A 57,671-nucleotide genomic window follows, 5' to 3' on the forward strand; every position below is an offset into this window, starting at 1 on the left:
ACGGAAACTCCTCCTGGATGTGTGGATGGATTGACTTGTCCGACTGGGGATTCAGGTCTGGTCTTGATCACTCGGTGTCGATTCACGTCGGTTGGCTTACGCTGGTACGCCCGTTTTCGATGTGTCCGACGAGCACGCGATTGAATTCAAGATCTTCGTCGACCGTCACGGTGGCCTGATACCAGCCGTCCACCGACGCCACCGCCCACCGGCCGCGTGCGCCGGCAGCGAGCTTCCGTCGGTCCCCGTCGACGTCGACGGAGAGTGCACGACTTCCGGAATTGTTCGCGGTCAGTACAAGCGCGCGCGACCCTGCGTCGATGGTTGTCGAGACGTCGAGCGAGGCTGCCGCACTGTCTGTCGCTCCACTGAATTCGCGCCTGAAACCATTGGGACCCAACAGGGTCAGGCTGTAGACGCGATCACTGAGCGCAACGATGTCATCGACCTCGCCCAGGAGGTCGTAATGCCGTGGCTCGTCGAACTCACCTGCGTACGGGTACAAGGCCAGGTGAGTTGATGCGGCACCGGCATTGACCAGATGGACCGTCAACGAGCCGGTTTCCGGGTTCACCGTCGTGTATGCGTCGGGCTGATAGGGAAGGGCCCGTGCTGGTCGAGTGCCGCTTTCCTGCAGGGGCATTCTCTGTTCGGCGGGTGGGGTCGGTGTCCACCGCGGTTCCAGAGGCGGAGTGGGCTGCGGGCGCGCCAAAGTCGGTCGGCTACGCGGGTTGGCGAAGTCGAACGCCGACGTCAGGTCGCCACTCACCGTGCGTCGCCACGGGTCGATTTCCGGCTGCGTGATTCCGAACCGCTTCTCCAGGAATTGCGTGACGGACGTGTGGTCGAACACTTGTGAACAAACGAAACCGCCAACAGTCCACGGCGAGATGATCGTCATCGGCACCCTCGGGCCGAGGCCGAGCGGCTGATTGCCGACCCATTCGGTTTCGACCGAGCGCGGTGGTCGAGGTGGCGGTACATGGTCGAAGTACCCGTCGTTCTCGTCGAAGTTGACGATCACGGCCGTCTTCGCCCACAGATCGGGATCGGAGGCGACGGCGTCGAGCACTTGATATAGCAGTGTTGCGCTCGCCGCAGGTGACGATCCCGATGGGTGCTCCGAATCCACTTCGGACGGAACGAGATAACTGACTTGCGGCAGTCGGCCCGACTCGACGTCCTTCCTGAACTCGGCGGCCAGTGTGCCGGGCCGGGATCGGTACAGTGCGCGATCGTAGAGTTGGCGATCAGCAGGCGACAGTTGGTCTGCAGCATTCTCGAGGGCCAGTACCGCTGCGTCCTGGACCGGCGCCGGCATCGACGGCAGGGCGAGATAGAACCCGGCCAAGGTCTGCAGTTCGTAGGGGAGCAGGCTTGGCCGACCAAGCAGCCCTGCCGCCACTTTCTTGAAGGCAGTGAAGTATTCGAGGTTGTTGTCTCCGAAGTTATCCCACTCTTGGTAGGTCTTCCAGGAAATGCCGGCGGACTGCAACCGCTCGGGAACCGTCGTCCATCCGTAGCCGGCGTGCCAGGGGTTGTAGGCCGCATTGGTTACAGCTCTTCCCTCGGGGCCGGGCGGATCCGAAGGCAGGACCGACTCGGTCGGATTAGGCGAAAGTGGCTCGTATCCGGTGTATCCAGAGACCCAATAGTTCCGGTTGGGGCTCGTCGACGTCGGAACGGAGCAGTGGTAGGCGTCGCAGATTGTGAACGAGTCCGCCAGTTCGTAATGAAAGGGAATGTCTTGCCGGTCGTAGTACGCCATCGTCGTACCGGTTTTTGCCGCAATCCAACCGTCGTGCCAGCCGTCGGCGAGTGCGGCATGTCCGCCCGCCCAGCTGTGATCCAGCCCGGTGACGTTCTGGGTGTCCATGCGTTGTGCTGCAGCGGAATCGCGGATGGGGAAGGGGAGCACAGGACCGGTAGGTCCGGGTTGTTCGAAGACGCTTTGGCCGCTGCGTAGACGCAACGCATTCGGATCCCCGAAGCCGCGAACACCCCTCAGAGCGCCGTAGTAGTGGTCGAAAGATCTGTTCTCCTGCATGACGAGGACTACATGCTCGATCGAATCGAGCCCGCCGGAGTTTGCGGGTGTCGCCAGTGCACGTTGAAGCGACGGCGGCAGAAGGGAAGCGGCGGCGACTGCAGTCGCGCCGACCCCGGCAGCGAGAAACGACCGTCGAGAAAAGGAATTCCTGGACACTTGTGCTCCATCGATCAATCAATCAGTGCTATGACTACGGCCGCGACATGCTGTTGCCGCTGCTCCGAATCGGTGCAGCGGCAACAGTGTCGAGAGAAATGCGATCAGGAACCGAAGAGACCGCCCAGCGAACCGAGGCTGCCCGAGCCGCCGTTTCCGCCATCATCAGGCGCAGCAGAAACCTTTACGACGGATTCGTCCGACGCAGACTGCGTGAATCCGCTTCGCCCGGCGTATGCCGCCTTGATCGGATGATCGCCCGTCGATGCGAAAGTGTGCGTCAGTCGCGCCACACCATCGACTCCGACGACAACGGGTTGTCCGATGGGTTGGTCACCGTCGAAGAACTGAACCGAACCCCCGCCCGGATTAGGACTGACCGTTGCGGAAAGTTCTGCCGCGACATTCTGCTTGGCCGTCGTAGGAGCTGCCAGTGAGGTCGAGGTGGTGACATCGGACGGCGCGGGATCAGACACGGTGACCGTTTGGGCTGATGCCATCGACGGCATGAATCCTGTTGCGCCGGAGTAGTAGGCCGAGACTGCATGAGATCCGGCCGAGGTGAATGCGTGTTCCAGAGTGGCTTTTCCGTCAGCGCCCACCGGGATCGGGGCACCGATATTTGCAGCGCCATCCTTGAACTGGAGAGTGCCACCAGTGGGGGTCGGCGTGACCTGCGCCCTCAGCGACACCGATACGCCCGTCTTTGCATCGGTAGGAACGTTCACGGCAGTGTCGGTTTGTTTGACGACAGGTGCGGCAGTCACCGTGACCATCGTCTCTGTCGAGTTGGAACTCTGGAATCCGTTGACTCCCTGGAACGTTGCGGAGACCCGCGCGGTTCCGGCGGTGAAGAAGGTATGCGGTAGCCGGGCAGTGCCGTCGGCACCGGGCGTGACAGGTGTACCGACGTCAGCGCCGTCCACCCTGAACTGCACGTTTCCGTTGACCGGAGCCGGATCCACCTTTGCGACAAGCTCTGTCGGTGTGCTGGCTTGGATCGAGTCGGGCATCTGGATTGTGGTGGTTGTCGGTTGGCTGACGTAGATCGTGGTCAGGGCCTGCCCACCGGCGTTGAGGCCGGAGTTCCTGTTGTCCCGCGGGGAGCAGTTGTAGCGCTCCCAGTAGTTGACTGTGAAGACATCCTTCTCGCGCTGGACGAATGTGAGCGCATTTCGGTCGTCGTCGTAGTTGGCGGAGCCGGGATCGGAAACTCGCAGCGAAGGCTTGATCTCGCTACCAGCCGCACCGGCTTTGACTGTGACGTCGACTGCGGGGAGTCGGAACTTGGTGTTGGCACCGACGATGATGCCGTCACTCGATCGAACCGCGGAGGACGGACCGTTTCCGATGGTCCGATTCGATCCGGAGATACGCAGGTGCGTACCGGATGCCGATGGATTACCGCCGTCGTCGATCTGTGTGACTGTTGGAGTGGCACTGTCGGATCCGAGGCCGTACGCACTGTCCGCCACAAGCTGGGAACTCACGAATTCGACGCCCGACGGGATGTCGAAGTCGTACTTGATCCGGGCCCAATGCACGACTCCACGGCTGGCGTGGCCGCCGCTGTTTGCCTTCATCTCGTTCGGCTGCACGCGGTAGGTGACGGTCTCACCTGGTGCCGCGGTGGTCGGTGCGGTGATGGTGACCCCCGAGCCGAGCGTCTCGTTGAATGTGATCGGACTTGCCGCACCGTCCATCTCGCGCACATGGCATGCAGTTGTGAAGGCCACGCTCTTGGTCTCGGGGGCAGCAGAGGCGGTCCCGCCGCCGACGATGGAGAACAACCCGCCGGCCAGTACCGAGACGGTTGCAATCGCAGAGCCGCGTAACAGTCTCGAGTTCATCGACGAATCCTGGTTTCTGTTCACAGTTTTCACGACCCGAATCCGGGGGTACCAAGGCTGCCGAGGCTACCGGTGCCAGGCTCGGGCTCGGACGGTTCGACCACGTTGATCGTCACGGCGCCCGACATCGATTCCATGAAACCGGCAGATCCCGTGTAGTACGCCGTGATGTTGTGGTCGCCCGCTGTTGTCATCGTGCGGTTGGCCTTCGCGACGCCGTTGACGACGGCCACCGGAGCGCCGAGGTCGACCCCTCCGTCACGGAACTGCACTGTTCCTCCCGACGGCCAAGGAGTGACCGTTGCCGTCAGCTCCACGGAGTCACCGACGACAGCTTTACCGGGTGCGTCGATTCGCGTCTGTGTCTGAGCGAGGCTGGAGTCGACATTGATCACGGCGAGCGGCTGGCCGCCTGCGTTCAATCCGGCCGAACGATTGTCGCGTGGTGAGCAATTGGTGGTCAGCCAGTATTTGACGCCGCCGAGCAGTGTCTCCTGTTGCAGGAAGGTCAGGTAGTTGGCGGCACTGTCGTAGGAACCGGAGTTGGTGTCGGAAACGCGGAGCATGGGCTTGATCTGGGTTCCCACAGCCCCTGACGTGACGGTGACGTCGACTGCCGGGAGCTGGAACGTCTTTCCTCCACCGACCTCGATTCCGCCGCCGCCGTTGTCGTCGGTGTTGGGTCCGTTGCCCGCCGTGATGTTGTTGCCGGAGATACGAAGATGCGTCCCATTCGGATCGGGTGAACCGGCATCGTTCACCCGCGTGATCGTCGGGGCGACCCCACCCAGATTCGAGCTGGTGCCGGCCACGATCTGCGCCCCCACGTAGGAGGTGCCTGCAGGGATGTCGAAATCGAACTTGAGACGCGTCCAGTTCACGACGGACCTGAGGTCGTAGCCGTCATTGGGGACCGTCATCGGCTTGGGGGCGAGTCGGTAGGTGAAGGTCGAGTTCGGCGGAACCACGGTCGGGGCACTGATCGTGACGCCGGAATCACGCGTCTCGTTGTGTGTGATCGGACCGGGGAACTGCCACCCGTGACACGATGCCGTGAACGGAAGGTTCACATCAGCGGCGGATGAAACTCCCGCTCCGCCGACGACCAGGGCAACGCATCCGGTCAAGGATGCGGCCACCCCTACTCCTCGGCGCATCAACGTCGACACCATTCACATTCTCCTTGAGTAGCGCTCGAAAAGATCGAGCTCTCGGCTTGAAGCCGGGTCCGGGAACCGGCCTCGAGCTGACAGAGAAGCGAATACGTCTTCGTCGTTTGCTCACCACCAGCTCAAACCCTGGAGAGGAGTAGAACACAGAGCGAGCCGCGAAATATGCGATTCGGACAAATTGTTGGACAAACGTCCAACCGGCGAAATTTCTCCACTTCTCTGACCGCTCTGCACTGCTTTAACGTGGCGTGAAGTGGGCCCGGTAAACGGTCAGGCGATCGCGCGGCGCATCAGTTCTGCCGTCTCCTTGTTGAATGCGACCAGTGTGACCGTCTCGACCTCGGTCTTCGCCGCGCGAATCGCTGAAACGGCCTGTCGGACCGCATCTTCCTTCGGCCAGCCGTAGACCCCTGCCGAGATCAACGGAAAGGCGACGGTTCGTGCGCCGATCGAGTCGGCAACGGCGAGACTGCGGGTGTACGCCGACCGAAGCAATCCGGATCGGTCCTCGGAGCGCGAATACCTCGGGCCGACGGTGTGAATCACGGCCTTGGCGTGGAGCTTTCCCGCGGTGGTGGCCACGGCCGCACCCACCGGGAGGCCGTCGGGAAGGCTGGTGTTGCGCAATACCTCGCAGGCCTTCAGGATCTCCGGTCCTCCGGCTCGGTGGATCGCGCCGTCGACACCGCCACCGCCGAGGAGCCTGGAGTTGGCCGCGTTGACGATGGCGTCGACGGTCAGCGTCGTGATGTCACCTTCGACGACGGTAATAGCGGGCATGGATCCTCCTGGGTACCCGACGGCTGTGTTTCCGACGGCCGTGTTTCCGACTGCCGTGTTCCAGAGTTCACGCTTCGGGCGAGCCCACGGCATAGCCGAGCGTACGTCGTAGGGGTCACGTCCGATCAACATCGAGTATCGCGCCGCAACCGACGGTGTGCGACTGTGCGCCTGAACGCAATGAAGGAGTACGCGCTTTCCCTCGGCCCGCAACGCCTGGACGGTGCGCGCTGCGTCGTCGAGAACGAACTCGAGGTTGGCGTTGGAATCGTGACCGTCATCGACCAACCAGAACTCGACGTGATCGGAGCTGACCTGCCGTGTTCCCATGCGACACAGGCTGACCACGGCGTCGTAGTCCGCAGTGGACACCGCATCGACGCCGCCGAGCGTGACGCCGTCGTCATGCGGATGTGTGGTCAGGTGGTGGGTTCCGCGGAATTTCGAGTAATCGAGTTCTGCGGTCGACGGCCATCCGTTCTTGTCGTCGGTACCGCCGCGAGCAGTCTTGATCGACAGGCGAACCAGATCGGAGGAACGGTATCCCGGCCAGCCGTGCATGATTCGGCGCCAGCGGGCGGGAACAGCCGACGCTCCCCAACGGGCGCCGAGAAGGCCACCCGCGATAGCCGCAGTCGTGTCGGTGTCCCCGCCGGCTCGTACGGCTGCTTCCAATGCGTACTGGAGGTGGCGAGCATCGGCATTGTCCGTGGAAGTGATGGCCCACCAAGCAGTCTGAAGTGCATGCACCACCCAACCGTTCTTGGAGAAGTCCTGCGGGTTCCCGGTTTCGGCCTGATCGAGCAGCGGGCCCCAGTATTCGGCTACCTCCTGATCGGAAACGGAGAGGAAGCCTCGAACGCCGTCGAAGTTGCCGGCGACAACGGCATGGCGGATGGCATGGGTCCACAACTCGCACGCCTGTCCGGCACGCGGGTCGTCGTGCGTGAGTGAACTGATCCGGTGCGCGGCCGCCATGGCACCTTCTGCATCGTCCAAGTAGGAGAGGGCGACGGGAGCGGTGCGCATGAGCGAGCCGTTGCCGGCCTTGCGGCCGCTGATCGCCCGCGCACGATCCGCCATCGCCGCTGCGCTTTCGGAGCGGACGGACAACACTGCTCGCGTCTGGTTGCCGATGTCCGCGGGCTTCGAGTCGTACCACCGGATGAACTGTGCTGCAATGGCATCGAGACCGTCAGAGCTTCCGATGTCGATTCCGGTGGCGGCCACCTCGGCGATCGCAACTGCCATCGAGGTGTCGTCGGTCCATTCTCCCGGCGCCCAGTCGAACGGGCCGCCACCGATCATGTCGATCGTGACCTCGGCCTTCGGGTAGGTGAATTCGTAGCCGGCGCCGAGTGCGTCTCCTGCTGCGGTGCCGAGCAGAACGCCGGCCGCTCGATCGGACTGCTGTGCGGTGAGTTTCATAGCCACCTCTTCGGTTCGCGACGATCGTTTGATCAACTTTGCGCTAACCATAGATCATGTTTGAGATAACATGCAAGGGTGAATAAATGGACAGACACGAGTGGCAAGGGATTGACGGACTATCCGCGTCCGTCCGTGGCAGTGGACGTCGCGGTGCTGACGTACAGCGGTGGATCTCTGAAAGTTCTGGTGGTTCGGCACCCTCTCGGTGCGCTGGCGCTACCGGGAACTTTTCTGCACGAACGCGAATTGCTCACGGCCGCAGCCGATCGTGCCCTGTCGGTCAAGGCCGAGTTGGCCCAGACGAGCTTTCACCAGTTGGCGATCTTCGACCGACCGGACCGCGACGACCGTGGATGGGTTTTGTCGGTCGCACACACGGCTTGCCTACCGGAATCGGCGCTGCCCGATTCGGCGCTTCTCGTCGATGTGTACGACGACGAGGCAGTGAGCGGACTCGCGTTCGATCACGCCGACATGGTGCGACTCGCGGTCACGGACCTACGCGCGAGGTATGCGTCGTACGTGGATCCGGACGGATTGTCGGGCGGGACGTTCACCGTCGCCGAACTTCGGGGACTGTACGAGGTGATCTTCGATCGTCCGTTCCAGAAGGACAGCTTCCGTCGGCAGGTATTCGACGCGCTCGAAAGTACCGGCGAGATGAGCAGACCAGGTAACGGCCGACCCGCTGAGACGTACCGGAGGCGGGGTGACGGCGCACTGACTGCGCAGGCAATGGCATTTTTGACCGGATGAAGTGAAACGAATTCTTGCAGTTCTGCTGACCTGACGCGCTGAGCTGGGTAATGTCCGATTGATGGGTGCAGTTTCGAATGAAGCCGAGTCCAAGATTCCGACTGTCGTGTGGGGTACCGGCAACGTCGGGCGTGCATCGATTCGCGCTGTGACAGCCAATCCGGCCCTCGAACTTGTCGGCGTCATCGTTGCCAACCCCGCAAAGGTCGGGCGAGACGCCGGTGACCTCGCCGATCTGGGAGTGCACCTGGGCGTCGCGGCTACCGACGACGCCGATGCCGTGCTCGCAGCGTCTCCCGGCGCGGTGGTCTACGCGGCGTCCGGCGACATTCGGCCCGATGACGCGGTTGCCGACATCACGCGGGCGCTGGCCGCTGGAGCTGTAGTGGTCACGCCTTCGGTATATGCGCTGTACGACCCGAAATCTGCGCCTCCCGAACTTCGTGATCCCGTTGAAGCTGCTGCCAAGGCGGGCGGCGGCGCTCTGTTCGTCTCCGGTATCGACCCAGGTTGGGGCAACGACATCCTGCCGATTCTCGTCAGCGGGCTCGCGGGGACAATCGACCAGATCCGGTGTCAGGAAATCTTCGACTACACGACCTACGAACAGCCGGATTCTGTCCGCTACCTGATCGGGATGGGTCAGCCGATGGACTACGAACCTCCGATGGTCGCGCCCAGTGTTCCCGCCATGGTCTGGGGCGGGCAGATTCGACTCATCGCCCGAGCGCTCGGGGTGGAACTCGACGAGATCCGCGAGACCTTGCTGCGCCGCCCGCTCGAGGAAACCGTGTCGACCGAACATATGGGGGAGTTCGCGGCCGGCACCCAAGGCGCACTGCGATTCGAGGTTCAGGGAATCGTCGGCGGGGAACCCTTGATCGTGATCGAACACGTCACGCGTATTCATCCGTCCTGTGCCCGCGACTGGCCGCTCCCGCCCGACGGAGGCGACGGCGCGCACAAGGTGATCGTCGAAGGGCGACCACGAATCGAGATCAACGTCGAAGCCACCGATGAAGGTGGAAACCGCGCGGCCGGTGGAAATGCCACGGCCGTAGGACGTCTCGTCAACGCAATTCCGTGGCTACGTCAGGCCGAACCCGGCCTCTACGACGCGCTGGACGTTCCGCTCACACCCGGCGTCGGCAAGCTCGGTGCCCGAAACTCGGAGGTACTCACATGAATATCGACATACCCGAAGGTAAGAACCCGATCGGCTACGTGTGGGGAGAGATGGTCCCCGGCATCGGGCCCGCGGCCGCCGGGTTCTCCCAAAAGGTTTACACGGACGGCACTCTCGGACTCCGCGAGTTCGAGGCGGCCAGGCTTCGGATCGCTCAGATCAACGGGTGCATCTTCTGTCAGGACTGGCGCACCGAGCGTGACGGCGAGACTGTGGAGTCGACATTCGATCAGTCTGTCACCGACTGGCGCACCACAGATGCCTTCGACGACAGGACACGCCTCGCTGCCGAATACGCCGAGAGATACGCCCTCGACCACCACGGGCTCGACGACGAGTTCTGGGAACGCATGACAGCTCACTACTCACAGCGAGAAATCGTCGAATTGAGCATGTGCCTCGGATCGTGGTTGGCCTTCGGCCGGCTCAACCACGTCCTCGGCCTCGATGCTCAATGTGTGTTGCCCGGCAACTGAACCTAGTTGCCCAGCGTCGTCAGATCCGGGTAGTTCGAGACCTCCCAGCCGCCGTCGACGACCAGACTGGTTCCGGTGATGTACGAGGCGTCGTCGCTGGCGAGATAGAGGCAGGGGCCCGCGATCTCGTCGGGAGTTGCCGCTCGGGACATGGGAATTCGGCTGAGAAACATGTCGCGGGCGGGTTCGTAGTTCATGACCGGCGCGACCAGTGGCGTGTCGACCAGGCCGGGTAGAACGGCATTGACCCGGATCCCCGACGCAGCGAGTTCGATCGCGGCATTCTTGCTGAACATCTCGACCCCGGCTTTGCCTGTCGCGTACGCGCTCCCGTAGGGGCTCGGCACGTGCGCGTTCAATGAGGACACGTTGACTATCGCACCACCGCGACCGTGCTCTCGGATATGCCGCGCTTCATGTTTGGTGCAGAGGAAGACGCCCTTCTGCACCAGGTCGATGGTGAAGTCCCAGTCGGCCTCGTCGAGGTCGACGATCTGCCCCACCCTCGACGCCCCGGCAACGTTGAAAGCCAGATCGATACCGCCGAATTCCGCAGCCGCAGCGGCAATAGCCTCGGCAACATCGGATTCCTTGGTGACGTCGGCGGGAACAGCGAGGAAAGACGCGCCGTGCTGGGAGGCTAACTCCATCAAACCCTCTGCATCGATGTCTATTCCGGCTACCTGTGCGCCTTCGCCGATAAGTCGTAGTGCGATGGCTGCACCGATACCTGATGCTGCGCCGGTGACAACCGCGGTTTTGCCGGCAAATCTGGACGTGTTAATGGGCACCTGCTTTCAAGAACTTTCCGGTTCGGCGGTTGCCGAGAACGGGTGCTGCTTCTCCGTCGCCGAAGACGTACTCGCCGCCGACGAACACTGCGGTGACGGTCTGATCGTTGCGATTGACCATGCGGGAGAGGTTGTCGTACTCCGCGACCGGACTTTCGGCGTACGCCTCGAGTGAATCGTCGAGATGGGCGGGATCGATCACAACCAGGTCGGCGCGGTCACCTAATCGAAGGTGCCCGGCATCGACGTCGTACCACTCGGCCAGTTCGCCGGTGAGGCGATGCACCGCTGCCTCGACGGTCATGAAGGGACGGCCGACCTTTTGGGCATCGTAGACACGTCGTAGTAGTCGTAAGCCGAAGTTGTAGAACGCCATGTTGCGCAAATGCGCTCCGGCGTCGGAGAACCCGAGTTGGACGCCGTTGTCCTGGGCGAACTTGTCCAGAATCTCCGGCCGGTGGTTCGAGATGGTTGTGCGCCAACGCACTTTCGTGCCGTGTTCGAGGACCAGATCCAGGAATGCATCGACAGGGTGGAGGCCGCCTCGTTCGACGCCGACCTGCCCGAAGCTCTTGCCGACAAGGGATTCATCGGGGCAGGAAACGATTTCGGCGTCGAAGAAGTCGCGGTGCCAGACTTTGACGCCGAATTTTTGATCGTAGTCCTTGCGGAACTGTCGACGGTACTTCTCACTCTGCATCAGGACGTTGCGTTCCATCTCGTCGGTCAGATGCAGTGCTGCAGCGCCGGATCCGAACTCCTCGAAGACAACCAGGTCGATGCCGTCGGCATATACCTCGAAGGGGACTGGCAGGTGCTGCCAGCGCAGGTCGCCGCCGAGTCGATTGACCAAGTGTGCCAGTGGGCCGAGGATCACCACGGCCAACTTGTTGGACTTGATGTCGGCCGCCGAAAGCATGCTCGTCTTGAGTCGCTTACGCCAGATACCCGCGCTGGAGAACGCCATAGCTCCGGTACTCATCGGGTTGGAGAGGTCAGGTCCGGCCTGAAATACCCGTCCTCGGCGGCGCAGGATCGCATTGAGTCGGCGTCGTTCTTTCGTGGTTGCATACGTCGACGGCAGCGTGCGTGAGCGGCAGGTCTCGCCGTCGAGTTTGTCGAACAACAATTGCTGACTGGACATCCCGACGAATCCTGCGTCGAGAGCTTCGGTCAACTGTGCTTCCATCGACGCGAGTTCGGTGTCGGTGGGATGCACGTCCGTCCTGGTAGCACGATCCAGTCCCATCTCGGCGGCTCGCATGTCGGAGTGTCCGATGAAGGCTGCAATGTTGGGACCTAGCGGAAGCGCCTCGAGTGCAGCAACATACTCTCTCGCGGAGTTCCAGGTCTTGGCCCGCGTGAGTGCTTCGACGACGTGCTTGCGTGGGATAGCTTCGACGCGGCCGAAAAGGTCGCCGGCGTCCGACGGGCTGGCGTGAATGGTGGACAGGGAACACGATCCGACAAAGATCGACGTGACCCCGTGTCTGAGAGATTCGCTCAGCGCCGGGCCTTCGAGGATCTCGACGTCGTAGTGAGTGTGGATGTCCACGATGCCCGGGATCACCCACTTGCGCCGCGCGTCGATGACACGGGGACAGTCGGTTTCGTCGAGTGGATCGAGGGAGATGGCAGTGACCAGCCCGCCTCGGATACCCAGATTGCGGACAGCTGGTTTCGCCCCGGTGCCGTCGAACCACAGACCGTTGTTGATCACGGCGTCGTAGGTCATGAGATAGCCACCTTTGCGCGTATCGTCTTCCCGGTTGCATTGCGAGGCAGAGGGGTTGTGCTCAGTTTCCACTTCACCGGCACCTTGAAGTAGGCCAGTCGTTCGGCGACATAGTCGCGTAGTTCTTCTTCGGTCGCCGCTCCCTCGCTGCGAAGAACGACAACGGCCGCCACTTCTTGGCCGAGGTCTGCCGAATCAATGCCGATCACAGCGCATTCGAGTACCGCGGGATGCTCGTCGATGCACTGCTCGATTTCGAGAGGGTAGACGTTCTCGCCGCCGCGCAGGATCAGATCGGACCGGCGGCCGGTCAGGCGGAGTCGGCCGTCTTCGAGAACTCCGAAGTCGCCGGTTCGGAGCCATCGGTCGGGACCGATGGCGGCAGCAGTTGCAGTCTCGTCGTTCCAGTATCCCGACATCACATACGGACTGCGAGCGCAGATTTCGCCCTCCACGCCGTCGGGAACCGCAACACCGAAAGGATCACGGACCTCCACACTCACACCGATGATGGGCCGTCCGAGAGTTCCGGGGAACGCGGCGAGTTCTGGTGGCGTGGCAACCGAAATGCCGGTGGAGGATTCGGTGAGCCCGTAGCTGTCGACCAAGGTGTGCTGCGCAAAAGGCAGTCGCGCGCGCAGGCGGTCTTGCAAAGCCGGAGATGACGGCGCAGACGCGAGTGCAAAGGCGCTCAGTGAGGTCAGGTCGTACTTCTCGAGACTGCCATGTTCGAGGAGACGGGTTGCCATGGTGGGGACCACCGCCCAGTTGGTGACCTTCTCGCGTTCGACAAGGGAAAGGACTTCGTCGACGTCGAAGGCGCCCTGATGGATGACCACGGCTCCGCCCGTCGCGAGTCGTGGGATCGCCAGGTTATGCAGGCTTGCAATGTGAAACAGCGGCGCGGTCAGCAGATACCGCAAGTCACTGGGTCGGCCGTCGCTGGGTCGGCCGGTGAACGCCGCAGCGAGGCGATCGCTGTAGCGGTGGTAGTCGATGACGGCCAACACGTTTCGATGAGTGTGAACAGCCCCCTTGGGGCGACCGCTGGTTCCGCTCGTGTAAAGAATGACGGCCGGATCGTCCTCGTCGACGGACGTGCGGGGCAGTGCAGAACCCGAATACTTCTCCATCAATGCCGGTAGATCTTCTTCCATCGTGAGCACGGGAACATCGGTGTTCACTTCGGAAAGAACTTGTGCGCGTTTGGCGTCGGCGATCACCACGGTGGGAGTGGTGTGATCGATGCCGTACTGCACTTCACGGGCCACCCACCACGAGTTGAACCCGACGGCGATGGCGCCAAGCGACTGAGCCGCCCAGAAGGTCATCACCCATTCCGGCGTATTGGCGGCGAGGATGCCCACCCGATCGCCCTTGCGAACGCCGTAACGCTCGCGCAGCGCAGTGGCCAATGCTGCTACGGCCTCGCCGTGCTCGAGGTAGCTGAAGCGTCGGTCCTTGGTCACCAGGTAGTCGCGTGATCCGTAATCGAAGGATGCAGCGAGCACGTCGCCGAGTGCCTTGTCACGGTTCTTCATGACGGGCATCGAGCTGCCGAGTACATCCTCGACTTGCATCTCGAAAGGACCACCAGGGCCGGTCAGCCCAGCCATGACGGACGCGATGAATGCTTGTGTATCAGCGGAAGTAGTCACGTGAAGTGCCTTTCGAAGATTAGGGTACGAGCACTGCGCGTCCGGTGACCTTGCCGTGTTCGAGACGGTCGAGTGCGTCGCGGGCATCAGCGAGGTCGAAGCGGGCTACTTCTACCGTTACCAGACCGGCCTGTGCCAGGGCGATGGAATCGACGAGGTCGTTTCTGGTGCCGCCATAGGACTTCCGGATCGATGCGCCCCACGGCCAGCCAGGTCCGCCGGCAGCTTCGGCTGTGATTCCCGGGTTTCCGCCTCCGAGACCCACCATGCGATACGCGCCGTTCGGCGCAACCGCTTGAACGGACATCTGTGCAGTTGCGTCGATACCGACGAAGTCGAAGATGACTTCTGCGCCTCTGGCCGACGTGAGGTCGAGGATGTGCTGCGCGGTGTCCGGTCCCGATTCGAGCGTGATGTCGGCGCCGCAACGTTTGGCGAGATCGCGTTGATCCTGTCCGACATCGACGGCGATGATGCGCACGGCACTGATTGCGCGAAGTATCTGTACTGCAACGTGACCGAGTCCGCCGACGCCGATCACGACGGCGGTGGCACCGGGCTGGAGATGTTCGCGTGCGCCGCGAATGGCGTGGTAGCTCGTCAGTGCTGCATCGGCGAGCGGTGCGGCCTGCAGGAAGTCGAGGTCTCCGATGGGTACGAATGAGCGAGCCGGGATCTTGACGTACTCGGCCATTCCGCCTTCGGGACCGAGCCCGGGGCAGGGCGGCATCGCGGTGCGTCCAGCGGCGAGGCACATGTTCTCGTTGCCGCTCATGCATTCTCGGCACTGTCCACAGGACCAGCACAGGTAGACGACGCCACGCTCTCCGACGGAACGGCCGTCGACGCCACTCCCGACGGCTTCGATCGTTCCGGCAATTTCGTGGCCGATGGTCAGCGGTTCTTCGCGCATCTTGTACGGAAAGTGCAGGAGATGCAGATCGGAGTGGCAGATTCCCGCTGCGCCCACCCGAATCAGCAGTTCCGATGGACTGATCTCGGGGATCGGCACGTCGTTGATCTCGAGGAGACCAGGCCCCATGAGCTGAGCTGCCTTCATGAACTGACCTCGCTGATCTCGGAGTTGTACGCAGCGCTCAGATAGGCGTTGCTGCGGTCGGACCCGATCAGACCGGGTGCCATCTTGTTCATGACGTAGGCGAAAGTCATCCGACGGTCCAGATCGTTGACCAGCATCGAGCCGCCGATACCGGCCCACCAGCAGGCGCGTCCGTCGGGAACCAGGGGTGCGGTATCCGGGTGCGGCAGTCCGTATCCGATGCCGAACTTGAGCGGAGTCATGATCCCGAGGTCGATACCGTCGGCTTGGATCTCGAAGATCAGGTCGATGGTGCTCTGCGAGAGCAGCTTCTGGCCGTCGAGCACACCACCGTTCGAGATCACGGATTGGATCCGAGCGATAGAACGTGCGTTGCCGTGGCCGTTGACTGCGCCGATCTCGGCCTCCCGCCAGGGCGCGGTGTTGACCTCGGGATAGTCGAGCAGTGGGCAGGTCAGGGTCTTGATGAAGATGCTGTCCTGGTCGAGCGTGGACAGGTCGAACTCCAACGCGGGCGGCGGAACCATGGTGGCTATTCGACCGAAATGCTCTCCGGACGTGCCGATGTGGAAGTCGGCTCCCAGTGGACCGGCAAGCTCTTCGGCAAAGAACCTGCCGAGGGTCCGACCGTCGATGCGACGAATGACCTCACCGACGAGATGGCCGTAGTTGATCGCGTGATAGCCAGACGCCGTACCTGGGGTCCACCAAGGCTTCTGGGTAGCGAGGCGAGCGGTGGACGTCTCGAGGTCGTAGATGTCCTTCAGCTCGATCGGGCGCTCCCAACCGGAGACGCCAGACGTATGCGACAGAAGGTGGCGAACTTCGATGTCATCCTTGCCGTTTACCGCAAAGTCGGGCCAGTAGTGAGCAACCTTCTGGTACACGTCCAATTGGCCGCGTTCGACCAGCAGGAGCGCACACAGAGCCGTCATGGTCTTGGTGATGGAGAAGGTGTTGACGATGGTGTCCGGGCCCCAAGGAGTGGTACGGGATTCGTCGGCGTATCCGCCCCAGATGTCTACTACGGCTTCTCCGTCGACGGTGATGGCGATGGAGCCACCCAACTCCTCACCGGATTCGAGTTGCGCCTCGAAGGCGGTGCGGACGGCTTCGAACTCGTTGTTGCAGTGACCGTTCACCGTGCTCATGCGCGATCCGCCTTCTCGAGTTCGTGTGCTGCTGCACGCGCCGCAACAGGTAGTTTGTTCCCCGAGGCCGCGGCACGCTTGGTGCCCTTGGCAATTTCCTTGTTCATGTTGCGGACGTACGGGTCGAACTCGAGCTGAATGGTGTGGCGCGGTGACTTGTAATAGGGGGCGAGGAAGTATGCCTCGTCGGCCTTGGTGATCTCCTGCATCTCGTTCGCGGACGGCAGTTGGTATTTACCGGTGAGGTAGGCCGCGACGAGCTTGCTCTGCTGCTCGGCGAAGTTTACGAGCGTCGGCATGGGCTGAGCGAGTCCCATGAAGAAGAGGTTGTCGATTCCGGGCTTCATCATGCGTTTGAAGAGTGGGAATCGGTTGTCTTTGTCCGGCAGCAGGTTCGGGTCGTCGAAGAAGGGGAAGCTGATGTTGTAGCCGGTGGCGCAGACGACCACGTCGACGTCCTCGGCGGTGCCGTCAGCGAAATGAACCTGCTTTCCGTCGAGTTTGGTGATCGCCGGCTTGAAGGTGATGTCGCCGGACCCGGCGCGTCCCAAGAACTCGCCACTGGCTGACGGATGTGCCTCGAAGGGGCGGTGGTCTGGCTTGGGTAGTCCGTAGCCCTCCATGGTTCCCAGGTTCTTGCCGAGGAATCGACGACTCAGGAACAGGCGCAGCCCCCGAGGCATCCAGGGCGGGGTGATCAGTTTGTCTCCCGGCACGCCGCCCAGGTATTTCGGCAACACCCACACGCCGCGGCGCGCCGAGACGATGAGCTTGTCGGCGAGGTATCTCTGCCCCAGTTCGGAAGCAATGTCCAAGCCTGAGTTCCCCATTCCGACCACGACAACTTTCTTGCCGCGCATGTCGATCGGATCGAACGGGTCGTTGTAGCTGTGGCTGTGCATGAGGACGCCGTCGAACTCGCCTGGGTAATCCGGGATGTTGGGATCCCAGTGGTGACCATTGCAGACCATCAGGACGTCGTAGGTACGGACTTCGCCGTCCGAGCGCGTGATAGTCCACAGTCCGTTTGCATCACGCTCTGCAGCAACAACACTGGTGTTGAAGATGATCGACTCACGTAGGCCGAAATGCTCGACGTAGTCCTTGAAGTACTGGAAGAGTTCGGAATGGTGGGGGAAATCGGGAAGGTCGGCAGAGACCGGGAAGTCCTCGAATGCCAAGCGCCACTTCGACGTGTCGATATGCAGGCTCTGGTAGCAGGCCGACATTCCGTTGGGGTTCTTGTAGTACCAGTTTCCGCCGACCTCGTCGGACGCTTCGTAGCAGTCGAAGGGTATTCCGAATTCCTTCATTCGCTTGGCCGTGGTGATTCCGGTAGGCCCGGCGCCGATGATGCAGACGCTCGGCAAGGGGGAGGGGCTCATTCGCCATCGCTTTCTGTTCTGTCTCGGGCGTGCGCGAAGAAGAATCGAAGCCCGAGAAGTGACTTGAGTCATAGTGCGCCATTCGCTGACGATGTGTCAATGAATGACGCAATGTTTTTCGATGACGGTGAGTCGGTGATTTGCCAGGAAGTCGAAATGCGAGCAAGGTGGGCGACGTGAGCACGACTACCGATGGCCCGAAGAACAGGCGGGGAACCCTTCGCGACGAGCAGAAACGCGCGACGCGGGCCAAACTCGTGGACGCCGCACGCACTCTGTTCGAGGAACGGGGATACGCGGCTGTCACGGTCGACGACATCTCCTCGGTCGTCGGATGCAGTAGAGCCACGTTCTACGTGCATTTCGCCAGCAAGGTGGAGATGCTCAAGACGATCGGCGCGGCCGGGATGGCGGCGAGTGCGTTCGCTTTCTACATCGATCTCGATCGGGTCCTCGACACGAACTCTCGCGTGGAGTTCACTGCGTGGCTGGAGCGTGCCTTCGACTGGTTCGACGAGAACAAGCGCCTGCTGCCGGCGTGGGACGAGGCCGTGGCACTCGAACCGGAGTTCCGCGAGACAGCGCGAGACGGTATGACCGAACTACCGAATGCCATGCCCAAGTATCTGGGTCGGTGGCCGGTGGAACAGCATGACGAGGCGAGGTTGCGCGTCGAATTGCTCGTGAGCCAGCTGGAGCGATTCTTCACACGCTGGGCCGTGCAGGGGACGATCGACGTGACTCGGGTGCAGGCGGCCGAGGTTCTGACCGACATCTGGTTCCCGGCCCTGTCGCCGGAATCCAAGGGCGGCGACGAGCGGTAGATGTGAATCCGACGGAGGTTCACGGGTCGATGAGTCCTTCGGGAGCGCCCCGCCACCCGCGGCGCTGGTAATCCCGCGGCGACATGCCGTGAGCCGCGATGAAGACCTTGGTGAATCCGGACGCGTGCGCGTAGCCGAGTCGACGGGCAGTCTCTCCGGCCGCGAGGCCCTCCTCGAGATAAGCGCGGGCGAGGGTCATCCGCAACTGACCGCGCCAGCGCGGGAAGCTCTGGCCGGTGGCCGCTACGAAGTCTTTGAGGAGCATGTCCTCGTTGACGCCGAGCCGAGCGCTCCAATCCGGCAGCGTGCGCGAATCGGCGGGGTTCTTCCGGAGTGCGGCAAGGATCGTTTCGACTGGATCGGCCTGATCGCCGCTGGGTAGGGGCACTGCCGCGGCACTTCGAATCAGCCTCGCGATCCGGGCGGGGTCGTGGATCTCGGGGCGCAGGTGGGTGTAATTCGCGACCACCGTGTGCAGCAGATACGCCTGCGCTTCGCGCGTGAAGTGCAGCACACGTGGGGGCGGTGCGGTGACGGGAGAGGCGCCCGGCTGGGATCCGAGGGGAAGTAACAAAGAGCCTTCCGCGATCTCGACGCTGTTGCGCACTCCAGCGGGAAGCCACATCGCGTCACCCCGTCGCAGATTCCAGGTTCGGTCGCCGAAAGTGACCCGGGCGGAGCCTCGGTAGATCCAGACAACGACGTGAAAGTCGTTGACCCGTGCCCACGTTCCACTTGCGGGGATCGTCGGGGGTGCTGGTGCCGATCCTGACCGGGCGCCTTCTTCGGACAACAATGCAACGCCCTGTGCCAGGGTCTCGTCTTCACGGGGCGGCGTCGGGCGCCGGTTGGCGCGTGCGTAGTCGGTGGGTGTCATGCCGGTGTGTTCTCGGAAGGCGCGGGTGAAGCCCGCGGGTGTCGCGAATCCGACCTGGCTACCCGTCCAGCCGATTTCGCGGCCGGCGGCCAGATATGAGGTCGCTGCCGCGATCCGGGCCGAAGTACGCCAGCGCACGAATGACAATCCCGTTTCCTCGGTGAATCGGCGCTGCAGGGTGCGGACACCGATCTTGAGTTGCTGGGCGAACCGGGAAAGTTCGGTGTCGTCGGATGGCGTCCGCAGCAGCGTGCGTGCGATCTCGAGGGTTTCGGCCGAGCGTGGCAAGCGCGGTGGCGAGTATGACGGGGAGTTGTCGTCCGCGTCGGAGTGAACACCCGCGACAAGCTCGATCAGTCCGGCTCCCGCTGCCGTCTCACCCCGAAGAAATCCCAAGTTGTGCGCGAATTGGTGGACGAGCCAGTCCTGCCAGTCTGCTGGGATCTCGAAGTCGATGACCCGGTTCAACGCGGGCGGCAGGTCGGCCGCGGGCAGTGGGATGGGAAATGCGACCGCGCCCGGATCGACCCGGATGCTGTACGCGATTCCCGCCGGTACCCAGATTGCCGCCCCCGCAGTCACACTGCGGGTACGGCCGCTGATCTGCAATTCTGCGCGCCCGGTATGTACCCAGAACAGCAGTGGCTCGCGTTCATTCGCGGTCGAGGCGAGCCGAGCAGCGGGGATCTCGGGGACTTCGCCTGCGGGGAACACCAACCGTGGTCCCACGATGCCCTCCCGACGTCGATGCATTCTCTTCCAGCCGACCGATGAGTGTAAGAAGTCGGCACGCACGGATAACCCTAACTGATTAGGGCAGGCTAGCTTTATTTATTGGCCCTCCCGTCGTGATCGAACGTGGGCCGGACCCCCGTCTGTGCGCTTCCGAGGAGACTTTCCGTGCCCCGAAACACCCGTCCGACAACGGCGTACCCCGTTACCTTGCGTGAACTCGAGGTACATCGGGTGACAGAGGTGACGCCGGGCATGTGGAGAGTGACGCTCACCGGAGCCCAACTCGACACCTTCACCAACGCCGACGGAATTGCCGAACCCGCCTTCGCGAGTACGGGCTTCGACGACGACATCCGGTTGCTGTTCACCTACCCCGGCGAATCCGACCCGGTCCTGCCGGTAATGGTCGACGGCAGTGTGACTTTCGCTGCGGGGCGCCGTCCGCTTGCCCGCGCATACACCGTGCGCCGCTACGATCCGCAAACAAGGGAACTCGACGTCGATTTCGTCGTTCACGGCGACGGAGTGGCTACCACCTGGGCGCGGGACGCCGGCCCGGGCGACCGAATGCACATCGCGGGCCCCTCTGTATCGCAGGGACTCCCGGAAGATTACGAGTATCTGCTGGCCGTCGGTGACGAGACCGCGTTGCCGGCGATCGCACGTCTGCTCGAGGAATTGCCCGCCGATGCCAGGGGGCATGTGTTCGTCGAAATTGCGGACTCGGCTCACATCCAATCGGTGCGCGAGTTGTCCGGGGTGAGTGTCACGTGGTTGACGCGCGAGGGGGTCGAGCCCGGCGCTACTACTTTGTTGCTCGACGCGGTCAGTGCTGCCGAATGGCCTGACGGACGCGTATTCGCTTGGCTTGCAGGCGAACAGGCGACGGTTCGCTCGCTTCGGCGTCATTTGATTCGTGATCGAGGAATTGCGAAGACCCACATCGATTTCACCGGCTACTGGAAACGCGGCGGGGCCGTTCGGGCAGATTCCTGACCTGGCTCCATCGCTCACCCAACACCCTTCACCTCAGCAACACCGAAAGTGCTCGATAACACCGAAAGGCAGAAATGACAGTCCTGCGCACCAGACGATCACGGATCACCGGACTGATCGGGGCCGCGCTCGCCGCAGCGCTCCTCGTAACCGGGTGCTCGGCCTCGGCCGAAGACTCGAAAACGGCATCCTCTCCCGGTTCGGAGGGGAACGCCCTGCCCGCTGCGGAAGGAACGACTACCTACCCGCTGACCCTCGAATCGCCATACGGTACAAGTATTCTCGAGAAGCGACCGGAGCGGATCGCCGCCATCGTGCCCAATGCCGTCGACACGGAAATGCTCCTCGCGCTCGGCGTCAAACCCGTCCTCTCCTCGTCGATGGTGAAGGAATCGGCTTCCCAGTCGTACTTGTTGCCTTACGACGCAGAGGATCTCGACACCTTCGAGTTCGCGATGGGCGGAACACTTCCCGTCGAAGCGATCGCCGCGAGCGAACCGGACCTCATCGTCGCCGTCGGCTGGGCTGACGGCCTGGGTGGTTTGTCCATGGGTGATTACTACGAGCGTTTGTCCTCCATCGCACCGGTGGTGACGAGCCCCGACACGAAGTCGCGGATGCTCGTGCCGTGGAAGGAGTCGATCCGTGTTCTGGGCGAGACCCTCGATCTCTCGAATACGGCTGAAAAGATTGTGGCAGAGCATGATCAGTACTTCGCCAAAGTGCGTGAGGAGAACCCGCAACTCGCGGGTCTGACTGCGACTTGGGCGATCTTCTACGGCACCGGCAATGGGCTGCAGTATCTTTCAGCGCCAGGTTCGGCGCCGGCAACATTCCTGGGTGAGCTTGGTTTCGCCGAGAATCCGCGTGCGAAGGAGTTCGTCACTCAGAGCACGGTCGGAGAGGAACTTCTCGAGAACATCGATGCGGATTTCCTGCTGATCGGCCGCAGCGCCGCTGGCAGCGAAGAGGATTTCGACAAGCTGACCGGCGGGAAGCTCTTCCAAGCACTCGGCGCTGTGTCCTCCGGTCATTGGGTTGGTCTGCCACCGCGTACCGCAGATGGCGGCGACGTTCTGTGGGCAATCACGAGTGGTGGTCCGATCGGAACGATGTGGGCGGCTGAACATATCGTGCCGCTCATCAGCGCGAAGCTGTAGACGGACAACTGGAGAACGGAAAGCACTCACCCGTCGCCACATGATTGTGTGGCGACGGGTTGTTCGAACAGAAGGTATCCCGGGTTGGGGTCACCGATGGACAAAAAAAGTCGCGCAACCTGGGGTGATCGGTCCGGCGGTAAAGGTGTGCGATCTCGTTCGCCGTCCGGGCTGCATTGGAGCCGCCCTGTTATAGCGCTCGATGGGGTGCGGTGTGCCCAGTCGGAGTGCGGTGGCGCGGTGTGCGACGATCCGCGGGTGGGAGAACAGGCGGATCGGCTTGCTCGTGGCGAGTGGTATCTCGATGATGACGAGCTGCGGGAACGGCGGCTCGAGTGTTGGCGTCGGCTCGACTCGTTCAATGGGGCTGCGGCGGACGACGATGCTGTCCGCTCACGGGCTCTCGCTAGCCTTTTTGGTGAGGTAGGTGACGGAGCTTTGGTGGTGCCGCGGTTCCAATGCAGCTACGGACACAACATTCGGCTTGGAGCCAACGCATTCGTCAACGCGAACGGGTTCTTCATGGATGATGCGCTGATCACGATCGGTGCGGACGTGAGGATCGGGCCTGGAGCCCAGCTGATGACAGCGTTGCACCCTGTCGATGATCATCGACGGCGCCGCGAGGGATGGGAGCGAGCCGCTCCGATCGTCATCGGCGAGAACACGTGGCTCGGTGCCTCCGTCACCGTCGGTGCAGGAGTTTCGATCGGTCATAACGCCGTGATCGGTGCCGGAAGTGTGGTTTTGCATGACATTCCCGATCACGTCGTTGCTGCTGGATCGCCTGCAAGGGTTGTCCGTCGTACACCTGCCGAAGTAGAAGGACTGCAACGCGAGCACTAGGGCTTGCGATGTCAGAGCGTGATCGTGCGGGTGGGCTCCCAGATGGCGGGGTCGCGGTGGGTGACGACGAAGACGGTAGCCGCCAATTCCCGCACGGCGCCGGCGATGCGGCGCTCGGTGCCCTCGTCGAGAGCCGAAGTAGCCTCGTCGAGCACCAGGACGGGAGCGTCTTTGAGGAAGGCGCGAGCGATCGCCACCCGCTGACGTTCGCCACCGGAGAGAGCGGTTCCCTGGTGACCGATGTCCTGATGAATGCCGAGCGCCGAGCGGTCGAGAACGGCGCCGAGGGCAGCGCGCCTTGCGGCGTCCTCGATCTCGGTTTCGGTAGCGCCCGGTCTTCCCAGTCCGATGTTCTCGCCGAGCGTGCCCGAGAACATGAGTGGATCTTGTGGCACGTAGCCGATGTGAGTAGCCAGGTCGTCATATGGCAAGTCGCGCAATGAAACTCCACCCAGAGTGACGCTGCCTTGGTCCGGGTCGTCGAAGCGCATGAGCAGCCCGAGAAGGGTGCTCTTCCCCGTACCCGAGCGCCCTGCGACGAGAACACGCTCCCCGGCGGGGATCTCCGCGTTGATGCCGCGCAGAACCGGAGCGTGGTCCACTCCTACGACCTTGATGTCAGTTCCAACAGGGCGCGCGGCGTCCTGGGACGCGGGCTCGGGTAGTGCGGGAGCCGAAGTCGCGGCCCGATAATCGCGAACCGTTGCACGCAGTTCATTGACTCCGATTCCGGCCAGAGCGAGTTCGTCGAGCGGGGCAGCGGCGCGGGCGGTGAGGATGACGAGCGCTAGAGCGGCTGCGGGATCGTCGAATCCGGTGGCGGCGAGGAAGATCACTGCGCCTGCCAGCGGCACAATAGTGGCGATCGCCGAGATGAATGTCGCTGGTGCCGCGGCGAGATTGGTCCGTGCAAGCGCGGTTTCCTGATCCCGCCAACTTCTCTCGATACGTTCGACAGAACGTGTGGGACCGGCTGCCGTGCGCAGTAATTCGAGATGATCGGTGAGCTCGAGAGTCGACTGCGTTGCTGCGAGTTCGGCCTCGTGCCGGCGCGCGTCCGCTTGGCTGAGAGCGCGTTGGGCGAGCGTCTGAGCCGCGAGCGACACTGCGAGCAGTCCGCCGACCAGCAGCATGACGCCTAGCCCCGCGACGACCGCGATCCCAGGAAGCAGGAGCAGCGGAATCAGCGGCGTAACGAGGAAGGTCTGAAGTTGGTGCGCGGGAACGCTCATCAGTGACGGGATTCCGCGCCCGGCGACGGTGGCGAGCAGCGCCCGGTTGTCGTCGGTGAACCACGACAGCTTGGTGCGGGCGAAGGCGTCGCCGAGCGCATCGTAGAGATCGCCGACGAGTCGAGCCCCGGTGAAGTAACCACCCCGCGAGACCAGGACGGTCACGAAGAGAGCGATTGCGGCCGTGGCCAGCACGAGAACCGGCGACCGGTGATCAGCGATCGAGAGGGCGAGGGTGGTGTACGCGATCGCCTCGAGGACAGCAACGGACACCCAACCGAATCCGATGGTGATCAAGCGGCGACGGGCTGCATTGGCGCTGTTCATTATTCGGCTCCAGTCAGGGCGGCATTACGCGAGGCGGCGTTGTGCGAGTTGGGACTGTCGAGGTCGAGTCGATCGTCGGCGTCGTCTGCAAGAGCAGGGTCGTGGGTGACGATCACGATCGTCTTCCCTTCAGCGTGCGCGAAGTGGCGCAGTTCCTTCAGCAGTTCGGCCGCTGTCCGATCGTCGAGCGCACTGGTCGGCTCGTCGAGCAGCAGTACTGCTGCGGGTGAGAGGAATACCCGAGCGAGCCCGACTCGCTGACGTTCTCCGCCGGAGAGTGAAGTGGCGTCGGTGTCGAGGCTGATGTCGATCTGTGCCCGGCGTAGTGCGGCGTTGTATTCCGCGTCCGTTGTATCGGGGGCGGACAGTGCGATGTTCTCGCGCACCGTGGCCGGCAACACGTCTGCGCCTTGGGGTGTGAGCAGAATGGACTGTGGCCGCAGGTTCTCGTCGATCGTGAGGACGCTCTGGCCCGCGTAGCGGACGGTACCGAGTTCCGGGATCTCGAAGCCGGCCAGTGCTTTCAGGAGCGTCGACTTGCCCGCTCCACTCGGTCCCGTGATCGCAGTGATCGCGGCTGGGCGGAATGCATGCGTGACGCCGTCGACGACTCTGCGGTCCGCGATCATGACAGTCAGGTCGACGATCTCCAGGCGGTCGGAGGGACTCGACGCCGGAACGGTGAGTGCTTCACCGGCAGGGAGGGTGGGTTCGTCCAGGGCAGCGGCGAGCCGGACTGCAGCAGCGCGTCCAGCCGCGACGTAGTCGAGGCCGTGCCCGAGCCGCAGGGCCGGTGTCACGATTGCGAGGCTGAAGAGAATAGTGGCGGCCAATGTCGTTGCATCCCAGCGATATCCGACTGCATAGGCGATCGCGAACGTCGCCGTCGCCTGCATGAGGGCAACCGCGACGGCCGCGGGGGTAGCCACGAGTCGAACGCGCTCCTGCATTCCCCGGGTGAACCGTGCTGTCGATTCTGCATAGTCGGCGGCAGCGCCGGTCTGCGCGCCGTAGATCCGGCAGACGTGGATACCGCGGGCATAGTCGTCCACGGCGGTCACGATGCCGCCCATGACATCCGCACTTTCGGCGCTGTGCCGAGCGGCCATTCTGGGGATTACGAACAAGTAGAACAGTGCTGCCACGATGCCGGGAGCGAGAGCGAGAAGCGCTACGGGGCCGGCTGAGGCAACCAGTACCGCGATCGTGACCGCCGGGACCACGATCAGTGTCGCGAACTCGGCCGGTAGGTGCGCAGTCATATGGTGCAGCGCCGAGATGTCGTCCGAAACGAGCCTCCTCAGTGCGTCTCCGCTGTAGCGGGACAGCGTGCTTGCGGGCAGTCGAACGAGATGAGCTGCGAGCTGGCGTCGAAGCCTGGCCTCGAAGAGCGACTCGGCGTGATGCGAGAGCCACGACGACGTGGCCGCGAGCGTTACCCCGGTGAGCCACAGCCCACATGCCCACCCGGCCCAAGTCATCGACGGTTCACCGATGAGTTGCACGACGCTCCAGAGCGCACCGAGCATCGCGACCCCTGACGCTGCCGCCGCGAGCACCCCGGCGGCCAATGCAGGCAGCGCCGGGCGCAAAGCCGGGACCAGCGACGGTTCGACGAGAGGGCGGGGCATGGATAACTCCTTGAATCAGCGTCCGCGTGCAGACACGACAAATGACCGAAACCCAAGGCTAGGCTTCGGTCGTCACGTCCAGTTATCGCGATGCGCCGATTTCTTACACCCGAATGGGTCGTACTTCGGTCTTCAGGATGCGGCCGAAATTGAACTCATGACGTCTTCCCATACGGCCATGACCGCGGATTCGGTTGGGCCAGTCTGAGTGAACACGGCTACGCACTTGCGGCGGAAGTCGTACACCTCGACAGACGTCGTCAAACCGTGCACTCCGTGGGTGCAGGTCAGCCAACACTCCGAGACGCCGTTCAGATCGATCATCGTTCGGCAGGTGTCCGAGGCTAGAGTCAATGTCCCGCCGAACATGGCTGCGGCGTCGAGGTGACCGCGGTGAATCTGCAGGCAGCCGTTGCCGGCGACGACTGTCGTGACGGGTAGTTGATGGTAGGACAGGTGCTCCATCCCGGCAGCCATGAGGTGAGGATCGATTCTCCGGTAGCCGAGGGCACCCAGAGCGACCAAGCCGCTACGACGTTCGCTGCCGCTGTCCGCGAGGATGAAGTCGAGCTGTGTCAGCTGATCGGCCTCGGCCCAAAAGGCGGGAGTATTCGATGTCTGGGCGGGAGGGCTTGTTTCCCTCACAGTGTTGGGCGCAGTTCGCATCGCTTCGAAGGCGAGACGATCCGAGGTCGGGGTCAAATACGTAGTGTGTGAACTCGATCCGTGGGTATCGAACATCCGAAGCGTCGGGGGCAGGTGCTGTTCTGCGTCAGTGGTCACCACCGAACCGAGGGCGGAAGGCTTCAAACGTAGGGAGACAAGTCCCGGCGTGCAGACCAGCGGATCGCCGGGAACTGTTGGAACGGCGTACTTGCCCGAGTCGTTGACAGCCACCGGACCTGCAACGGTGATCGCTACGGCGTCGTCCAAGAGCGGCAACATTTTGCCGACTACCTCAGGTGTGGTGTCGATCAGTCCGCCGCGGAACCCTGGACGCGCAAGCAGTGCGTCCAGGTCCGACATGCGCGCCAAAGCTGCGCAACGGCATTCGCCACGGTGCGGGCACATCTCAGTAGACATCCCGTAGATACCGCTTCGATCGTTTGAGGTTGTTGACGTAATCCTCGGCGGCGTCCGCATCCAACCCACCGTGCTCGGCGACCACCTCGTGCAACGCGTCGTCGACGTCCTTTGCCATCCGGGTCGCGTCGCCGCAGACGTACACGTGCGCACCGTTTTCGAGCCAGTCGAACAAGTCTCGGCCATGCTCGCGCATACGAGTCTGGACGTAGACCTTCTCGGACTGATCACGCGAGAATGCCAGATCGAGACGCGTCAGGACACCGTCACGGGTCAGACCGTTCAACTCGTCCTCGTAGATGAAGTCACTCGACTGATGCTGATCGCCGAAGAAAAGCCAATTCTGCCCCGACGCGTTGCGTGCGCGACGCTCGTGCAGGAAAGCACGGAAGGGTGCGATACCGGTGCCGGGTCCGATCATCACGACGGGAGCAGTGTCATCGGCAGGTAGGCGGAACGAATTGTTCTTGGAGACAAAAACTCCGACCCGATCTCCCTCGCCGACGCGGTCCGCCAGGTACGTCGAGCAGACGCCGCCGCGGTCCCGCTCGCCCGAGCGGTAGCGCACACTCGCTACCGTCAGATGCACGGTGCCGTCGTGGGCCAGCGGGCTGGAGGAGATCGAATAGACCCGATGTTGCAGCGGGCGCAGAAGTGCAAGCAGATCTTCGGGATTCAAGCGAATGCTGTTGTCGAACTGCAGGAGATCGAGAACGTCCTTGCCCCACAGCCACGCATCGAGCGCTTCCCGATCTTCCGTGTCGAGAATGTGCTGCAGTTCGGCGTCGCCACTGCGTCGGGCGATGTCTTCGATCAAGTCGCGCGAGGGAATCGAGATCTCGTAGTCGCTGGTCAACACCTGGTCCAACGGTGCGGACGAGCCGTCCTTCGCGGTGACGACGTAGTCACTGCTCGCACCGAGCTGAAGGATGATCGCCTCGACGAGAGCGGGGTCGTTGATCGGGCGGATGCCCAATCCATCTCCGGCCTCGTAGTCCAGACCGTCCTCGCCGAGCGCAAAGGTGAAGTGGCGGACTTCCTTGGCGGAGTCCTCGCCGGACAACAGTCGGTTGGCGAGGACGGTTGCAGGATAAGGGTTCTTGCGAGTCCACTGGGACTTGGTCTTCGTCGGAGTGGACGCAACCGGCGAGGCAGCGGCCCCCGCATCACCGTCGACACCGGCTACCGCAGCGACCGCCCGAACGATCCACTCGGCCGCCGGATCCTCGTAGTCGACGTCGCAATCGGTGCGGTCGACAACCCGGGACCCGCCGAGTGCTTCGAATCGGGCGTCGATGTTCTTTCCCGACTGGCAGTAGCCGTCGTAGCTGGTGTCACCGAGTGCGAGTACTCCGAAGTAGAGACCCTCCAGCCGGGGCGCACTCTCGGATTCGACTGCATCCCAGAACAGCTGCGCGTTGTCAGGCATCTCGCCCTCGCCGTAGGTGGAGGTGATGACGAGCACCCGGCGCATGGCGGAAAGTGCATTGATATCCACGGTGTCCAGACCCGCGACAAGTGGTTCGAGACCGTGGGCACGAGCAGCTGCGGCCGCGTCTTCGGCCACGGACTCCGCGTTGCCGGTCTGGCTTCCGTAGAGGATGTGCACTGCCGCGCCGGCAGTTCTCTCCACTGTCGCTGTTGCAGCACCGGTTTGACCGGGCATGACAGTTCGTGAGTGTAGACCGGCCAGGAATCCGGAAAGCCACGCGCGTTGGTCGCCGGTGAACGGTGCGTATTCGGGGATGAACGGGATTTCCATTTTGAAGCTCACCTACGTTCGGGGGAGGAGGTCAGGACACGAGGTCGGGGATCGTGCGCGAAGCGAACAGTTCGTCGAAGTTCGGCAGCGATCCGAGCTTGTCCCGATTCTTGTTGTCTTGAAACAGAATCCACCCGTACGTCGCCGGGCTGTCCATGGCCAACACGTTGCGCAGGCTCAGCGCCTGTTTGTAGTCGTCGACGCGCTTGGCTGCAATCAACGCAGCCAACTGTTCGTCGTCGTAGCCGGCGAGAATCTCTTTCGAGTACTTGACCAAGTGCTGGACGAGGGCGAAGTCCTCGGTCAGCACCAGGTTTCGGGCCGCCTTCTGCACTGCTGGATCGTCGGGTCCGGACGCACCCGGCGTGCGGGCGGCGGCGAGTTGTTGTGCGAAGTGAAGCACGGTGTACGCACTGAGCAGCGCATACATTGTCGCGGTATCGGTCTCGCCATAGGCGGGGACTGCTCCGTTCAGTGCGGGGCGCCCATCGCGCACTGCGAGTTTGAACGTGCGGACCTGACGTGCTGCGATGGCGGACGCCAATTCTTCGAGAAGCTCTTTGTGCGACTTCGCAGCCAGGATTGCATCGCTGTCCTGGTAAAGCATCAATGCCTTGGGCATGGCGTAGACGAACGAGTGCTGTTCGACTTCCCAGTTCTCGAGTAGTCGGGTTCCGAGCGCGGATCCCGTTGCTTCCACATGCAGTTCGAGCAGGAGTTGTACCGCGTGGTTGTGGACGGCGGCCAGAGGATCGGTCGCAGCGGTGATCGAACCCAGCAGTACGGAATCGGTACTTGCTCGCAGTGCCAGTTCGCCGCGAGGGTCGTACTGGTAGAAGAACCCGCCGCTCATGCCGTTGCCGACACCCTTGCCGAACTCGCCGAGATTCACGACAGCACCGTTGGTCATGTACTCGCCGGCGAAGTCGCCGACACCTTCGACGACAGCACTGGCGCCGGAGTTGCGAACGGCAAAGCGATCGCCTGCTTCACCTTCGACGAACACTCGTCCGCCGGTGGCGCCGAAGAGCGCGAAGTTGCCGATCAACACGTTTCCGCCGGCGTCACTGGAGCCGCCGCCTGGGCTGCGCACGGCAATCACACCGCCGCTCATGCTCTTTCCGACACCGTCGTTACATGTCCCGGTGTGTTCCAGGTGCATGCCGTCGTTGCAGAATGCGCCGAACGAGAGGCCCGCAGATCCGGTCGTCAGGACGCGAACGCTGCCCGGAGCCAGATATCGTCGCCCACGCTCGTCAGTCAGTACCCCCGGAGCGAGAAGGCCGGCCGCTCCGTAGTTGAGTTCGCGTTCGAGGTCGATCGCCAACTGCCCACCGACGCTCTTGTTCCGGTTACCCAGGTGTAGTGCACCTTCGGCGAATTCAGGTCCGGACACGGCGACCGAGGCCTCGCCACGGTTGAAGAGCACCGTGCGAACCTCGTCCATGATCTTCTCGTCGAGCGCGTACTCACGCTCGAGGTACACGGGATTGTCGACGGTGATGTCCGGGGCAGACTCGAACATCGCGTCCAGATTCAGGTTGCCGACGATGGACGGGTGATCGAGCAGATGCAGGAGATCAGTTCGACCCCGCGCTTCCTGAAGGGATCGCATTCCCAGATTCGCGAGCAGTTCCCGAGTTTCGTGAGCGATGTTGAGAAGGTACTGCGCCATGGCGCGGGGATCGCCGTCGAACAGTTCCGGGTTGGTGGTCAGACCGGCCGGACACTTGATGTTGCAGTTCTTGGCCATGACGCAGCCCATCATCATCAGCGCAGACGTACCGAACTCGAAGCTGTCTGCGCCCAGTAGCGCGGAAGTGATGATGTCGCTGCCGGTCTGATGCGCGCCCGAGCATCGCAGAACGACTTTCTGGCGAAGGCCGTTGGCACACAAAGCTTGATGGACCTCTGCGATACCGACCTCGGCCGCACGGCCCGCGTACTTGAGGCTGGTCACCGAAGCGGCGCCGGTGCCACCGGTGTTTCCGGCGACGTTGATGACGTCGGCGCCGGCTTTGGCGACACCGACGGCGATGGTGCCGATTCCTTCCGAGGACACCAACTTCACGATCACCCGGATACGCGCTGCCTTGCAGTCGTGTATGAGCTGAGCGAGGTCCTCGATGGAGTAGGTGTCGTGGTGCGGCGGAGGCGATACCAGTTCGACGCCGGGCGTTCCGCCGCGGGCGGCAGCAATGTCTACGGTGACCTTGGCGGCCGGAAGCTGCCCGCCCTCACCGGGTTTTGCGCCCTGGCCGAGTTTGATCTCGATCTCTTCGAGCATCGGGTCGGCGAGGTATCCCGCCCAGATTCCGAAGCGTCCGGATGCAAACTGCTTGATGCGCGACGCACGAATCGTGTTGTAGCGCGAAAGGTGTTCGCCGCCTTCGCCACTGTTGGACATCGCGCCGACCATGTTCGTGCCGTGAGCGACGGCTTCGTGCGCCGGAGCGTTCAGTGCGCCATGACTCATGGCACCCGACGCCAACTTCGGGGTGATGTCGCTGGCGCTCTGTACCTCGGAGAGAGGAACACCTGCCGGTGCGACCCTCAGCTTGGACAGGAACTCTGCCCCGATGCCGGTTGCCCTCAGCGCAAGATCCGGTGTGATGGCTTCAATGGTGATATCGGCGGCAAAGGTGGCGCAGAGAGCGTCGCCGAGCGCTCTTACTCGCGCGCTGTCACCGGCCAGTGGACCGTCCAGGCTAAGCGTGTACCGGTCGTCTGCGGCGGATTCACACTGGACTCCGCGCATCACGATCGTAGTGTTGCCGCGTACCGAGAATCGGCTGATCTGCTCGGCGAACTCGGCTGTCGTAACCGCAAACGTGACGTCGGCGGGAACAGAGATGACGTCGCGCAACGCTGCGGGCCGACGCGATCGTTCCGCAGCCATAACGGTAGAAAAGTCCCGGTACCCCGCGGTGATGTCGAAGTCGTCGATTTGTTCGGTGGTCAACCGGTCGAAGCTCGTTGCCCGGTAGGCCCCGGCATCGAGGCGGAATGCATCGTCGAGTCGCCCGAGCGGAAGCAGGCGTAGAGCATCGAATTGTTCGGTACCTGAGGGACTGTCGAACGCGATCTTCTCTTCGGTGAGTTCGACGTACTTGCGGACTGCGGTGGTACCGAACGAATGCCCCGCGCCGTCTGCGCGCTCCTTGAACAGGCCGAGCAGTGGCAGGTCCTTTTCACCCTCGACTTCACTTGCACGCTCGTGCCACTGCTTCGAGGTCACCGCGACGGTGTCGAAACCGACGCCACCCACCGGTGACTTCATGTTGGGGAACCACTGGCGCAGAACAGGGTCGGACGTATCGAGGAAGTTGGGTTCGAAGAATTCTCCGCCGATGTAGCTCTCGACAGTGCACAGGCCGACGCGTCCCATCGTCTTCATGAGGGACTTCTCGGCAGCCTTCGCGAAGCGTCGGAAGGCGGCATCCGGGTCGGCAGCGAACTTCTCCTCGGCTCGCAACTGAACGGACAAGGGGTAGACAGCGGAAGCACCGAATCCGAGCGCAGCGGCAACGTGGTGCGAGGACTCGATCTGGCCACTCTCCACGATGAGAGAGACACGCAATCGCAGGCCTGCGTCGATGAGGCGTTGGTTCAGTGCTCCGACGACCATGATCGCGGGAAGCGTTGCGCGCTCATGAGATACGTGCCGGTCGGTCAGGACTGCGATTCCGCCCTGTTCGGCCGCGAAGGCGACAACCGCGTCGCCGAGCGCGGTCATCGCGTCAACCATCGCCTGCGCGTCACCCGCGGCGGGGTAGAGCATTTCGAATCGGCGATGCGGGGTGTGCTTCTGTTCGCGGATCTTGAGCATGTCCAGATGCCCGAGGATCGGCGACGAGATGACGATCTGCTTGGACTGTCCGGCGGTCATCTTCGCGCCCAATGCAACCCGGAGGGTCATGCCGTCCGCTTCCCGGATGCTGTCCAGCGGAGGGTTGGTGACCTGGGCGAATCGCTGCGAGAAGTAGCGTGCCACACCGCCTTCACGATCGGAAAACGCGTTGATGGCGTTGCCGTAACCCATGGCCGATACCTTCTCGGCTCCGTGCGTGAGCATCGGATCCATCAAGAATTTGAAGCTCTCCTGATCCAGGGAGTACGCCATGTAGCGCTGATGAACCTCGAACGTTCCGTTGTAGCGCGTCGGTGAGCTGACCTTCTCCGCAGGTACGGCGGGAATGTCTTCGATCAGGATTCGTGACTGCTCCAGCAGAGACCGGTAGTCGCGTTGTGCGGCGATCTTTTCCAGAGCTTCACGGGCAGTGTAGGTATGGCGATCGCGATGATCGAAGTACAGCATTCCGCCGGCCTCGACGCGGCCACGGTGGATCACCGTCTCGGGTGCGAACGCGATCTGTCCGGCTTCGGAGAATGCGCACACGTAGTCGTGTGTCTCGATCGTGCGAAGTGGACGCAGGCCGAGGCGGTCCAGGCGGGCGCCGATGATGGTGCCGTCGCCGAACACGAGCGCTGCCGGTCCGTCGTTCTTCTCCTCGTACAGCGAGAAGTACTCGAACATCGCACGCACTGCGGGGGAGAGAGTGGTGTCGTTTTCCCAGGCAGGGGGCATCATCGAGACCACAGCTGTCACCAAATCGACGCTGTCCTCGATGACGCGTGCTTCCAGAGTCTGATCGAGTCGGCAACTGTCGGACTGACCGGGCGGACGGACGATCGCACGTCGTTTTGCGCTTGCCACCGCTGCTTCGGAGAGCCGATTCTTCTTGTCGGTGTTCAGTTCTCCGTTGTGAGCCATGAATCGGAACGGCTGCGCCATCGTGGGATGCGGGTCCGTGTTGGTCGAGAACCGCGTGTGGAAGTACATCGTGTGGACAGCGTGATCGGGGTCGACCAGGTCGCGGAAGTACGGGATCACTTCGTCGGAGTTCAAGCGGCCCTTGAGAACCTGAGTCCTCGCGCTGAGGGACAGTGGGTACAAACCGCGTAGTGCAGGCGTGTTGTACGCGATTGCCTCGATGGCGAGCAGGGCCTCGTGCACGAGGCGATCGACTACCGCAGGCTCGGGACGCGGAGTGGGGACCTCGAAAATCCACTGCCTGACCGGAAGTTGATGCGCGATCGCGGCCGGCCGAATCGCCGAGTTGTCGACCGGGACGTCGCGCACTGCGAGAGTGGTGAAACCGCGATCGAGAAGTTCACGTTCGACCAGGGCGGCAGCGCGAGCGTGCTGGGCGTCGTCGTCCGGAAGGAAGAAGTTGCCGACGCAGAAGCGTCCGGCGCGAAGGTCGGGGCGCCCGGTTACCTTGCGGAAGAACCGGAGGGAGAGGTCCACCGAGACGCCGCCGCCGTCGCCGACGCCCTCGGAGGACATACCGCCGCGGTGCGGAACCGAGCAGAGCGCTTCGCGGCCCTTGATCAGGACATCGTGGGTCTGCACGCCGTCCTTGCGCGTGATGAACCCGACCCCGCAGCTGCTCTTGTCATCTGCGGGGTCGTACAAACCGACGATGGACGTGCTCACTGCAGCAACCTTCTCCCTGTCCTGGTTGCCCGGAGATTGTTCGACCGGGCAGATACGACGGCATGGTTTCCGTCAGGGCAGGGCGTCGCTGCTTCGATGAAGCGGCACCCGAATGGGATCAGACTACTGAGTAGAGGCTTACCTTAGTCAAGTCTGCTGGGTGTGACTTGGATCCGAGCAGGTCAGAGGGTTGCTTTGTAGGCAAGTGCGTAGGCGATCTTGCCCGGCTTGTCGTCTGTGTACGGCTTCGACAGCTTTGCGAACTCGCCCTTTGACTCCGCTTTGCCGTCGTTCCAGGCCGGCAGGACTCCGAGATCGGTAGCCGTGAACCCGCTGTCGACGACGGCATCACCCGCCAACGCGGTCTGTGCTTTGGTCACCGACTTCACGGTGGCCAGGTAGCTGGAGAGGTCGTCGCGATTCCAGTTGGTGAGGTCGACGGGCGCGGCGTCGCGGACCCACGCACCCCAGTAGAACTCCTGGAACGGAATCGTGCCGGCGGCGAATCCGATGTCGCGGGAGAAGTACATCAGGCTGCGGTACTTGTCGTCGGCGAAGTTGGCCAGGCCGACGCTCTTCGGCAGGGACTGGACCGGTACCTGGTTTCCGTCCACGTCACGCGACCAGACCCACTTGTTCTTTTCCATCTCGGTCCAGAAGGCGCCTTCACTCAGGCCGCTGAGGTTGCCGAGAACCCGCAGTCGCACGTGCAGGTCGGGGCCTCCGTCGGCCGTCTCGATGAAGGACGTGAGGGTGTGGTGACCGTCGGTCAGGTAGAGATCGCCGCGGGGTCCGACGACCACGGTCTTCATGGGCGCGATGCTCTCGGCGGTTTCCTGACCCACTGGAAGCTGGCAGGTGAAGGACGACGGGTCCTTCAGCGTCGAGGCAGGAGTAGCGGTCGCAGCCTGGATCTGGCCGTTCGCCTCGCACCAGTCGTCGAACTTCTTGTTGATCGTGTCTTTTCCGAGCGTGTATCGCCCGAGCTTGTAGTACACCTCGTCGTAGCCGAGGGAAGGCTGCGTCGCATGAACGTCGCCGATGCGCACGTCCAGAAGGTCACCTTCTTTGGCGCACAGGTACTCCGAGCCGCCGGCGGAGCCTGAGAACGAACCGGTGGAGATTCCGCCACACGCGAGGGGAGCGGCGACAGCGGGTGTGCTGACCAGTGTTCCGGCGCCGAGCAGTACCAGTGTTGTGAGTGCCGAGATGGCGGAACGACGCATGTGGGGATCTCTCCTGAGGATGGGTTCGCACGTGAAGAAGCTTGCGTCACAATCGCTCAGGGTGGTTTCGGACTTACTGACAACAGACGTCCGCGCGGTGGCTACCACGTGAATTCACGTCGTAGCCACCGCGCGGTGAGCCTGTTGGTTGATCAGCTCTGTTGGTTGATCAGCCCGGCAGTTGATCAGCCCGGCAGTTGATCAGCCTTTGTAGTTGTAGAAGCCCTCGCCGACAGCGACGCCGAGCTTGCCTTCGTCGATGTAGTTCTTCTTGATGTAGTCGGCGAACGCGCGCTGCTTCTCGCCGCCCTGGGAGGAGATGTTGTAGACGGTGGTCAACCCGACGACATCCATGATCTGGAAGGGGCCGAACGGGGCTCCGGTGCCGATACGCCACGTCTTGTCGACCATGTCGGGATCGGCGATGCCGTCGATCAGCAGGTCGGATGCTGCATTGAGGAGCGGGACCAGGAGCGAGTTGAGTACGTAGCCCGCCTTCTCCTTCTTGAGTTCGATCGGCACCATGCCGATGTTCTTCGCGAATTCGACGACCTCGTGGTACACGGCGGGGTCGGTGGACTCGGTGCCCATGACCTCGGCAGTGTTGTTGACCCACACGTGATTTGCGAAGTGCAGTGCGAGGAACTTCTCGGGGCGGCCGGTGAACTCCTTGAGGTCGCTCGGCAGAAGCGTCGAGGAGTTGGTTGCGAACACCGTGTGCTCAGGAGCTACTGCGGCGAGCTTCTCGTAGGTGTCGCGCTTGATGGCAATGTCCTCGGGAATTGCCTCGATGACAAGATCGGCCTTGGTCACGGCTTCGGCGAGGTCGTACGAGTACGTAATACGTTGTAGCGCTTCGTCGGCCTTGCCTTCCTTGGCCCCGTCGACGTTTTCGGCCTTGTAGGCCGCGGCCAACGAGTCGAACCGAGCCTTGGCCTTCTCGATGACCTCGGCGTTGATGTCGTACGCGACGACGTCGAATCCGTGATAGGCGGTCTGATAGGCGATCTGCGAGCCGAGAACTCCGGTACCCAGAACGGTGATCTGCTTCAGTTCAGTCATTTTCGATCCTCAATCCTTTTCGGTGGGTAGTCCGGCAAGCGTCAATCGAACTTGTGCGGCAACGATGTTCGTGAGTTCGTCAGCCGTGATCCGGTCCAATGCCGCGCGGGCTATTTCGAAGTGCAGCACGTTGGAAATCGTTCGCGCTGCAGTGATGGTTCGGGTGGTGTGGTTGGGGTGCCCCTCGAGCAAGATTTGCGCAATCCGCGTTTGCAAGCGCTGCGAGAGTTCCAGACCTTCGGCCCGGAAACATTCGCTGGGCTCGCCGAACAACACTTCGCGTTGGTAGATACCAGTGTTCTCGTCGTTTCGGCGACTCGCGATCAGCAGGGGTGAAACCAGCTCGAGCACACGATCTTCTGTGCCCGTCGATTTGGCCTCACGCTCTTCTCCCAGTTCGATCTGCTTGCGGTACTCCGCGTTGTACACCATGAGCAGTAGCTCGGCTTTGCTTGCGGCGTAACGAAAGAGGGTGCCACCGGCTACATCGGCGCGGTCGGCAATTTCTTGAGTTGTGACTGCGCTGTAGCCCTTTTCCGCGAACAGTTCGGCCGCGGCGTCGAAGATGCGTGTCTGCTTCTCGAGTTTGTTGCGTTCACGACGACCCAACTCTTGGTCCGATTTCGTCATCCCGCTCACCTCGCTTCATTTCGGATCAAGCTCATAAATGAGTGTACTCCGAAAGATCGAGAGGGTGGGGTCTCCTCCGTCACATCACCGCAGTCCGCTGACCCAACCGGCGAACACGTCGGAGAACACGTCTGCTTCGCACGCATGCGCCGATTCGGGGTAGGCACATTCGGGGTATCCGGCGACGACGGCGGCAAGTTCGGCATTGCAACACTGCGCCAAGAGGCCGCGCAGGAGGTCCGCGGCCGACCAGCCGGCGATGGATACTGCTGGGATCCCCTCTTCCTCGTACACCTTCACCAGATCGTCATGCCTCCAGGACAATTCCTCGGCCACCAGTGCATCGGGATTGAAAGACATGGCGCGGTCGAGTGATCCGCGCAGAAGCGAGTGTGGATCGTCCTCACCGCGCAGCCTGGTCGCGAGGTCGGCCGGTGCCTTCTGCATGACGAACATCCAGGGTTTGCCGTCGGGAAAGACTCCGCCGAAGCCTGCCACGTTGAAGGGGAGGTGGCTACTGAGAAAATCTGTCTCCACGTCGACGTGCTGATCGTCTCCGAGGTGGATGAAGTGGCCGGACGCGATCTCCTCTCCGGTTGCCGGCTCGGCCCACGTGTTGTTCCACAGGTCGGTCATCCGACTGCCGTCGGGAAAATCGAGAACCTCGAAGAGGAAACCCATGTCGTCACCACTCTCCGTCGAAGTGGGTGGTTACTCCACCGGTGAGTCGAGAAACCGTTTGAGCCGAGGTCGCGAGGACGACTCGGCTTGTCTCGAAGGTCATCTCGTCGCGTTCGGTGTCCTCCGATTCGGGATCCTCGGCGAGTGAGAAGTCGAGTTCCACCTCTCGATCGGTGCTGGAACAGACCGAGATCATCAGCCCGAGTCGTTCGTCGGTGAACGCCGGAAGCGATTTCTCGGGATGAAAGTCTGCGGCCGCGTGAAAGAAGAACGCCGCCAGCCGTTCGACAAATCCTTCGTCGGTGTGTCTGCTGAGATACTGATTGAACCGATCGGGGCTGAGCAGGCCTACGTCGAAAACGAGTGTGGGTACGTCGGATTCGAAGACAGCGGCGGGTGCCGCATGACTGCGAAGGAATACCGCGGCGCCGCCGTACCCCGGCAACCTGAACCCATCACGCATCTGGTGTACTCCCGTCGCAGAGGTGTCCTGTCCACGCTAGGCCATAGCCCGGACGCGTGCTGCTTACCGGACACGTCGGTTGATGGAAGAATTACCGCCCATGAGCGCTGTCCTGTACCCGCCCGTCGAACCGTACGAGTCGGGACTGTTGGAAGTGCCCGATGGTCAGAGCCTCTACTGGGAGACCGTCGGTAACCCGGCCGGTGTCCCGGTTCTCTATCTCCACGGCGGTCCCGGTGCGGGATGCACTGTCGGCGCCAGGCGTTTTTTCGATCCCGAAACCTTTCGCGCAGTTCTGTTCGATCAACGAGGCTGTGGGCGCAGCCTTCCTCTCGCGAGTAGCCCGGACGTCGATCTCACCGTGAACACGACGGCGCACATCCTCGACGACATCGAGCGTCTTCGTGAACATCTCGGTATCGAACGATGGATCGTTTCCGGCCTTTCTTGGGGCGTCAGTTTGGGTCTGGTGTACGCCCAAGCGTTTCCCGAGCGGGTGATCGCGATGGCTTTGGGCGCGATCACCGGCGGGACGAGAGTGGAAATCGAATGGATCACCCGTGCCATGGGCAGGATATTTCCGCGTGAATGGGAAGAGTTCGTCGCGCCGCTGCCGGTGGAAGAGCGTGACGGGAATCTCCCGGCGGCATACGCGCGACTGCTCGCCGATCCGGATCCTGTTGTGCGGGAAAATGCTGCGGTGCAGTGGTGCCGCTGGGAAGACGTACATGTGTCGCTGATGCCGGGGTGGACTCCGAGTGTTCGATACCAGAATCCGGACTTCCGTCGGGTGATGACCAGGCTGGTCACGCACTACTGGGCCAACGATTGCTTCCTCGCGCCGAATCAGATCCTGGACGGAATGGACCGTCTCGCCGAGATTCCCGCGATTCTCGTGCACGGCCGGTATGACATTTCCGGACCACTCGACACTGCCTGGGCGATCCACCAGCGTTGGCCGGGCAGTGAGTTGGTGGTGCTCGACGACGCCGGGCATGGCGGGGGTGGATTCAACGAGGCAATCGTGGAAGCGCTGAATTCACTGGCTCATTCGGTCTGATCGAGTGCTCCGGCGTGCGCCGCAGCGAGCGCGCCGGCAGCAGCGCGATCGGCAACCGACTGGTCGACAGGTAGATCGGCGACCAACAGGCGATAGTAGATGGGCGCGGCGACGGCCGCCAGAAGATCAGCAGCTGAGACCTTCTCGGAGATTTCCCCGCGTTCGACTGCTCGGCGGACCACGATGTCGGCCAGTTCGTAACGTGCGGAATAGAACTCGCGCTTGAGTCTCGCCACTTCTGGCGTACGAACCGCGTCCGAGAACAGTGCAGCCACCAACGCGCCGCCCGACTCGCTTGTCACCAGTGCGACTATCGATCTGGCCATCTCGCGCAGGTCGGATTCGATGGAACCGGTATCCGGGATGGGGACGGTGGTTGCCGATACCTCGACGGCCGCGTCGGCCACCAGTTGGGACAGCGTGCTCCATCGCCGGTAGATCGTGGTCTTGTGGACTCCGGAACGGGCGGCTATGTCCTCGATGGTCATCGCTGCAAATCCGCGTTCGGACAGTTCGGCCGCGGTGGCCGCCAAGACGGCCTCGCGCACCCTGGCGCTACGCCCTCCGGGCCGTTGTGGTGTCGAGGTCATGGGTCAACCTTATCGCAACAAGGTGTTGTGTTAGCTGGAGACGCGTGGTTCACTGAGCTAATGCAACTGATCGTTGCATTAGAGATGAATTGAGGGGTGTTTTCCCATGTCATACGAATTTCCTGTCGATCACCGAGGCCTCTTCGAAGAGCGCACAGGACAGTTTCTGAGCTTCGGGCTCCCCGTCTCGGATCTCGAGGAACTGCGCGCGTCCATCAACTCGACCTGGGCCGACGCGCCGGGTGGTTGGTCGTACGAGTGGTCGGCGCTGGCGGCGAAGTACTCCGCGGCCGGCAATCATTCCCTGGCAGCGATGATCTACGGAATCGCCAAGTTCCCGGTGCTGGCCAACGAATCCCGTCGACGGGCTCTGCGCAATCAGGTGGACGAATACGTCAAGGCAGCACCAGGATTCGGGCTCGAGTTCGAGCGTCGAATCCTCGCCCTGCCCTACCGAAACGGCGAGATCGAGCTACCGGTACACATCCTCTCGGCGGACGGACGGTACGAAGACACACCCGTCCTGTTGCTCAGCGGCGGCGTCGACGGCTGGAAGATGGACATGCATCCGTTGGCCAGCGCGTTCGCGAAGAACGCCGGGGTGACGGTTGTTGCTTTCGATCAGCCGGGAACTGGTGAATCACCCGTTCCTCTCGATGCTTTCGGCGACGAGGTGATCGACGGGCTCGTATCGACGGCTCGCGCTCTCGGCAACGGGCAGGTGGCGCACCTGGGAGTCTCCTTCGGTGGAAACTTCGCCGTGCGCTCGGGGTTGACCGGCGCCGTCGATGCGGTGATCAACATCGGTGCCCCGGTCAAGGGTGCGTTCGAGACCGCGAATGCCGAGCGCCTGGTCTACGGCATGGGCGACATCGTCGGAAACGCACTGGGTTTCGATGCCCCGGCAACCAAAGAGGCGCTGGTACAGGGTCTCCGTGCGTTCGATCGCAGTGTCTTGATGACCGCCGACGACGGCCGGACCCCGATGCTTGTGGTCAACGGGGCCGACGACGTTCACATCCCGCTCTCGGACACAACACTCTTCGAAGAGCGCCCGAACACGCAGGTACACGTCATCCCGGATGCGGGGCACTGCGCAGTGACCAAGCTGCCCGAGTTGACGCCGATGATGATCGACTGGCTACGAGATGCCCTGTCAGGAACCGCTCCACGAACCGGTAGATGATCCGCCGCCGAAGCTGGCAAAACGATACGTCGCAAGAACGGCCTTGTGATCGGTCGGCCACGGCGTCGGTGAAGCGATGAAGTTGTCCTGGGAGTTCTCCTCCACTCTTTTGTTGTGCACGATCGTCTTTCGGGGTCCGATGATTCCCACAGATCCCAACTTCAGGTCGGAAGCGCGGTCGGCGAAGATGTAGTCGATCCGATCGCGTTCGTCTGCCTCGGGTGCCCAGGTGAGCTGTGAGGTGTCGACGTCGGGATTGTCGGACGGCCAGGTGAAGCCCGGGTGTGTAGCCGGGTTCGGGTACTTGCTGCGGTATGCATCGACAAATCCGGCTTGGTCGAGCAGACGGGTGGATTCCCACGGAATGACGACACCGTTGTGGTCGAACAGATTTCGCGTGCCGTCGGTCCAGTCCAGGGCCGACGGTTCGTTGAAATCGCCGCCGAGGATGACGGACCTGCCCTTCGCCCGTTCTGCGGCCGCATCGTCGATGAACGTCGAAATTGCCAGGGGTCGTCCCGAATTGACGTTCACACGCTGAACCGTCTCGGGGTCCGTGACCGGACCGGACGGCATCTTGTTCCAGCCGAACTCGGAGAACTCTCCAGGCTTGGGAACACCCGCGCCGTATCCGCGCGGTAGATAGGTCGCGTAGGACGTGTAGGCCAGATGTGCCGAGTAAGCAGCGATTTGTTTGCCGTCGACCGTCACGACTGCCTTGATCATCGAGTTCAGGTCGGCTGTTTCCTCGATCGGAAACTTGGAGAGAATCCCCACGTCGGAGGACGCTGCTCCGTAGAAGGTGGTTCCTGATTTGGTCAGCATGTCGGCCAATACAGTTGTCGCAGTGCCGGCTTCCGACAGGAGAACTATCGACGCCTGGGTCGAGATGATCATGTCGGCGATCAGCTGCAGGCCACCGTTGATCTTGGTTCCGCCGTGCCAGGTATTGAGGGAGAGCACTTTGACCTCCTGCGCGGGGTTCGCCCCCGCGACGGAGGTATTGGCACCCAAGGTAAATGCGCTTGCGGTGACTGTCCCTGCGGCTACCGCCATCGCCTTGACCATCTGGCGGCGCGTCAATCCATTCATCAGATCCCGGCTCTCGTTGTCGTGTGCTCGAACCCCCGGAAGATGATTACCATCGCTACCTAAACGGACAGTTAACCAATTGCAAAATGGCAGATTTCCACAGAACACCGCGCGGGCAATAGTCTTCTGGTCGTGGTACTCAGTGAGCGTTTCCCCGGTAACAAGACCTTCGCGAAGGTTCGTGTCCTGCCGCCGGTGGTGAAGTTGCTCCTTCTTTCGATGGTGCTGTTCAACATCGGGTTCTATCTGGTTGTCCCCTTTCTCGCGGTGCACCTTTCGGAGGACCTCGGATTCGCGGCCTGGATTGTCGGCCTGGTCCTCGGACTCCGGATGTTCAGTCAGCAGGGCATGTTCTTCATCGGCGGAAGCCTCGCCGACAGGTTCGGCAAGCGTCCGATCATTCTGCTGGGCATCGCAGTTCGCGTGGTCGGCTTCCTGATGCTCGGATTGGCCGAGAGCATGGCGGCGGTGATCGTCGGTGTGCTTCTGGTCGGGTTCGCCGCGGCTCTGTTCGCACCCGCAGTGGAGTCGGCCAACGCCGAATACGGACGCGAACTCGAAACCTCAGGAGTCATGCGTCGTACGGATCTGTTTGCAGTGGAACAGATGTGCAGTCGTCTGGGAACCGTGATCGGTCCGGCGTTGGGTGCTGCTCTGTTGATGTTTCCGTTCTCGTGGACGGCGTCGAGCGCGGCGTTGCTGTTCGCGATCATGTGGGTCGGGTTCTTCATCTGGTTCCCGCGGCCGGGCGATGCCCACGACGGCCCGGTGTCGACCTATACGCTGCGCGACGTCTGGCGAAGCGTCCTGACCAACAACAACTTTCTGCTCTTCGCGACGCTCTGCAGTTTTCAGCTGGTTGCGTACAGCCAGCTGTACCTGATGCTTCCGGAGCAGCTCGAGCGCGGTATCGGTTCGCAGTCGGCGCTGGGATGGTTCTACGTGGGCGCAGCGGTGTTGGTGATCGTCGGGCAGGGACCGACGGTCGCGGTTGCCCACCGCATCGGGCATCGACGCGCGATCACCTTCGGGCTTGTGCTCATTTCGGTGTCGTTCCTGGTTCCGCTGGTCACCGGCGTCGACTCCGCAGTTTCGGCGTCGACGCAGATAGTCGGTCTGGCGGTGTGGATCGGGCTGCTGCACCTGGGACAGATGTTGATGGTGCCGCCGATGCGAGACACCATTGCCATCCTCGGTCGTGAAAACAACCTCGGAGCGCACTTCGGCATGCTCAACACGATCGGCGGTCTGCTCGCGCTCCTGGGAACCGTGGGAGTCGGATTCGTGTACGACCTAGTCGACAACGGCCACGCAGCGCCGGCGTCACCATGGGTGATCGTTTCGGTCTGCGTGGCCGTGTCGGCTGTGGTGTTGTGGGTGTGGTCCGGTCGAACGAAGGTTATCGACCCGCGATCGTCTGATTGATCTTTGCTACAAAATCTTCCAGCACAAACGGAATGGTGAGCGGGTTCGGCATGGACACCGCGTCACTGACGATGGGGTCCAAGCTGATCAGGCCGCCGGTCTTGACCACGTTCAGATTGGTGAACGCCGGCTGCGTCTCCATCTCGGGGCGAGCCTTTTCGTAGTTGTCGAAGAGCAGGTAGTCGCACTCGAGGAGGTCGTAGTTTTCGGCGGAGATCTCGTAGTTCAGCTTGCCCGCGAACCGATCCTTCAGTGCGGCAGGAGCCGTGAATCCCAATTGCGTGAGCAACTGAGCGCGCGCTGCCTCAGGGCTGAACGCCCGCAGATTTCCGTCGCTCCAGCGAATGACGAGAGCTGCTGTCTTGCCTTCGAACTGGGGGTTCTCCGCGCGGGTGCGAACGATGAGGTCTTCGACTTCCTGGACCTCCTGCTTTGCCTGCGCGGGAACGCCCACAGCCGTACCGATGCGGGTCGTGACTTCCTGCCAGGGCAGCACCCAATCCGTCTGATCGGCGGCGTGAAGCACAGTCGGCGCGATGGCGCTGAGCTGCTTGTACAGATCCTCGTCGATCGCGTTGTTGACGGCGATGATCAGGTCAGGCGCTGCTGCCACGATCGTTTCGATGTCGAAATCGGTGGTGGCGTTGGCCAGTGGTGTCGGCTCGGCGCCCTGGACTGCCGAGTCGGCCCAGACTCCGATTCCGTCGTCGGTCGATCCCTTCCACACCGGGACCAGGACGGGCGTCAGCCCGAGGGAAAGCAGAACGTCTGCGTCGCCGATGCCGACCGCTGCGATGCGGCTGGGCGCCTGCCCGATGGTGGTGGAGCCGAACTTGTGGTCGATCGTCACCGGGAAGGCGTTGGCCTCGGCGTGAGCACCTTCGGTGCCGGGAGTGGATTCGTCCTTCGCGCTGTCGCCGCAGGCAGCAAGGGCAAAACCTGCTGCTGTTGCGAAGGTGACGGACAGCATGGCACGGCGGCTCAACATTGGGTTCACAGCAACCTCGGGTTTCATGGTTATGGGACCCTAACCATAGTGGAGCGGCAGTGTCGGCAGTGTTTGTTAGTCTCCGCCCATGACGGCGGTTCTCGACTACACATCAGCAGGACCGTTCACCCGCATCGACGGAGTGGACCCGCTTGCCCTCGAGTCACTCCCCACCGACCCCGTGCAAATATGCCGGGTAGTGCCGTACCTGGTGGTCCAAACCACCGATGCACGGTCGCTGAATCTGCCCACCGACCGATTCGACGAAAACCAGATCCGGCCGGCAAGCGTTCTGCTTCAACGCTTGCTTGCGCTCGATCCGGCACCGGTGACCTCCGCCCGAGAACCCGACAAGCGGCTCGTCGGAACCTGTCGGCACTTTGCTGTTTTGAGTTGTGCGTTTCTGCGCTATCGCGGAATTGCCGCTCGCGTCCGCTGTGGTTTTGCCACCTACTTTCAACCGGGACAGGGCGTGGACCACTGGATCACCGAGTACTGGGACGACGCCGGCAAGCGGTGGATCCGCATCGACTCGGAGATCCTCGGACAGAACGTCCTTCCTCACGCCCATAACCTGCAGCCGGGAGAATTCCTCAGTGGTGGTGAGGCGTGGCTGGCGTATCGACGCGGCGAGATCGACGGGTCCCAGTTCGGGGTGTACGGCACCCAGAACTGGGGGCCGGCCGAGATCCGCGGCAACGCAGTGAAGGATCTTGCCGCGATGAACAAGGTCGAAACCCTGCCGTGGGACGAGTGGGGTCGTATGACGGACGCCTACGACGGAAAGACCGGCGCCGACTACGACCTACTGCTCGACGATATCGCCGAGGTGTGCGCCGGCGACGATCCAGTTGCCGTGCGAGCGCTGTACGAGCACGAGGATTTGTGCGTGCAGGACAACCTGATTCGTTTCTGAGATGCTGGTGCGATGAATCCGGAGCATCGCCAACTCGAGTACGGACTTCGATTCGACTGGGGCCTGCGCGGCGCCGAAGCAATTGCTGTCGGCGTCGATGTGGCAGTGGTGGTAGACGTTCTCTCGTTCACGACGACGCTGAGCGTCGCCGCCGACGCGGGAATCGACGTACTTCCCTATTCCTGGAACGACGAGAGTGCGGTCGATTACGCGCGTGATGCCGATGCGGTTCTTGCAGTACGACGAAGTGTGGCAAGGGAGGGGCAGATCAGTCTGTCTCCCAGGACGATTCGCGAGTCCGAGGTCCCGAGTCGGCTGGTACTGCCGTCGCCGAACGGGTCGACTATCGCGTTTGCGTTGGCGTCCCAGGTTGCGGTGTGTGTCGGCGCTTCATTGAGGAACGCTTCCGTCGTCGCTGATTGGATTGTGCACGAACATGGTCCGGGATCGCGGGTTGCGATAGTCGCATCCGGGGAGAAGTGGCCCGGTGGAGAGTTGCGTCCTGCAGTGGAGGATCTGTGGGGCGCCGGCGGGGTTGTCACGGCGTTGACCGCGGCTGGTTGGGAAGGTTCCCTGTCGCCCGAGACACAGATGGCGGCGGATGCCTGGACAGCGGTGTCGGATTCGTACGAGGACCGCCTGCGGGACTGTGCCTCAGGACGCGAGTTGATCGTCATGGGGTTTCCACACGACGTCGCCATCGCCTCGGAACTCGACGACAGCGACACCGTACCTGTTCTCGAAGATCGTGTGTTTCGAGGTCAGCGCACCGGGCGTCGATTGAACAAACTCCGCGCCCAGAGGTAGGAGAGGAAGGTGATTGCGACGCACCATCCGATCGCGAGTATGGCGTTGTTCCCGATCGCTTCGCCGAGAAGAAGTCCTCGAAGAGTCTCGATGATCGGAGTGAAAGGCTGATACTCGGCAAACCATCGCAAGACGGTCGGCATCGAGTCGGTGGGGACAAATCCGCTTCCCAGGAAAGGCAAGAGGATCAACACCATTGGAAGATTACTGGCCGTCTCGACGCTCTTGCTGACGAGGCCGAAGGCAACGGACAACCAGATCATCGCGATGGAGACCAGGATGAGTAGAGCAAACGCGGCGACCCACTCCATGAAGCCTGCAGTAGGCCGGAAGCCGACGGCTATCGCCACGGCGATGACTACAACGAGGCTCACGATCGTCTGAAGGAGACTGCCGAGAACGTGACCGGTCAGGACGGACGTGCGCGTGATCGCCATCGTGCGGAATCGTGCAATGATCCCCGCGGTCATATCGGTTGCGACGGAGATGGCAGTACCTTGTGCCGCTGATGCCACAGTCATCAGAATAATCGCCGGTGCAACGTAATTGACATACTCGGCTCGGCCGCCACCGCCTGGGCCGAGGCCGTTCCCGAGCGTTCCGCCGAGCACGTAGACGAACAGCAGTAGGAAGACGACTGGCATCCCGACAAGCATCACCGTCATCGACGGATATCGAAGGATGTGTCGAATGCTGCGACGCAGCATGGTTTTCGAGTCCTGATAGGCAAGCGTCATGGTGGTCATCGCGCGTCGGTCCTTTCGGTGGCGGTCAAAGTCAGGAACACGTCGTCCAGGTCCGGTGTGTGCACGGAGAGTTCCTTGACGTCGATCGAGTGAGCGTCGAGTTGGTCGAGAAGAGAGCGCAGCGAGCGGACACCGCCGTCGCTGGGAACCTGCAGAACATACGCGGCATCGTCACGGGTAGACTCGTCGAAAACAGCAGCAGCAGAGTCGAGTTGGTCTCGATCGATGAAGTGAAGACGAATGTGGCCGCCGGGGATGCGTCGTTTGAGTTCCGCTGCCGTACCTTGGGCGACTATCCGTCCCTGATCGAGGACGGCGATGTGGTCGGCCAGTTGATCGGCTTCCTCGAGGTACTGCGTCGTGAGGAAGATGGTGACACCGCCCTTGACCAACTCCCGGATGATCTGCCACATGGTGCGTCGACTCCGGGGATCGAGGCCGGTGGTGGGCTCGTCCAGGAAGATGATCTCCGGTCGTCCGATCAACGTCATTGCCAGGTCGAGCCGTCGGCGCATTCCGCCCGAGTACGTCGACGCGAGTTTGTCCGCGGAGCCCTGCAGATCGAACATCTCCAGGAGTTCGTCAGTGCGAGTGCGGCATTCGTCCTTGCCGAGGTGGTGAAGATCGGCCATGAGGAGAAGGTTTTCCTCGCCGGACAGGTAGTCGTCTACCGCCGAGAATTGTCCGGTGACACCGATGCGCGAACGCACCGCGTCAGGATCGTCGGAAGGGTTGTACCCGGCGATGCGGATGTCGCCGCCGTCTGCGGGAACGAGGGTCGAGAGGATTTCCACGATGGTGGTCTTGCCGGCGCCGTTGGGGCCGAGGAGTGCAAAGACGGTTCCGCGGTCGACGGAGATGTCGATTCCGTCCAGTACCGTCTTGTCGTCGTAGGCCTTCTTCAGACCCGTCGCGGTGATGGCTGGTTTACGGGACATCAGCGTTCCTTTCGCTAGATCTTCTTGTTGGATTCTTCTCGGGGCTCCGAACGTCGAATGACGATGTCGCCGTAGCTGGTTTGCGCCCGGACGTCTACCCGGCGTTCAGTGGAAGCCGGACCGTGCGTGGCATTCATCTGGTTGTCGACGCGGCCGAAGGACGTATGAGCGTCGAATCGTGCGGCGGTTCCGGATCGAACGCCGATATGGATTCGCCCGGCGGCCGTCTTGGCGGATACGACTCCACTCTCGATGCTCTCGAAACGGATGTCGCCGTTGGCGGTTGCGGCGCTCGCGTCGGATTCGGCGTGTTCGACGGCGACGCTTCCGTTGGCGGTCTTCGCCTTCAGCGCGCCGGTGATCGTGCCGATGTTGATGTCGCCGTTGGAATTCTTGACCTCCGCGTTGCCGTCGACGCGGCCGATGCGGATGCTTCCGGACCCGGTGCTCGTGTCGATGTCACCGGCCACATGCTCGACGATGATCGCTCCGGCGCCGGTGCTGACGTTGAGCGGTCCGGTCGTGTCCAGTGTGCAATCTCCGGCCGAGACCTTCACGCGTGAGCGTCCGAGAGTGCCTTCGGCGCGCAGGCTGGCAACTGCGGCAGTGCCTTCGAGTTCCGAGCCGGAAGGAAGCTGAACGGCGATGTCGACAGATCCTGTCTTCCCGAAAATGCCGAGACCGCGCTGTTTCGGAGTCTTGATCTGTAGCCGGCCACCTGCGAATTCGACGCGCGTTTGTTCGGCGACTCGAACGTCTACCTCGCGAGACGAGTTGCTGGGCAACACTTCCACGACAGTGTCGTTGCGGCTGCTCGCAGCGATCCGGATGTGTCCGACTGCCACGTCGAAGTTCAAGGTGATGGGGTCAGGTGTGCTGAATGTAGGCATGGTGATACTCCCGATGAGGTTGTCTCGGTTGGTGATAGAGGGTCGTGCGAAAGGTGAAGCCGGTGTCAGTGCACCCAGCCGCTGAAGCTTTCGGAGCCTTGGGACGTGCGCTGTCTCGGAGTGCTTCTGCTCATGCCGCCTTCCAGCGCAGTTGCAGCCGAGCGAACCAGCCACGCGTTCACGGAGATCCCGGCTTCCTTGGCCGCCGCCTCGATCCGGTCTTTGAGGTCTTGCCCCAGCCTCAGGTTGATTCGAGTCATCGAGGCGTCGTCGGACTCCGTGACGGGGCGCGGAGCCGGAGTCGGTTCCTCTTCGGCGGGGGCCGGAGCCGGTTCGCTGATGGCTGGTGCCACCACGAATTCGGGTTCGCGTCCCCGAAGGCGCAGGTCCACCGAGCCCGGGGCGAGGTCACGCGTGATCTCGGCGGCTGCCGCAGACAATGCGTCGAGAAGGGTGAGTCGCACTGCTGATTCCAGCGGTGCGGTCAAACGATCGGCGAGGGCCTTTGCGTCTTCTCCGCCTGCTTCGGCCGCCACCGCGAGTTCGTGGCGAAGGTTGTCTACGTACGGTGTCAAGTCCATGGCATCACTATGGCACCACTTTGGTGCCATAGCAATAGTTTGGTGGCACATTCGTGTGAGTTTGATGAGAAGTGCCAGGTCATCGGGGTGGTTGGCGTTTCGATTCTCGGCAGGCTGGCACACTCGTAAGGGTGAGTCCTGCCGAACCCAACCGTCGCCGCCGTATCTTGCTCTGGATTGCCGGGGTGCTCGGCGTCGTGATCGTGGTCGGGGCGGTTGTCGTCGCGGTCGCGCCTTCGCGGTATCTGCCCTGGGACACTGCCGAGTTCCCGACGGTCGACGCCAGTTCGGTGACTGCGGACCAGGCTCGAGTGCTCGAACTGCTGCAATCCGAGCACGAGCGGGACCGTCCGGGCACTTTCTATTCCGACGGTATCGACGAAGAATGGTGCGCCGATTTTGTCAGCTGGATAATGAGGGAAGCGGATCGACCGTTGTCGAACCCGAACTCCGGAAGCTGGCGTATCCCGGGGGTGTACACCTTGCAGGAGTACTACCAGGGGATCGGCGCGTACGCCGAGAACGGCAGCGGGTACACCCCGAGCGTGGGTGATGTGGTGATCTACGACAGTTCGAGATGGGTAGGTCAGCACACCAACATCGTTGTGGCAGTGGACGGTGACTCGGCGATCACGGTCGGCGGCAACGAGTTCGGCAAGGTGCGAGTCCATGATCTTCACTGGCAATCCGACTCCGCCGTCGTGGGGTTCGGAAAACTTCACCCCTGATCGCTGTGGTTCGAGGTCAGGGCAAACCATCGAGCGGATGCACGTGCCTCGCCGCCGGCGTCGATGTGCAGCGTGTTCGTGCCGGTTCGCACGCTCACCTGCTCGCCTCTCTTGATGGGCTGGGTGTACTCGAGGATCGCGCGAAAGGGTTCGCTTCGTAATTTTTCGGGCAGTGCATCTTCCACGGGTTGCCAGTAGATTGCGTTGTTCACGTGATCGAAAGGGTCGAAATCGCTCGAGCGCAACGGGAATGGAGAATCCGCCTGATTGTCGGTGTCGGGGTCGATCCACCGACGCCAGTGAAGATGCTCGTCCACGGCCGTCGATGCCAGGGCAGCGGTGAACTTTTCACTGATGGTTGCCGGCATTCCGGTTTTCGGGTCGATGTTGATCCAGAATGCCTCGGTCTCGATCAATCCACCGCTGTCGGACCTGATCCGAACCCGCATCGAACACCACTTGCTGGAGAGTCCGGAACACCAGCGCTGCAGATGAACTCGATCCGGCCAGATGACGGGTTCGAGTACGTCGATCACCGTCCTTCGCACCATCCACAGCGGGTGTGTATCCATGGCGCCGCGGTCGACGAGATTGTCGAAGCCCGCGTCTTGGAGGTAGCGCGCGATCGCGTCGAGGCGCAGTTGCTTGTCGGTGTGGATGTCGCCCGTACGCACCGGCCAGGAGGCCTGGAAGATGCTGCCGGTTGTCGGTAGTTCGGCCATCGCTACGTGATCGTCGACTTTTGTACGGTTCATCGGATGTGGGCTCCCGGTGTTCGCTTACCCGGTCGGGTGGCTTCACGCTTGCGTTACCCGCTGGCAGGATCTTGAACCATCTGAGTTCACTGTTTTCTGAATACAGATTGCGATGTACTGTCGTATGTATGGATATCGAGGGCGTAGATGTGGTGACCAACGTGGCGGTGCTTGCGAGGTTCGGGCATGCCTTGTCCGACGAGACTCGGACACGGATACTGCTCGAACTGAAAACTGCCCCTCGGTACCCGTCCGACCTCGCTGAAACACTGGCTGTAACCAGGCAGAAGCTGTCCAATCATCTGGCTTGTCTGCGCGGGTGTGGCTTGGTAGTGGCCGTCCCGGAAGGGCGCCGGACCAGATACGAACTCGCCGACGCACATATCGGTCAGGCCCTCGACGACCTGCTCGGGGTCGTACTCGCGGTGGATCCGTCGTACTGCCCGGACAGTGAATCAGAAGGATGCTGCTGATGGTTGCGCCCGTTGACGGTGGCGGCCTCTCGACTGCCCGGCGTGCGCTCTTGTCGAGACGAATTCGCATCTTCGTGGCGATCACGATCAGCTACAACGTCGTCGAAGCGATCATCGCGCTGGCGGAGGGCACTCGGGTGTCGTCCGCAGCACTGTTCGGTTTCGGCCTCGATTCGGTGATCGAAGTGTCCTCGGCGGCAGCGGTTGCCTGGCAGTTCTCGGCTCCGGATCCGACGAGCCGTGAGAAGACGGCACTGCGAGTGATCGCATTCTCGTTCTTCGGGCTCGCTGCGTACGTCTCGTTCGACGCGATTTGGTCGCTGTTCGGTCTGGGTGAAGCGCGGCACACGAGCGTCGGAATAGTATTGGCTGCAGTCAGTTTGGCGATCATGCCGGCCCTGTCCTATGCGCAACGCCGAGCAGGTAGGGAGTTGGGTTCGCTTTCGGCGGTCGCGGATTCGAAGCAGACGCTGCTCTGCACCTACCTTTCTGCGGTCTTGCTGGTCGGTTTGCTGCTCAACTCGGTGCTCGGCTGGTCGTGGGCGGACCCGATTGCGGCACTGGTGATCGCCGTCATCGCAGTGAAGGAAGGCATCAACGCGTGGAAGGGTGATCCGTGCTGCCCGGTTGTGACGGTGCCCGAGAGCGGTGACGAGTGTGACTGCTGCTGAGTGAACACAGGTTCAGTTGAGTGAACACCGTCTGCAGCGCGTCGGAGAGGGTGCTCACTCGGTGAAAGGGGTGCCACCTTCTGCGCGGGTCTTGATGTGCGCGGCGCGTTGCTCGAGAAGACGGCGCAGATACGGGCCGACAGCCAACCTCAGTGCCAGGTGTCCGAGCACGCCGAAAGGGGCCGTAACCGTGAAGCGGTCATGCATCCGCGTCCACCCACCCGGCTGATCGTCGAAGACGTGCTCGTGTTGCATCGCGGCAAACGGGCCGCGGACCTGCTCGTCTGTGAACGAGTACGGACGGTTGTACTGCGTGATTCGGCTTGTCATCGAGAATCTCCACCCGAAATGCCGAGCAGTGAACGACACCTCGTCGCCCTCTCCCAGCGTCGATCTACCCGTACTCGTGACTGCCACCTCATCTGTTGCGTGGAGCGAGGCGGAGTGTTCGTCCATGTCGAGTTCGAGATCGAAGATCACTGCCGGTGGAGCGTAGATATCGGTGATCACGACCACGGTGTGTTGCACAGTGCCAGTCTGCCAAGGTTGGTTTGCGATGCCGGCAAGCGGGTACGGGTCGGTGACCTGCGGTTCATCCGCGACGGGTGATGTTTTCGCTTCCCAGCCCCTCGAGACTGAGTATGGGAAGTGCATTCTGTCGAAAGGAACGCTGATGACTGCTCCACCGCGGGAACCCGCGAATCACCCTGTCCGGCAGGGTTTCGCGGTAGGTACGACGTTTGCAGCAGCAATTCTGCTGCTCACCGCAGGCATTGTCGCTCTGCTTCAGGGCATTGCGGCGGTCGCCGACAACAATCTGTTTGTCGTGGGTATCAACTACACGTACAAGTTCGACATCACGACGTGGGGCTGGATCCACATCATCTTGGGCATCATCGGAATCGTGGTGGCTCTCGGCCTCTTCACCGGTGCAGTGTGGGCCAGGGCGGCGGCGATAGTCATTGCGTCGCTCTCGATCATCGCCAACTTCTTGTGGATGCCGTACTACCCGCTGTGGTCGATCCTGGTCATCGCGCTCGACGTCGTTGTGATCTGGGCCGTCGCGACCTGGGACACAGACAGAGTCTAGGCGCCGAACAACTCGAGAGCAGTTGGTCCCGACCGAATCGACTCGGTCGGGACCATCGCTCGTGCGCGGGGGACGATCCGACGGAGGGCCGGCTCGGATCAGTCGGCTCGGATCAGTCTGGGAGCCTTCGTAGTTCGGCTACGGTCAAGCCGAGGGAATCGAGGCGGGCCATGATGCTTCGCATAGCAGTGTGATCCGCGACGGGCCCGTACAAACTGGTGAATCCGCCGGCTGCACTGGCAACGCTGAGTTCGGGAAACGCCGCTTTGACGCGGTCCGACACTTCGCCGTCGATGAGGAATTGATACCGAGTGGGAGCATTCATCAGTGTCCGCTCCATTTCGTAGGGCCATGAGGTTCGGTCAGTACCGCGTCGAGCCTCGAAATCACGTGTCGTCAGGGGCAATCGGCGTCGCCGCTCGATCCAGGACTCCGTATCCGTGAGATCCAGTCTTGCTCCCACACGCTCCCGAGGCGTCATCCCCAACGGGTGAATGTCATCGCGGCTCCGTTCATCCCTTTTGTGTGAGGCTGCGAAGGAACGTCACCCCTAGTGTCGACCGGGAGAGAGAAGAGGTCGGCATGGGATCTGTCATCGGGGATCTTCTACCCTTAGCGGTCGGTGTTGCGGTATCGCCCATCCCGATCATCGCGGCGATCTTGATGTTGTTGTCCAAGCGAGCCGGTAGCACCAGCGTCGGATTCGCCCTGGGCTGGATACTCGGAATAGTTGTCGCCACTGTGATCTTCGTGCTCCTGTCCAGCAAGCTCGGCGACTCCGAAGGCGATCCCTCTGCGACGGTGTCGTGGATCAAGCTGGCGTTGGGTGTGTTGCTACTTGCGTTCGGAGTCAAGCAATGGCGCGGCCGCGGTGGCGAGCATGAAACCCCGAAGTGGATGCAAGCCATCGACGACATGACCGCTGCCAAGGGCCTCGGCTTGGGCTTCGCGCTGGCAGCGATCAATCCGAAGAATCTGATGATGTGTATCGCGGCTGGTATCTCGATCGGCTCTGCGTCATTGGGCTCCGGCGAAGTAGTCGTCGCGGTCCTGGTTTTCACCATCATCGCTGCCTCGACAGTGTGCGTGCCCGTGATCGGTTACCTCGTTGCCGCGGAGCGACTGCGCGGTCCGCTGGCCAAGCTGAAGGTGTGGTTGCAGGACAACAACGCCACTGTGATGAGTGTGTTGATCCTGGTTATCGGTGTTGTTCTCATCGGTAAGGGCATCGGCGGTCTCTGACAACGGGAGGTAGTTATGGGATCGCTGCTACTGCAACAGATCCCGCTGGCACTCGGTATCATCATGAGCCCGCTGGCGGTTGTCGCCGTTGTCGCCGTGCTCTTTTCCGAACGAGCGCGTCTCAACAGCATCGCGTATCTGATCGGGTGGTATCTCGGAATAGTTGTCGCCCTGGCCGGGTCGTACATCATCTTGACCGCACTCCAAGTTCATCAGAGAACACACCCACCCCTGTGGGTGCCCATCCTCCACCTCGTTCTCGGCGTGACGTTGCTCGCGGGTGCCTGGTTCGTCTACACGCGTAGTCGGCGCGGAGTGCAGGCGATGGCGGCTGCAGTGGCTCCGGGAGATGTTGTCGCGGCGGCCCCTCAACTGCCGAAAATGCTCCAGTCGGTAGAACACTTCCAGCCGATGCGATCGGGTGTGCTCGGGTTCGCGCTGTTCGTTCTCAATCCCATCGACATGTCCTGTGCGATTGCCGCTGCCATGAACTTTCGCCTCAGCACCGTGGCGCCGACGTCGCAGATCGTCTCGGCCGTGATCTTTTCTCTGGTGTCCGTGACCTCGGTCGCCGTGCCTGTCGCCCTTCTCCTGATCAAGAAGGAGGAGGCCACCGAACCGCTGCAGAAGATCCGCACCTGGATAGCCACCAACACGCACTTGCTGAACGTCGGGCTCCTCGTCCTGATCGCGGCGATGCAGATCAGTAAAGGGGTGCAAGGGCTATGAGTGCTCCGCACACACGGACGTGGTGGGTCTTCGGATCACTGTCCGACTATCAGCGAGGCTGGCTTCGACCAGACATCATCGCGGGCCTCACGGTGTGGGCTGTCCTTGTCCCGGAAGCGCTCGCGTACGCCACCATCGCCGGAGTTCCGCCGGTGGTCGGGCTCTATGCTGCAGTTCCGTCACTGATTCTGTATGCAGCAGCTGGTAGTTCGCGGCATCTGATCGTCGGGCCGATGTCGGCCACTGCCGCGTTGTCCGCGGCGATGATCGCTCCACTGGCGTCGGGAGACGACACCAGATTTGTCGCGTTGTCGGTCGGGCTCGCGATAGTGACCGGACTCGTCGGACTGCTCGCAGGATTCATGCGCCTCGGATTCATCGCATCCTTCATCTCCGAGCCGGTTCTCAAGGGATTCATAGTCGGTTTGGCGCTCACGATCATCATCGGTCAAGTACCCAAACTCCTGGGCGTGGACAAGGGCGAGGGGAACTTCTTCGTCCAGGCGTGGACGGTGATCAAGGAACTTGGCGAGGTCGACGGTCCGACGGTGGTCATCGGATTGCTCAGCTTGGCAATGGTTCTGGGAGTCAAGCGATGGCTCCCGCTGGTGCCAGGTTCGCTTCTGGTTGTGTTACTGGGGATTACCGCAGTAGCGCTGTTCGGACTCGACGACCGTGGCATCGACATCGTCGGACACATCGATTCGGGCTTGCCGACTATGGGCCTGCCGAGTGGAGTGGGAGCCGAGGACTACCTCGACCTAGTGGGGCCGGCCGTCGGTGTTCTACTCATCGGTTTCGCCGAAGGTCTCGGCGCTGCAAAGACATACGCGGCGAAGGCCGGATACACGATCGACGCCAATCGGGAACTGGTAGGACTGGGGGCCGCCAATCTCGGATCGGGCATCTGCTCGGGAATGGTGGTCAACGGCAGCCTCTCGAAGACGGCTGTCAACGGGGGAGCGGGTGCCAAATCACAGGTCAGCGGGTTGGTGGTCGCCGCATTGACGCTGCTGACACTGCTGTTCCTGACTGGGTTGTTCGAGAAACTACCGGAAGCGACGCTATCGGCGGTGGTGATCGCCGCAGTGATCGAACTAGTGGATTTCTCTTCTCTCGCAGCGCTGTACCGGGTCTGGACGAAGCGATTGGGCAGCATCTACGGGCACGCCGCTCGGGCCGATTTCGCCGCCGCTGTCGCGGCGATGTTCGGAGTTCTCCTGTTCGATACCTTGCCCGGTCTGATCATCGGAATTGTCGTCTCGATGCTGCTGCTCCTGTATCGAGTCTCCAAACCGCACGTGGCCGCTCTGGCCAAGGACGGCACGCGCTGGGTCGACACCAGCAGCCATCCTGATCTGAGGACACTCGACGGCGTCGTGGTGGTCAGGGTCGAATCCGGACTCTTCTTCGCGAATGCCGATCACGTCCGTGATCAGATCACCGGCATGGTGACCACCGGGACCACGACGGTCATTCTCGACGCCGAGACTTCACCGTTCATCGACGTCAGCGCGGCCCAGATGTTGGCTCAGCTTCGAGATTCGTTGGCTCGCAAGAATGTGAGCTTCCGGGTGGCCCGCGACATCGGTCAGTTCCGCGATGTCTTGTCCGGGGCTGACGAGGGTGCGCTGAAGGTCGACGTCTATCCGACCGTCTCGCAGGCCCTCGAGGGTCGGGACAACACTTCAGCGTGAGGTCCGCAGCCAGATTCCCAGTGGCCCCGCATCTTTTGCGACCGATCCGACGATCGATGACGCGACCACCACGATGGCAGAGAAGATGAACAGCCACCCGATCACGGTGAACATCACGCCGAGAAGGCCGAACTCGTCCTGAGACGTCTTGGTCATCCGCGGCAGAAACAGAGTGCCGGCCACGTGCAGTCCGGTCAGACCCGTCGCGGTGAGCAAGCCGGACCCGACACACATACGAGTGGTTATGCGATTGGCGGTCAACAGCATGGGCACGGCAGTCCAGACCAGTGCCCACACTGCGTAGACCGCAACAAATTCCAGGAGACTGCCCACTCTCGGAACGGCATTCAGTTCGCGGCACAGCGCAGCACCGACCACTGACGCGGCGACGACGA

Annotated in this window: 51 protein-coding genes (1 of these 51 running past the window's edge); 19 read left to right on the forward strand and 32 right to left on the reverse strand. The window is 62.2% G+C overall.

Going from position 1 to position 57,671, the window contains the following annotated elements; genetic code table 11:
- Positions 1–82 precede the first annotated feature (82 nt).
- From QMA15_RS27750 to QMA15_RS27765, 4 genes are all read right to left on the reverse strand, one after another.
- Positions 83–2,206 carry a phosphocholine-specific phospholipase C gene (locus QMA15_RS27750; protein ID WP_290287546.1) on the reverse strand — a complete coding sequence of 708 codons (2,124 nt, stop codon included), beginning with the start codon at positions 2,204–2,206 and terminating at the stop codon, positions 83–85.
- 104 nt (positions 2,207–2,310) lie between these two features.
- Positions 2,311–4,056: an Ig-like domain-containing protein gene (locus QMA15_RS27755; RefSeq protein ID WP_230091029.1), complete on the reverse strand. Its 1,746-nt coding sequence runs from the start codon at positions 4,054–4,056 to the stop codon at positions 2,311–2,313.
- Positions 4,057–4,085: 29 nt separating this feature from the next.
- Positions 4,086–5,195 (reverse strand): Ig-like domain-containing protein, encoded by a 1,110-nt coding sequence (locus tag QMA15_RS27760; RefSeq protein WP_021333332.1) that lies wholly within the window; start codon positions 5,193–5,195, stop codon positions 4,086–4,088.
- A gap of 303 nt (positions 5,196–5,498) precedes the next feature.
- The gene (locus QMA15_RS27765; protein ID WP_290287549.1) at positions 5,499–7,436 is read right to left on the reverse strand and encodes an O-acetyl-ADP-ribose deacetylase; all 1,938 of its coding nucleotides are present in this window, start codon (positions 7,434–7,436) and stop codon (positions 5,499–5,501) included.
- 78 nt (positions 7,437–7,514) lie between these two features.
- Between QMA15_RS27765 and QMA15_RS27770 the strand changes: the two genes are divergently transcribed.
- The 3 genes from QMA15_RS27770 to QMA15_RS27780 all read left to right on the forward strand — a co-directional run bounded on the left by QMA15_RS27770 (position 7,515) and on the right by QMA15_RS27780 (position 9,857).
- A complete protein-coding gene (locus QMA15_RS27770) occupies positions 7,515–8,195 on the forward strand; it encodes an NUDIX hydrolase (protein WP_279163412.1) in 681 nt (226 codons plus the stop codon).
- Positions 8,196–8,256: 61 nt separating this feature from the next.
- Positions 8,257–9,381, forward strand: a complete 1,125-nt coding sequence (locus QMA15_RS27775) for a dihydrodipicolinate reductase (RefSeq protein WP_279163413.1) — start codon at positions 8,257–8,259, stop codon at positions 9,379–9,381.
- The gene (locus QMA15_RS27780; RefSeq protein WP_113682765.1) at positions 9,378–9,857 is read left to right on the forward strand and encodes a carboxymuconolactone decarboxylase family protein; all 480 of its coding nucleotides are present in this window, start codon (positions 9,378–9,380) and stop codon (positions 9,855–9,857) included. Before QMA15_RS27775 ends, QMA15_RS27780 begins: the two co-directional genes overlap by 4 nt.
- 2 nt (positions 9,858–9,859) lie before the next feature.
- On the opposite strand, the gene QMA15_RS27785 is transcribed toward QMA15_RS27780, so the two are convergent.
- From QMA15_RS27785 to QMA15_RS27810, 6 genes are read right to left on the reverse strand one after another with little or no spacing between them, the layout of a single operon-like run.
- Entirely contained in the window at positions 9,860–10,648 is a 789-nt protein-coding gene (locus tag QMA15_RS27785; RefSeq protein ID WP_113682764.1) for an SDR family NAD(P)-dependent oxidoreductase, read from the reverse strand.
- The gene (locus QMA15_RS27790) at positions 10,638–12,383 is read right to left on the reverse strand and encodes an amidohydrolase family protein (protein WP_020971226.1); all 1,746 of its coding nucleotides are present in this window, start codon (positions 12,381–12,383) and stop codon (positions 10,638–10,640) included. The genes QMA15_RS27785 and QMA15_RS27790 overlap by 11 nt, the downstream gene beginning before the upstream one ends.
- Entirely contained in the window at positions 12,380–14,041 is a 1,662-nt protein-coding gene (locus QMA15_RS27795) for a class I adenylate-forming enzyme family protein (RefSeq protein ID WP_279163414.1), read from the reverse strand. The genes QMA15_RS27790 and QMA15_RS27795 overlap by 4 nt, the downstream gene beginning before the upstream one ends.
- Positions 14,042–14,060: 19 nt before the next feature.
- Positions 14,061–15,101, reverse strand: coding sequence for an NAD(P)-dependent alcohol dehydrogenase (locus QMA15_RS27800; RefSeq protein ID WP_279163415.1), 1,041 nt, complete (start codon positions 15,099–15,101; stop codon positions 14,061–14,063).
- Complete coding sequence (locus tag QMA15_RS27805) at positions 15,098–16,252, reverse strand: serine hydrolase domain-containing protein (RefSeq protein WP_279163416.1); 1,155 nt, start codon at positions 16,250–16,252, stop codon at positions 15,098–15,100. Before QMA15_RS27805 ends, QMA15_RS27800 begins: the two co-directional genes overlap by 4 nt.
- Positions 16,249–17,637 carry an NAD(P)-binding domain-containing protein gene (locus QMA15_RS27810; RefSeq protein WP_175470368.1) on the reverse strand — a complete coding sequence of 463 codons (1,389 nt, stop codon included), beginning with the start codon at positions 17,635–17,637 and terminating at the stop codon, positions 16,249–16,251. Before QMA15_RS27810 ends, QMA15_RS27805 begins: the two co-directional genes overlap by 4 nt.
- Before the next feature lie 167 nt (positions 17,638–17,804).
- Here QMA15_RS27810 and QMA15_RS27815 point away from each other — a divergent pair, with 167 nt between their 5' ends.
- The gene (locus QMA15_RS27815) at positions 17,805–18,461 is read left to right on the forward strand and encodes a TetR/AcrR family transcriptional regulator (RefSeq protein WP_019745884.1); all 657 of its coding nucleotides are present in this window, start codon (positions 17,805–17,807) and stop codon (positions 18,459–18,461) included.
- A gap of 19 nt (positions 18,462–18,480) precedes the next feature.
- On the opposite strand, the gene QMA15_RS27820 is transcribed toward QMA15_RS27815, so the two are convergent.
- Positions 18,481–20,067, reverse strand: coding sequence for a helix-turn-helix domain-containing protein (locus QMA15_RS27820; protein ID WP_290287556.1), 1,587 nt, complete (start codon positions 20,065–20,067; stop codon positions 18,481–18,483).
- Positions 20,068–20,238: 171 nt separating this feature from the next.
- On the opposite strand from QMA15_RS27820, the gene QMA15_RS27825 reads away from it, so the two are divergent.
- From QMA15_RS27825 to QMA15_RS27835, 3 genes are all read left to right on the forward strand, one after another.
- Positions 20,239–21,069 carry a siderophore-interacting protein gene (locus QMA15_RS27825; RefSeq protein WP_290287558.1) on the forward strand — a complete coding sequence of 277 codons (831 nt, stop codon included), beginning with the start codon at positions 20,239–20,241 and terminating at the stop codon, positions 21,067–21,069.
- A 74-nt stretch (positions 21,070–21,143) separates the two neighbouring features.
- Positions 21,144–22,229 carry an ABC transporter substrate-binding protein gene (locus QMA15_RS27830; RefSeq protein ID WP_279163420.1) on the forward strand — a complete coding sequence of 362 codons (1,086 nt, stop codon included), beginning with the start codon at positions 21,144–21,146 and terminating at the stop codon, positions 22,227–22,229.
- Between the two features lie 258 nt (positions 22,230–22,487).
- Complete coding sequence (locus QMA15_RS27835) at positions 22,488–23,075, forward strand: sugar O-acetyltransferase (protein WP_037137108.1); 588 nt, start codon at positions 22,488–22,490, stop codon at positions 23,073–23,075.
- An 11-nt stretch (positions 23,076–23,086) separates the two neighbouring features.
- On the opposite strand, the gene QMA15_RS27840 is transcribed toward QMA15_RS27835, so the two are convergent.
- The 10 genes from QMA15_RS27840 to QMA15_RS27885 form a co-directional block, all read right to left on the reverse strand.
- Entirely contained in the window at positions 23,087–24,634 is a 1,548-nt protein-coding gene (locus QMA15_RS27840; protein ID WP_021345952.1) for an ABC transporter ATP-binding protein, read from the reverse strand.
- On the reverse strand, positions 24,634–26,265 hold the full coding sequence (locus tag QMA15_RS27845; protein WP_279163421.1) for an ABC transporter ATP-binding protein: 1,632 nt from the start codon (positions 26,263–26,265) through the stop codon (positions 24,634–24,636). Before QMA15_RS27845 ends, QMA15_RS27840 begins: the two co-directional genes overlap by 1 nt.
- A gap of 132 nt (positions 26,266–26,397) precedes the next feature.
- Positions 26,398–27,291 (reverse strand): hypothetical protein, encoded by an 894-nt coding sequence (locus QMA15_RS27850; RefSeq protein WP_279163422.1) that lies wholly within the window; start codon positions 27,289–27,291, stop codon positions 26,398–26,400.
- A gap of 46 nt (positions 27,292–27,337) precedes the next feature.
- Positions 27,338–29,110 carry a sulfite reductase subunit alpha gene (locus QMA15_RS27855; protein ID WP_279163423.1) on the reverse strand — a complete coding sequence of 591 codons (1,773 nt, stop codon included), beginning with the start codon at positions 29,108–29,110 and terminating at the stop codon, positions 27,338–27,340.
- 31 nt (positions 29,111–29,141) lie between these two features.
- Positions 29,142–34,610, reverse strand: a complete 5,469-nt coding sequence (locus tag QMA15_RS27860) for a glutamate synthase-related protein (protein WP_279163424.1) — start codon at positions 34,608–34,610, stop codon at positions 29,142–29,144.
- Positions 34,611–34,792: 182 nt separating this feature from the next.
- The gene (locus tag QMA15_RS27865; RefSeq protein ID WP_092765501.1) at positions 34,793–35,836 is read right to left on the reverse strand and encodes a ParB/Srx family N-terminal domain-containing protein; all 1,044 of its coding nucleotides are present in this window, start codon (positions 35,834–35,836) and stop codon (positions 34,793–34,795) included.
- Positions 35,837–36,037: 201 nt separating this feature from the next.
- Positions 36,038–36,898, reverse strand: coding sequence for a 3-hydroxyacyl-CoA dehydrogenase (locus QMA15_RS27870; protein WP_134998980.1), 861 nt, complete (start codon positions 36,896–36,898; stop codon positions 36,038–36,040).
- Between the two features lie 9 nt (positions 36,899–36,907).
- A complete protein-coding gene (locus tag QMA15_RS27875; RefSeq protein ID WP_021333352.1) occupies positions 36,908–37,528 on the reverse strand; it encodes a TetR/AcrR family transcriptional regulator in 621 nt (206 codons plus the stop codon).
- 84 nt (positions 37,529–37,612) lie between these two features.
- The gene (locus QMA15_RS27880) at positions 37,613–38,209 is read right to left on the reverse strand and encodes a hypothetical protein (protein WP_279163425.1); all 597 of its coding nucleotides are present in this window, start codon (positions 38,207–38,209) and stop codon (positions 37,613–37,615) included.
- 4 nt (positions 38,210–38,213) lie between these two features.
- A complete protein-coding gene (locus QMA15_RS27885) occupies positions 38,214–38,672 on the reverse strand; it encodes a hypothetical protein (protein WP_029256574.1) in 459 nt (152 codons plus the stop codon).
- 100 nt (positions 38,673–38,772) lie between these two features.
- Between QMA15_RS27885 and pip the strand changes: the two genes are divergently transcribed.
- Positions 38,773–39,732, forward strand: coding sequence for a prolyl aminopeptidase (gene pip / locus QMA15_RS27890; RefSeq protein ID WP_279163426.1), 960 nt, complete (start codon positions 38,773–38,775; stop codon positions 39,730–39,732).
- On the opposite strand, the gene QMA15_RS27895 is transcribed toward pip, so the two are convergent.
- Entirely contained in the window at positions 39,720–40,322 is a 603-nt protein-coding gene (locus QMA15_RS27895; RefSeq protein ID WP_020971207.1) for a TetR/AcrR family transcriptional regulator, read from the reverse strand. The genes pip and QMA15_RS27895 overlap by 13 nt on opposite strands.
- Before the next feature lie 106 nt (positions 40,323–40,428).
- Between QMA15_RS27895 and QMA15_RS27900 the strand changes: the two genes are divergently transcribed.
- Positions 40,429–41,508 carry an alpha/beta fold hydrolase gene (locus tag QMA15_RS27900; protein WP_134998978.1) on the forward strand — a complete coding sequence of 360 codons (1,080 nt, stop codon included), beginning with the start codon at positions 40,429–40,431 and terminating at the stop codon, positions 41,506–41,508.
- Here the strand turns inward: QMA15_RS27900 and QMA15_RS27905 are convergent.
- Entirely contained in the window at positions 41,479–42,600 is a 1,122-nt protein-coding gene (locus QMA15_RS27905) for an endonuclease/exonuclease/phosphatase family protein (protein WP_133727306.1), read from the reverse strand. The two genes, QMA15_RS27900 and QMA15_RS27905, sit on opposite strands and share 30 nt — an antisense overlap.
- 132 nt (positions 42,601–42,732) lie before the next feature.
- Between QMA15_RS27905 and QMA15_RS27910 the strand changes: the two genes are divergently transcribed.
- Positions 42,733–44,025 (forward strand): MFS transporter, encoded by a 1,293-nt coding sequence (locus QMA15_RS27910; protein ID WP_279163427.1) that lies wholly within the window; start codon positions 42,733–42,735, stop codon positions 44,023–44,025.
- Here QMA15_RS27910 and QMA15_RS27915 read toward each other — a convergent pair.
- Positions 44,000–45,013, reverse strand: a complete 1,014-nt coding sequence (locus QMA15_RS27915; protein ID WP_225989364.1) for an ABC transporter substrate-binding protein — start codon at positions 45,011–45,013, stop codon at positions 44,000–44,002. The two genes, QMA15_RS27910 and QMA15_RS27915, sit on opposite strands and share 26 nt — an antisense overlap.
- 88 nt (positions 45,014–45,101) lie before the next feature.
- Here QMA15_RS27915 and QMA15_RS27920 point away from each other — a divergent pair, with 88 nt between their 5' ends.
- Positions 45,102–45,929 carry a transglutaminase domain-containing protein gene (locus tag QMA15_RS27920; protein WP_279163428.1) on the forward strand — a complete coding sequence of 276 codons (828 nt, stop codon included), beginning with the start codon at positions 45,102–45,104 and terminating at the stop codon, positions 45,927–45,929.
- 12 nt (positions 45,930–45,941) lie between these two features.
- Complete coding sequence (locus tag QMA15_RS27925; RefSeq protein ID WP_279163429.1) at positions 45,942–46,736, forward strand: 2-phosphosulfolactate phosphatase; 795 nt, start codon at positions 45,942–45,944, stop codon at positions 46,734–46,736.
- Here QMA15_RS27925 and QMA15_RS27930 read toward each other — a convergent pair.
- From QMA15_RS27930 to QMA15_RS27945, 4 genes are all read right to left on the reverse strand, one after another.
- Positions 46,691–47,482, reverse strand: coding sequence for an ABC transporter permease (locus tag QMA15_RS27930; protein ID WP_092765511.1), 792 nt, complete (start codon positions 47,480–47,482; stop codon positions 46,691–46,693). The genes QMA15_RS27925 and QMA15_RS27930 overlap by 46 nt on opposite strands.
- Positions 47,479–48,420 (reverse strand): ATP-binding cassette domain-containing protein, encoded by a 942-nt coding sequence (locus tag QMA15_RS27935; RefSeq protein WP_279163430.1) that lies wholly within the window; start codon positions 48,418–48,420, stop codon positions 47,479–47,481. The genes QMA15_RS27930 and QMA15_RS27935 overlap by 4 nt, the downstream gene beginning before the upstream one ends.
- Before the next feature lie 14 nt (positions 48,421–48,434).
- Positions 48,435–49,310 carry a DUF4097 family beta strand repeat-containing protein gene (locus tag QMA15_RS27940; RefSeq protein WP_021333362.1) on the reverse strand — a complete coding sequence of 292 codons (876 nt, stop codon included), beginning with the start codon at positions 49,308–49,310 and terminating at the stop codon, positions 48,435–48,437.
- A gap of 65 nt (positions 49,311–49,375) precedes the next feature.
- Positions 49,376–49,891: a toxin-antitoxin system HicB family antitoxin gene (locus QMA15_RS27945; RefSeq protein WP_029256566.1), complete on the reverse strand. Its 516-nt coding sequence runs from the start codon at positions 49,889–49,891 to the stop codon at positions 49,376–49,378.
- A gap of 131 nt (positions 49,892–50,022) precedes the next feature.
- Here QMA15_RS27945 and QMA15_RS27950 point away from each other — a divergent pair, with 131 nt between their 5' ends.
- Entirely contained in the window at positions 50,023–50,619 is a 597-nt protein-coding gene (locus QMA15_RS27950) for a CHAP domain-containing protein (protein WP_024487586.1), read from the forward strand.
- Here the strand turns inward: QMA15_RS27950 and QMA15_RS27955 are convergent.
- Positions 50,610–51,374 (reverse strand): acyl-ACP thioesterase domain-containing protein, encoded by a 765-nt coding sequence (locus QMA15_RS27955; RefSeq protein WP_279163431.1) that lies wholly within the window; start codon positions 51,372–51,374, stop codon positions 50,610–50,612. The genes QMA15_RS27950 and QMA15_RS27955 overlap by 10 nt on opposite strands.
- 128 nt (positions 51,375–51,502) lie before the next feature.
- On the opposite strand from QMA15_RS27955, the gene QMA15_RS27960 reads away from it, so the two are divergent.
- Both QMA15_RS27960 and QMA15_RS27965 read left to right on the forward strand, forming a co-directional pair.
- Complete coding sequence (locus QMA15_RS27960; protein ID WP_003943224.1) at positions 51,503–51,847, forward strand: metalloregulator ArsR/SmtB family transcription factor; 345 nt, start codon at positions 51,503–51,505, stop codon at positions 51,845–51,847.
- The gene (locus QMA15_RS27965) at positions 51,838–52,518 is read left to right on the forward strand and encodes a cation transporter (protein ID WP_279163432.1); all 681 of its coding nucleotides are present in this window, start codon (positions 51,838–51,840) and stop codon (positions 52,516–52,518) included. Before QMA15_RS27960 ends, QMA15_RS27965 begins: the two co-directional genes overlap by 10 nt.
- A 54-nt stretch (positions 52,519–52,572) precedes the next feature.
- Here QMA15_RS27965 and QMA15_RS27970 read toward each other — a convergent pair whose 3' ends face one another.
- Positions 52,573–53,046, reverse strand: coding sequence for an SRPBCC family protein (locus QMA15_RS27970; RefSeq protein WP_279163433.1), 474 nt, complete (start codon positions 53,044–53,046; stop codon positions 52,573–52,575).
- Between the two features lie 145 nt (positions 53,047–53,191).
- Here QMA15_RS27970 and QMA15_RS27975 point away from each other — a divergent pair, with 145 nt between their 5' ends.
- Positions 53,192–53,608, forward strand: coding sequence for a hypothetical protein (locus tag QMA15_RS27975; protein WP_020909554.1), 417 nt, complete (start codon positions 53,192–53,194; stop codon positions 53,606–53,608).
- 112 nt (positions 53,609–53,720) lie between these two features.
- Here QMA15_RS27975 and QMA15_RS27980 read toward each other — a convergent pair whose 3' ends face one another.
- Complete coding sequence (locus tag QMA15_RS27980) at positions 53,721–53,933, reverse strand: hypothetical protein (protein WP_078377385.1); 213 nt, start codon at positions 53,931–53,933, stop codon at positions 53,721–53,723.
- Between the two features lie 257 nt (positions 53,934–54,190).
- On the opposite strand from QMA15_RS27980, the gene QMA15_RS27985 reads away from it, so the two are divergent.
- Genes QMA15_RS27985 through QMA15_RS27995 form a run of 3 tightly spaced genes read left to right on the forward strand, consistent with a single transcriptional unit; the run spans position 54,191 to position 57,276 of the window.
- Positions 54,191–54,850, forward strand: coding sequence for a GAP family protein (locus QMA15_RS27985; RefSeq protein ID WP_019745852.1), 660 nt, complete (start codon positions 54,191–54,193; stop codon positions 54,848–54,850).
- 15 nt (positions 54,851–54,865) lie between these two features.
- Complete coding sequence (locus tag QMA15_RS27990) at positions 54,866–55,579, forward strand: GAP family protein (protein WP_019745851.1); 714 nt, start codon at positions 54,866–54,868, stop codon at positions 55,577–55,579.
- Complete coding sequence (locus QMA15_RS27995; protein WP_019745850.1) at positions 55,576–57,276, forward strand: SulP family inorganic anion transporter; 1,701 nt, start codon at positions 55,576–55,578, stop codon at positions 57,274–57,276. Before QMA15_RS27990 ends, QMA15_RS27995 begins: the two co-directional genes overlap by 4 nt.
- On the opposite strand, the gene QMA15_RS28000 is transcribed toward QMA15_RS27995, so the two are convergent.
- Positions 57,268–57,671, reverse strand: the end of a protein-coding gene (locus QMA15_RS28000) for a hypothetical protein (RefSeq protein ID WP_279163434.1). It continues 418 nt past the right edge of the window; only the last 404 of its 822 coding nucleotides appear in the window; its start codon lies beyond the right edge, outside the window; it ends in the stop codon at positions 57,268–57,270. The genes QMA15_RS27995 and QMA15_RS28000 overlap by 9 nt on opposite strands.

Source organism: Rhodococcus sp. APC 3903 (assembly GCF_030407755.1).
Lineage (GTDB): Bacteria > Actinomycetota > Actinomycetes > Mycobacteriales > Mycobacteriaceae > Rhodococcus_F > Rhodococcus_F erythropolis.

Coding starts and splice junctions, on each gene's coding strand:
- QMA15_RS27920 (WP_279163428.1), top strand. CDS start 45,102: ATGACGGCGGTTCTCGACTACACATCAGCAGGACCGTTCACCCGCATC.
- QMA15_RS27870 (WP_134998980.1), bottom strand. CDS start 36,898: ATGACTGAACTGAAGCAGATCACCGTTCTGGGTACCGGAGTTCTCGGC.
- QMA15_RS27955 (WP_279163431.1), bottom strand. CDS start 51,374: ATGAACCGTACAAAAGTCGACGATCACGTAGCGATGGCCGAACTACCG.
- QMA15_RS27865 (WP_092765501.1), bottom strand. CDS start 35,836: ATGCGTCGTTCCGCCATCTCGGCACTCACAACACTGGTACTGCTCGGC.
- QMA15_RS27935 (WP_279163430.1), bottom strand. CDS start 48,420: ATGTCCCGTAAACCAGCCATCACCGCGACGGGTCTGAAGAAGGCCTAC.
- QMA15_RS27945 (WP_029256566.1), bottom strand. CDS start 49,891: ATGGACTTGACACCGTACGTAGACAACCTTCGCCACGAACTCGCGGTG.
- QMA15_RS27905 (WP_133727306.1), bottom strand. CDS start 42,600: ATGAATGGATTGACGCGCCGCCAGATGGTCAAGGCGATGGCGGTAGCC.
- QMA15_RS27810 (WP_175470368.1), bottom strand. CDS start 17,637: ATGAGCCCCTCCCCCTTGCCGAGCGTCTGCATCATCGGCGCCGGGCCT.
- QMA15_RS27880 (WP_279163425.1), bottom strand. CDS start 38,209: ATGGGTTTCCTCTTCGAGGTTCTCGATTTTCCCGACGGCAGTCGGATG.
- QMA15_RS27790 (WP_020971226.1), bottom strand. CDS start 12,383: ATGACCTACGACGCCGTGATCAACAACGGTCTGTGGTTCGACGGCACC.
- QMA15_RS27940 (WP_021333362.1), bottom strand. CDS start 49,310: ATGCCTACATTCAGCACACCTGACCCCATCACCTTGAACTTCGACGTG.
- QMA15_RS27965 (WP_279163432.1), top strand. CDS start 51,838: ATGCTGCTGATGGTTGCGCCCGTTGACGGTGGCGGCCTCTCGACTGCC.
- QMA15_RS27840 (WP_021345952.1), bottom strand. CDS start 24,634: ATGAACAGCGCCAATGCAGCCCGTCGCCGCTTGATCACCATCGGATTC.
- QMA15_RS27775 (WP_279163413.1), top strand. CDS start 8,257: ATGGGTGCAGTTTCGAATGAAGCCGAGTCCAAGATTCCGACTGTCGTG.
- QMA15_RS27805 (WP_279163416.1), bottom strand. CDS start 16,252: ATGAGCACGGTGAACGGTCACTGCAACAACGAGTTCGAAGCCGTCCGC.
- QMA15_RS27765 (WP_290287549.1), bottom strand. CDS start 7,436: ATGAAACTCACCGCACAGCAGTCCGATCGAGCGGCCGGCGTTCTGCTC.
- QMA15_RS27855 (WP_279163423.1), bottom strand. CDS start 29,110: ATGGAAATCCCGTTCATCCCCGAATACGCACCGTTCACCGGCGACCAA.
- QMA15_RS27830 (WP_279163420.1), top strand. CDS start 21,144: ATGACAGTCCTGCGCACCAGACGATCACGGATCACCGGACTGATCGGG.
- QMA15_RS27885 (WP_029256574.1), bottom strand. CDS start 38,672: ATGCGTGATGGGTTCAGGTTGCCGGGGTACGGCGGCGCCGCGGTATTC.
- QMA15_RS27800 (WP_279163415.1), bottom strand. CDS start 15,101: ATGAAGGCAGCTCAGCTCATGGGGCCTGGTCTCCTCGAGATCAACGAC.
- QMA15_RS27755 (WP_230091029.1), bottom strand. CDS start 4,056: ATGAACTCGAGACTGTTACGCGGCTCTGCGATTGCAACCGTCTCGGTA.
- QMA15_RS27850 (WP_279163422.1), bottom strand. CDS start 27,291: ATGTCGGACCTGGACGCACTGCTTGCGCGTCCAGGGTTCCGCGGCGGA.
- QMA15_RS27845 (WP_279163421.1), bottom strand. CDS start 26,265: ATGCCCCGCCCTCTCGTCGAACCGTCGCTGGTCCCGGCTTTGCGCCCG.
- QMA15_RS27930 (WP_092765511.1), bottom strand. CDS start 47,482: ATGACCACCATGACGCTTGCCTATCAGGACTCGAAAACCATGCTGCGT.
- QMA15_RS27990 (WP_019745851.1), top strand. CDS start 54,866: ATGGGATCGCTGCTACTGCAACAGATCCCGCTGGCACTCGGTATCATC.
- QMA15_RS27960 (WP_003943224.1), top strand. CDS start 51,503: ATGGATATCGAGGGCGTAGATGTGGTGACCAACGTGGCGGTGCTTGCG.
- QMA15_RS27925 (WP_279163429.1), top strand. CDS start 45,942: ATGAATCCGGAGCATCGCCAACTCGAGTACGGACTTCGATTCGACTGG.
- QMA15_RS27900 (WP_134998978.1), top strand. CDS start 40,429: ATGTCATACGAATTTCCTGTCGATCACCGAGGCCTCTTCGAAGAGCGC.
- QMA15_RS27875 (WP_021333352.1), bottom strand. CDS start 37,528: ATGACGAAATCGGACCAAGAGTTGGGTCGTCGTGAACGCAACAAACTC.
- QMA15_RS27895 (WP_020971207.1), bottom strand. CDS start 40,322: ATGACCTCGACACCACAACGGCCCGGAGGGCGTAGCGCCAGGGTGCGC.
- QMA15_RS27980 (WP_078377385.1), bottom strand. CDS start 53,933: ATGAATGCTCCCACTCGGTATCAATTCCTCATCGACGGCGAAGTGTCG.
- QMA15_RS27985 (WP_019745852.1), top strand. CDS start 54,191: ATGGGATCTGTCATCGGGGATCTTCTACCCTTAGCGGTCGGTGTTGCG.
- QMA15_RS27995 (WP_019745850.1), top strand. CDS start 55,576: ATGAGTGCTCCGCACACACGGACGTGGTGGGTCTTCGGATCACTGTCC.
- pip (WP_279163426.1), top strand. CDS start 38,773: ATGAGCGCTGTCCTGTACCCGCCCGTCGAACCGTACGAGTCGGGACTG.
- QMA15_RS27915 (WP_225989364.1), bottom strand. CDS start 45,013: ATGTTGAGCCGCCGTGCCATGCTGTCCGTCACCTTCGCAACAGCAGCA.
- QMA15_RS27975 (WP_020909554.1), top strand. CDS start 53,192: ATGACTGCTCCACCGCGGGAACCCGCGAATCACCCTGTCCGGCAGGGT.
- QMA15_RS27780 (WP_113682765.1), top strand. CDS start 9,378: ATGAATATCGACATACCCGAAGGTAAGAACCCGATCGGCTACGTGTGG.